This window comes from Streptomyces sp. NPDC099050, from assembly GCF_044759865.1.
GTDB lineage: Bacteria > Actinomycetota > Actinomycetes > Streptomycetales > Streptomycetaceae > Streptomyces.
In genome coordinates this window covers 1-57,515 of sequence record NZ_JBIWAE010000012.1, presented here as the reverse complement: position 1 = coordinate 57,515, position 57,515 = coordinate 1, and the positions used below count along the sequence as shown (strand labels likewise).

At 71.4% G+C, this 57,515-nt stretch carries 47 protein-coding genes (1 of these 47 running past the window's edge); 22 read left to right on the top strand and 25 right to left on the bottom strand.

Annotated elements, in window-relative coordinates; all coding sequences use genetic code 11:
• The 3 genes from ACIQV3_RS20990 to ACIQV3_RS20980 all read left to right on the top strand — a co-directional run.
• Positions 1-528, top strand: the 3' portion of a protein-coding gene (locus tag ACIQV3_RS20990) for a carbohydrate ABC transporter permease (protein WP_403713924.1). 381 nt of this gene lie to the left of the window's left edge; the window shows 528 of its 909 coding nt (coding positions 382-909); the start codon falls outside the window, past its left edge; it ends in the stop codon at positions 526-528.
• A 2-nt stretch (positions 529-530) separates the two neighbouring features.
• The gene (locus tag ACIQV3_RS20985; protein WP_403713923.1) at positions 531-3,182 is read left to right on the top strand and encodes a family 78 glycoside hydrolase catalytic domain; all 2,652 of its coding nucleotides are present in this window, start codon (positions 531-533) and stop codon (positions 3,180-3,182) included.
• A 134-nt stretch (positions 3,183-3,316) separates the two neighbouring features.
• Positions 3,317-5,791, top strand: coding sequence for a beta-glucosidase H (locus tag ACIQV3_RS20980; protein WP_403713922.1), 2,475 nt, complete (start codon positions 3,317-3,319; stop codon positions 5,789-5,791).
• A 65-nt stretch (positions 5,792-5,856) separates the two neighbouring features.
• Here ACIQV3_RS20980 and ACIQV3_RS20975 read toward each other — a convergent pair whose 3' ends face one another.
• From ACIQV3_RS20975 to rhaI, 6 genes are all read right to left on the bottom strand, one after another.
• Complete coding sequence (locus tag ACIQV3_RS20975) at positions 5,857-6,504, bottom strand: lactate utilization protein C (protein WP_403713921.1); 648 nt, start codon at positions 6,502-6,504, stop codon at positions 5,857-5,859.
• Positions 6,501-7,979: a lactate utilization protein B gene (locus ACIQV3_RS20970; RefSeq protein WP_403713920.1), complete on the bottom strand. Its 1,479-nt coding sequence runs from the start codon at positions 7,977-7,979 to the stop codon at positions 6,501-6,503. The genes ACIQV3_RS20975 and ACIQV3_RS20970 overlap by 4 nt, the downstream gene beginning before the upstream one ends.
• On the bottom strand, positions 7,976-8,731 hold the full coding sequence (locus tag ACIQV3_RS20965; protein ID WP_403713919.1) for a (Fe-S)-binding protein: 756 nt from the start codon (positions 8,729-8,731) through the stop codon (positions 7,976-7,978). Before ACIQV3_RS20965 ends, ACIQV3_RS20970 begins: the two co-directional genes overlap by 4 nt.
• A 77-nt stretch (positions 8,732-8,808) precedes the next feature.
• The gene (locus ACIQV3_RS20960) at positions 8,809-10,275 is read right to left on the bottom strand and encodes a rhamnulokinase family protein (protein ID WP_403713917.1); all 1,467 of its coding nucleotides are present in this window, start codon (positions 10,273-10,275) and stop codon (positions 8,809-8,811) included.
• Positions 10,272-12,311 carry a bifunctional aldolase/short-chain dehydrogenase gene (locus tag ACIQV3_RS20955; RefSeq protein WP_403713916.1) on the bottom strand — a complete coding sequence of 680 codons (2,040 nt, stop codon included), beginning with the start codon at positions 12,309-12,311 and terminating at the stop codon, positions 10,272-10,274. The genes ACIQV3_RS20960 and ACIQV3_RS20955 overlap by 4 nt, the downstream gene beginning before the upstream one ends.
• Positions 12,312-12,384: 73 nt before the next feature.
• Complete coding sequence (gene rhaI, locus ACIQV3_RS20950; protein WP_403713915.1) at positions 12,385-13,545, bottom strand: L-rhamnose isomerase; 1,161 nt, start codon at positions 13,543-13,545, stop codon at positions 12,385-12,387.
• Between the two features lie 204 nt (positions 13,546-13,749).
• Here rhaI and ACIQV3_RS20945 point away from each other — a divergent pair, with 204 nt between their 5' ends.
• Entirely contained in the window at positions 13,750-14,769 is a 1,020-nt protein-coding gene (locus tag ACIQV3_RS20945) for a LacI family DNA-binding transcriptional regulator (RefSeq protein WP_403713914.1), read from the top strand.
• Positions 14,770-14,839: 70 nt separating this feature from the next.
• Here ACIQV3_RS20945 and ACIQV3_RS20940 read toward each other — a convergent pair whose 3' ends face one another.
• From ACIQV3_RS20940 to ACIQV3_RS20925, 4 genes are all read right to left on the bottom strand, one after another.
• Complete coding sequence (locus ACIQV3_RS20940; protein ID WP_403713913.1) at positions 14,840-17,326, bottom strand: beta-glucosidase; 2,487 nt, start codon at positions 17,324-17,326, stop codon at positions 14,840-14,842.
• Between the two features lie 111 nt (positions 17,327-17,437).
• Entirely contained in the window at positions 17,438-18,676 is a 1,239-nt protein-coding gene (locus tag ACIQV3_RS20935) for an MFS transporter (RefSeq protein ID WP_403713912.1), read from the bottom strand.
• A 416-nt stretch (positions 18,677-19,092) separates the two neighbouring features.
• Positions 19,093-19,458, bottom strand: coding sequence for an STAS domain-containing protein (locus tag ACIQV3_RS20930; RefSeq protein WP_403713910.1), 366 nt, complete (start codon positions 19,456-19,458; stop codon positions 19,093-19,095).
• Positions 19,459-19,648: 190 nt separating this feature from the next.
• On the bottom strand, positions 19,649-20,530 hold the full coding sequence (locus ACIQV3_RS20925; RefSeq protein ID WP_403713909.1) for a DUF4394 domain-containing protein: 882 nt from the start codon (positions 20,528-20,530) through the stop codon (positions 19,649-19,651).
• Positions 20,531-20,859: 329 nt separating this feature from the next.
• On the opposite strand from ACIQV3_RS20925, the gene ACIQV3_RS20920 reads away from it, so the two are divergent.
• Positions 20,860-21,351 carry a helix-turn-helix domain-containing protein gene (locus tag ACIQV3_RS20920; RefSeq protein ID WP_403713908.1) on the top strand — a complete coding sequence of 164 codons (492 nt, stop codon included), beginning with the start codon at positions 20,860-20,862 and terminating at the stop codon, positions 21,349-21,351.
• Positions 21,352-21,369: 18 nt separating this feature from the next.
• On the opposite strand, the gene ACIQV3_RS20915 is transcribed toward ACIQV3_RS20920, so the two are convergent.
• From ACIQV3_RS20915 to ACIQV3_RS20905, 3 genes are read right to left on the bottom strand one after another with little or no spacing between them, the layout of a single operon-like run.
• Positions 21,370-21,714 carry an Asp23/Gls24 family envelope stress response protein gene (locus tag ACIQV3_RS20915; RefSeq protein WP_403713906.1) on the bottom strand — a complete coding sequence of 115 codons (345 nt, stop codon included), beginning with the start codon at positions 21,712-21,714 and terminating at the stop codon, positions 21,370-21,372.
• Entirely contained in the window at positions 21,711-22,400 is a 690-nt protein-coding gene (locus ACIQV3_RS20910) for a hypothetical protein (RefSeq protein ID WP_403713905.1), read from the bottom strand. The genes ACIQV3_RS20915 and ACIQV3_RS20910 overlap by 4 nt, the downstream gene beginning before the upstream one ends.
• Positions 22,391-22,978 carry an RNA polymerase sigma factor gene (locus tag ACIQV3_RS20905; RefSeq protein ID WP_403713904.1) on the bottom strand — a complete coding sequence of 196 codons (588 nt, stop codon included), beginning with the start codon at positions 22,976-22,978 and terminating at the stop codon, positions 22,391-22,393. The genes ACIQV3_RS20910 and ACIQV3_RS20905 overlap by 10 nt, the downstream gene beginning before the upstream one ends.
• A 178-nt stretch (positions 22,979-23,156) precedes the next feature.
• Between ACIQV3_RS20905 and ACIQV3_RS20900 the strand changes: the two genes are divergently transcribed.
• Genes ACIQV3_RS20900 through ACIQV3_RS20885 form a run of 4 tightly spaced genes read left to right on the top strand, consistent with a single transcriptional unit; the run spans position 23,157 to position 25,347 of the window.
• The gene (locus ACIQV3_RS20900) at positions 23,157-23,672 is read left to right on the top strand and encodes an Asp23/Gls24 family envelope stress response protein (protein ID WP_403713902.1); all 516 of its coding nucleotides are present in this window, start codon (positions 23,157-23,159) and stop codon (positions 23,670-23,672) included.
• 46 nt (positions 23,673-23,718) lie between these two features.
• Positions 23,719-23,904, top strand: a complete 186-nt coding sequence (locus tag ACIQV3_RS20895) for a hypothetical protein (protein WP_403713901.1) — start codon at positions 23,719-23,721, stop codon at positions 23,902-23,904.
• Positions 23,901-24,839 carry a DUF6286 domain-containing protein gene (locus ACIQV3_RS20890; protein ID WP_403713900.1) on the top strand — a complete coding sequence of 313 codons (939 nt, stop codon included), beginning with the start codon at positions 23,901-23,903 and terminating at the stop codon, positions 24,837-24,839. Before ACIQV3_RS20895 ends, ACIQV3_RS20890 begins: the two co-directional genes overlap by 4 nt.
• Complete coding sequence (locus ACIQV3_RS20885) at positions 24,823-25,347, top strand: hypothetical protein (RefSeq protein WP_403713898.1); 525 nt, start codon at positions 24,823-24,825, stop codon at positions 25,345-25,347. Before ACIQV3_RS20890 ends, ACIQV3_RS20885 begins: the two co-directional genes overlap by 17 nt.
• 110 nt (positions 25,348-25,457) lie before the next feature.
• On the opposite strand, the gene ACIQV3_RS20880 is transcribed toward ACIQV3_RS20885, so the two are convergent.
• Together ACIQV3_RS20880 and ACIQV3_RS20875 are read right to left on the bottom strand one after the other, a co-directional pair.
• Complete coding sequence (locus ACIQV3_RS20880) at positions 25,458-26,009, bottom strand: hypothetical protein (protein ID WP_403713897.1); 552 nt, start codon at positions 26,007-26,009, stop codon at positions 25,458-25,460.
• A 163-nt stretch (positions 26,010-26,172) separates the two neighbouring features.
• Complete coding sequence (locus ACIQV3_RS20875) at positions 26,173-26,751, bottom strand: fasciclin domain-containing protein (RefSeq protein WP_403713895.1); 579 nt, start codon at positions 26,749-26,751, stop codon at positions 26,173-26,175.
• A gap of 991 nt (positions 26,752-27,742) precedes the next feature.
• Here ACIQV3_RS20875 and ACIQV3_RS20870 point away from each other — a divergent pair.
• The 4 genes from ACIQV3_RS20870 (at position 27,743) to ACIQV3_RS20855 (ending at position 32,986) form a co-directional block, all read left to right on the top strand.
• Entirely contained in the window at positions 27,743-29,188 is a 1,446-nt protein-coding gene (locus ACIQV3_RS20870; RefSeq protein ID WP_403713894.1) for a DUF4331 domain-containing protein, read from the top strand.
• Between the two features lie 196 nt (positions 29,189-29,384).
• Entirely contained in the window at positions 29,385-30,728 is a 1,344-nt protein-coding gene (locus tag ACIQV3_RS20865; RefSeq protein WP_403713893.1) for a tetratricopeptide repeat protein, read from the top strand.
• Positions 30,725-32,485 (top strand): nickel transporter, encoded by a 1,761-nt coding sequence (locus ACIQV3_RS20860; RefSeq protein WP_403713892.1) that lies wholly within the window; start codon positions 30,725-30,727, stop codon positions 32,483-32,485. Before ACIQV3_RS20865 ends, ACIQV3_RS20860 begins: the two co-directional genes overlap by 4 nt.
• A gap of 183 nt (positions 32,486-32,668) precedes the next feature.
• Positions 32,669-32,986 carry an SH3 domain-containing protein gene (locus tag ACIQV3_RS20855; RefSeq protein WP_403713891.1) on the top strand — a complete coding sequence of 106 codons (318 nt, stop codon included), beginning with the start codon at positions 32,669-32,671 and terminating at the stop codon, positions 32,984-32,986.
• On the opposite strand, the gene ACIQV3_RS20850 is transcribed toward ACIQV3_RS20855, so the two are convergent.
• The 4 genes from ACIQV3_RS20850 to ACIQV3_RS20835 form a co-directional block, all read right to left on the bottom strand.
• The gene (locus tag ACIQV3_RS20850) at positions 32,977-33,714 is read right to left on the bottom strand and encodes an alpha/beta fold hydrolase (protein WP_403713890.1); all 738 of its coding nucleotides are present in this window, start codon (positions 33,712-33,714) and stop codon (positions 32,977-32,979) included. The genes ACIQV3_RS20855 and ACIQV3_RS20850 overlap by 10 nt on opposite strands.
• Positions 33,715-33,808: 94 nt before the next feature.
• Positions 33,809-35,095 (bottom strand): class I SAM-dependent methyltransferase, encoded by a 1,287-nt coding sequence (locus ACIQV3_RS20845; protein ID WP_403713889.1) that lies wholly within the window; start codon positions 35,093-35,095, stop codon positions 33,809-33,811.
• Positions 35,092-36,375 carry a class I SAM-dependent methyltransferase gene (locus ACIQV3_RS20840; RefSeq protein WP_403714133.1) on the bottom strand — a complete coding sequence of 428 codons (1,284 nt, stop codon included), beginning with the start codon at positions 36,373-36,375 and terminating at the stop codon, positions 35,092-35,094. Before ACIQV3_RS20840 ends, ACIQV3_RS20845 begins: the two co-directional genes overlap by 4 nt.
• Positions 36,376-36,681: 306 nt before the next feature.
• Entirely contained in the window at positions 36,682-37,944 is a 1,263-nt protein-coding gene (locus ACIQV3_RS20835; protein ID WP_403713888.1) for an NAD(P)/FAD-dependent oxidoreductase, read from the bottom strand.
• A 406-nt stretch (positions 37,945-38,350) separates the two neighbouring features.
• On the opposite strand from ACIQV3_RS20835, the gene sigK reads away from it, so the two are divergent.
• The 5 genes from sigK to ACIQV3_RS20810 all read left to right on the top strand — a co-directional run bounded on the left by sigK (position 38,351) and on the right by ACIQV3_RS20810 (position 42,461).
• Complete coding sequence (gene sigK, locus ACIQV3_RS20830; protein ID WP_403713887.1) at positions 38,351-38,956, top strand: ECF RNA polymerase sigma factor SigK; 606 nt, start codon at positions 38,351-38,353, stop codon at positions 38,954-38,956.
• Positions 38,953-39,699 (top strand): anti-sigma factor domain-containing protein, encoded by a 747-nt coding sequence (locus ACIQV3_RS20825; RefSeq protein WP_403713886.1) that lies wholly within the window; start codon positions 38,953-38,955, stop codon positions 39,697-39,699. The genes sigK and ACIQV3_RS20825 overlap by 4 nt, the downstream gene beginning before the upstream one ends.
• 109 nt (positions 39,700-39,808) lie before the next feature.
• Positions 39,809-41,386, top strand: coding sequence for a molybdopterin-dependent oxidoreductase (locus ACIQV3_RS20820; RefSeq protein WP_403713885.1), 1,578 nt, complete (start codon positions 39,809-39,811; stop codon positions 41,384-41,386).
• A gap of 86 nt (positions 41,387-41,472) precedes the next feature.
• A complete protein-coding gene (locus tag ACIQV3_RS20815) occupies positions 41,473-42,129 on the top strand; it encodes a fasciclin domain-containing protein (RefSeq protein WP_403713884.1) in 657 nt (218 codons plus the stop codon).
• A 188-nt stretch (positions 42,130-42,317) separates the two neighbouring features.
• Positions 42,318-42,461, top strand: a complete 144-nt coding sequence (locus tag ACIQV3_RS20810; protein ID WP_403713883.1) for a hypothetical protein — start codon at positions 42,318-42,320, stop codon at positions 42,459-42,461.
• A 94-nt stretch (positions 42,462-42,555) separates the two neighbouring features.
• On the opposite strand, the gene ACIQV3_RS20805 is transcribed toward ACIQV3_RS20810, so the two are convergent.
• The 3 genes from ACIQV3_RS20805 to ACIQV3_RS20795 are packed head-to-tail and all read right to left on the bottom strand — an operon-like array spanning position 42,556 to position 46,653.
• Positions 42,556-43,197: a response regulator gene (locus tag ACIQV3_RS20805; RefSeq protein WP_403713882.1), complete on the bottom strand. Its 642-nt coding sequence runs from the start codon at positions 43,195-43,197 to the stop codon at positions 42,556-42,558.
• A gap of 1 nt (position 43,198) precedes the next feature.
• Positions 43,199-44,380 carry a sensor histidine kinase gene (locus tag ACIQV3_RS20800; RefSeq protein WP_403713881.1) on the bottom strand — a complete coding sequence of 394 codons (1,182 nt, stop codon included), beginning with the start codon at positions 44,378-44,380 and terminating at the stop codon, positions 43,199-43,201.
• Between the two features lie 5 nt (positions 44,381-44,385).
• Positions 44,386-46,653, bottom strand: a complete 2,268-nt coding sequence (locus ACIQV3_RS20795; RefSeq protein ID WP_403713880.1) for an MMPL family transporter — start codon at positions 46,651-46,653, stop codon at positions 44,386-44,388.
• A gap of 560 nt (positions 46,654-47,213) precedes the next feature.
• On the opposite strand from ACIQV3_RS20795, the gene ACIQV3_RS20790 reads away from it, so the two are divergent.
• The 4 genes from ACIQV3_RS20790 (at position 47,214) to ACIQV3_RS20775 (ending at position 52,175) form a co-directional block, all read left to right on the top strand.
• Positions 47,214-49,007: a beta-galactosidase family protein gene (locus tag ACIQV3_RS20790; protein ID WP_403713879.1), complete on the top strand. Its 1,794-nt coding sequence runs from the start codon at positions 47,214-47,216 to the stop codon at positions 49,005-49,007.
• Positions 49,008-49,142: 135 nt separating this feature from the next.
• Positions 49,143-50,336, top strand: coding sequence for a serine hydrolase domain-containing protein (locus ACIQV3_RS20785; RefSeq protein ID WP_403713878.1), 1,194 nt, complete (start codon positions 49,143-49,145; stop codon positions 50,334-50,336).
• Between the two features lie 118 nt (positions 50,337-50,454).
• Positions 50,455-50,943, top strand: coding sequence for a hypothetical protein (locus ACIQV3_RS20780; RefSeq protein WP_403713877.1), 489 nt, complete (start codon positions 50,455-50,457; stop codon positions 50,941-50,943).
• A 38-nt stretch (positions 50,944-50,981) separates the two neighbouring features.
• Positions 50,982-52,175 carry an MFS transporter gene (locus ACIQV3_RS20775; protein ID WP_403713876.1) on the top strand — a complete coding sequence of 398 codons (1,194 nt, stop codon included), beginning with the start codon at positions 50,982-50,984 and terminating at the stop codon, positions 52,173-52,175.
• A 68-nt stretch (positions 52,176-52,243) separates the two neighbouring features.
• On the opposite strand, the gene xdhC is transcribed toward ACIQV3_RS20775, so the two are convergent.
• The 3 genes from xdhC to ACIQV3_RS20760 are packed head-to-tail and all read right to left on the bottom strand — an operon-like array spanning position 52,244 to position 57,040.
• Complete coding sequence (gene xdhC / locus ACIQV3_RS20770) at positions 52,244-53,110, bottom strand: xanthine dehydrogenase accessory protein XdhC (RefSeq protein WP_403714131.1); 867 nt, start codon at positions 53,108-53,110, stop codon at positions 52,244-52,246.
• Position 53,111: 1 nt separating this feature from the next.
• The gene (gene xdhB, locus ACIQV3_RS20765) at positions 53,112-55,520 is read right to left on the bottom strand and encodes a xanthine dehydrogenase molybdopterin binding subunit (RefSeq protein ID WP_403713875.1); all 2,409 of its coding nucleotides are present in this window, start codon (positions 55,518-55,520) and stop codon (positions 53,112-53,114) included.
• Positions 55,517-57,040 carry a xanthine dehydrogenase small subunit gene (locus ACIQV3_RS20760; protein WP_403713874.1) on the bottom strand — a complete coding sequence of 508 codons (1,524 nt, stop codon included), beginning with the start codon at positions 57,038-57,040 and terminating at the stop codon, positions 55,517-55,519. Before ACIQV3_RS20760 ends, xdhB begins: the two co-directional genes overlap by 4 nt.
• Between the last annotated feature and the right edge of the window lie 475 nt (positions 57,041-57,515).

The following is a 57,515-nucleotide window of genomic DNA, read 5'->3' as shown; positions in this document are numbered from 1 at the left end:
CGGAGCCTCACCCTGGTGGTCTTCCTGGTGGGCATGATGGTGCCCCCGCAGATGATCCTCCTGCCCCTGTTCACCATCTACTTCCAGACCGGCCTCTCGGGCACCCTGTGGCCGCTGATCCTCACCTACACGGGCACCGGACTGCCGCTCACGGTGTTCATGATGGCGACCTATTACAAGACCGTGCCCAGGGAGCTGTTCGAGGCCGCCACCATCGACGGAGCCGGCATCCTGCGCGCCTTCTGGACCATCAGCCTGCCCGTGGTCCGCAACGCGGTCCTCACCGTCGCCCTCGTCCAGTTCTTCTTCATCTGGAACGACCTGCTGATCGCGCTGACCTTCACCAACAGCCAGGACCTCCGGACCGTCCAGGTCGGCCTGCTCAACTTCACCGCCGACTTCGGCGCGACCCAGTACGGCCCGCTCTTCGCGGCGATCTGCATCAACGTCTTCGGCACCCTGGCGATCTACCTCTTCCTCAACCAGAAGGTGATGAAGGGCCTGACCGGCGGAGCGGTGAAGGGATGACGATGACGACAGACACCACCGCCCACCTCGCCCGACCGCCCGCGGGCGGGCCCTCCGCCCCATCGGCCCGGCCCGGGCCGGTGTCGTTCGAGCACCTGCCGGACGGCCTCGGCATCGGCGTCGCCGCACCTCGCCTGACGTGGCAGCTGCCGGCCGGCACCGGACCGCAGGACGCGTACGAACTCGAACTCGACCGCGGCGGCCACCGCCACCGCACCGCCCGTATCGACAGCGCCGAGACGGTCCTCGTCCCCTGGCCCGGCGCATGCCTCGCCTCACGGGAGCGGGTGACCGTCCGCGTCCGGGTCTGGACCGGCGACGCGGCCCAGCCGTCACCGTGGAGCGCACCCGCCGCCGTCGAGGCGGGCCTCCTCGATCCCGCGGACTGGCGAGCCGTCCCCGTCGGTGCCGCCTGGCCGGAGGACCACGACGCCGAGCGGCGCCCGGCACGGGTCCGCAAGGACTTCCGGATCGAGCGGTCCGTCAGCCGGGCGCGTCTCTACGTCACCGCGCACGGACTGTACGAGGCCGAGATCAACGGCCGCCGCGTCGGCGACGACGCACTCGCCCCGGGCTGGACCGTCTACCCGGAGCGGCTGCGCTACCGCACCTACGACGTGACCGGTCACCTCGCCGAGGGCACCAACACCATCGGCGCCTGGCTCGGCGACGGCTGGTACCGGGGCCGGTACGGCTTCGACGGCGGCACCCGCAACATCTACGGCACCGACCAGTCCCTCATCGCCCAGCTGGAGATCACCCACGACGACGGCGCCACCACCGTCATCGCCACGGACGCCTCCTGGAGCGCCGCCCCCGGGCCGATCCTGACCAGCGGCCTGTACGAGGGGGAGGCGTTCGACGCCCGACTCGACGACCCGGCCTGGTCCACGCCGTCCGCGTCCGACACCGGCTCCTGGGAGCCGGTCCGCGTCGGGCTGCGAGACCCCCGCACCCTGGTCGCACCTGAGGGCCCCCCGGTACGCCGGACCCAGGAGATCGCCCCGGCCGCCATCACCCGTACCGGCGAGGGCCGTTACCTCCTCGATTTCGGCCAGAACCTCGTCGGCCGCCTCCGGATCACCGCCGATGGACCGGCCGACACCACCATCACCCTGCGCCACGCCGAAGTGCTGCAGGACGGGAAGCCGGCCACGCGCCCACTGCGCGAGGCGGTCTCCATCGACACCCTCGTCCTGTCCGGCGACGGGCCCTACACCTGGGAGCCCCGCTTCACCCTGCACGGATTCCGCTACGCGGAAGTTGACGGCTGGCCCGGCGAATTGAGTGCCGATGACGTGACCGCCCGGGTCTACCACACCGACATGCGGCGCACCGGCTGGTTCGAGTGCAGCGACCCCCTGGTCAACCGGCTGCACGAGAACGTCGTGTGGAGCATGCGCGGCAACTTCGTCGACATCCCCACCGACTGCCCCCAGCGCGACGAACGCCTCGGCTGGACCGGCGACATCCAGGTCTTCGCCCCCACCGCCAGCTTCCTCTACGACTGCGCCGGCATGCTCGACTCCTGGCTCACCGACGTCCGCCTGGAACAACTGCCCGACGGCACGGTTCCCTGGTACGTGCCCGTCATACCGGGCGCACCCATGTGGACGCCGATCCAGCCGGGCGCCGCCTGGGGCGACGTCGCCACCCTCACCCCCTGGGTGCTCTACCAGCGCTTCGGAGACCTCCAACTCCTGCGCCGCCACTACCCCATGGGCAAGGCCTGGGTCGACCTGCAGGAGCGCCTGGCCGGCCCGGGCCGCCTGTGGGACACCGGATTCCAGCTCGGCGACTGGCTCGATCCCGCGGCGCCACCGGAAGACCCCGCCGCCGGGCTCACCGACCGGTACCTGGTCGCCACGGCGTACTTCGCCCATTCCGCCCGCCACTTGGCCCGGGCCGCGGCGGAACTCGGCAACGCAACCGACGCCGAGAGGTACACCGAGCTGGCCGACGACGTCGTATCCGCCTTCCGCCGCGCCTACGTGCTGCCCTCCGGGCGCATGACCAGCGACACCCCCACCGCCTACGCGCTGGGCCTCGTCTTCGACCTGCTCGCGCCCGAACAGCGCTCGACCGCCGGTGACCGGCTGGCCCGGCTCGTGCTCGACGGCGATGCCCGCATCGCGACCGGTTTCGTGGGAACGCCGCTGATCTGCGACGCCCTCACCGATACCGGCCATCTCGACGTCGCCTATCGACTGCTCCGGCAGACCGAGTGTCCTTCGTGGCTCTACCCCGTGACCCAGGGCGCCACGACGATCTGGGAACGCTGGGACAGCCTGCGGCCCGACGGCAGCCTCAATCCGGGCGGCATGACCTCCTTCAACCACTACGCCCTGGGAGCCGTCGCCGACTGGCTGCACCGCGTGGTCGGCGGCATCGTCCCCGTCGCGCCCGGCTCCCGCGCACTCGTCTTCCGCCCGCGCCCCGGGGGCGACATCACCTGGGCCCGCACCCGCCATCAGACCCCGTACGGCACAGCCGCCCTGTGCTGGGAACAGGCCGCCGACGCCACGATGACCGTGCAGGTCACCGTGCCCGCGGGCTGCACCGGAACCGTGGAACTTCCCGGCCGCCCACCGCATGCTCTGGGCCCCGGCGAGCACACGCTCAGTACCGCGGTCGACGGTCCCAAGGCGGCATGAGGGCGTTGCGTTCCTGATCGTCCCCGCCCCGGGGCGAGAGCCCCCACCCAAGCCGGGGCCGGCCGTGCCCTGACACACGGCCGGCCCCTCTTCACCGTCCACGACGGCCCGCACATTCGGTTCGGAGACCCGCCATGAACAACCGCAAGCCCGACGCCGCCTCAGCTGTCACGACAGACGCCGTCATCACGGCCGGCCCCGCACCCGAGGTCTCCACCACCTCGCGTCCTTCCGCCGAGGACCGCGCCGATGCCCTGCTCGCGCGCATGAGCGCCGCCCAGAAGGAGTCGCTCGTACGCGCCGACTTCGCATCCCTGGAGGAGCTCGGCATCCCCGCGCTGACCATGGTCGACGCATCCGCGGGCCTGCGGGGCGAACAGAACGTGACCGCCTTCCCGGTGCCGGTCGCCCAAGCCGCCACCTTCGACGAAGAGCTGGCCGGCCGGCTCGGGGAGGCCATCGGCGCGGAAGGCCACGCCAAGGGCTACAACAACCTGCTGGGACCCACGGTGGACCTCGTCCGGACCTGGCACTTCGGCCGCCAGGCCGAGACCCTCGGGGAAGACCCCCTGCTCGCCGGGCGATTGGGAGCCGCCCTCACGGCCGGGATGCAGAGCCGCCACGTGACCGCGACCGTCAAGCACTTCGCCGCGTACACGCAAGAGGCCGGACGGCTCTCCACCGACACCCGCGTCCCCGAGCGGGCCCTGTACGAGATCTACCAGGCCCCGTTCCGCCACGTCGTGGCGGCGGTCCCGTACACGTCGGTGATGCTGGCCTACCCGAAGATCAACGGTACGTTCGCGACGCAGAGCCCCGCACTGCTCTCGGACCTCAAGGACGGCATCGGGCTGCGTGGTTACACGGTGCCCGACTTCTGGGCGGGCGACGACCAGATCGCCGCGGTCCGGGCGGGCATGGACCTCGCGGGCCTCGGACCGGTCGGCGTGAAGATCCCCGCCGGCGGCCTGACGGACGGCTCGATCCCCGCGACCCGGCTCCACGACGCCGCTCGCCGTATCCTCGTCACCCTCTTCGCCACCGGCCTCTTCGACCACCCCGTCACGGAACCGGACGCCGATGTCAGCACCGCACAGCACCGAGCGCTCGCGGTCGAGGCCGCGGTGTCGAGCACCGTTCTGCTGACCAACCGCCGCGGGGCCCTGCCGCTGCCGACCGCGCTGACGTCCCTCGCCGTCATCGGCCCAGCCGACACTGACGCCCTCACAGGCGTCAGCGGGTCCACCTACGTCGACCCCGGCGCCTGGACCACACCCCTCCAGGCCATTCGCGCACGCGCCGGCGAGGACGTACTCGTCACGCAGGCCCAGGGCACCCTCGGAGACATTCCGCTCGCCGTCGTCCCGCAGACCTCTCTGCGCACCGCCGCCGGCGCCGCCGGGCTGGACGGCACCTACTACGCCGGTCCCGACGCCTCCGGCACCCCCGTGCTGAGAAGGACCGACGCGACGGTCGACTTCGCGGTCACCCCGGACGAGGGCCTTCCCGAGATCTGGTCCGCGACCTGGACCGGCACGCTGACGCCCACCGCCGACGGTTCGCACCGCTTCTCGCTGCTGCCCGCCGGCACCGTGAAGCTGACGGTCGACGGCGTCACCGTCGTCTCGGGCACCCGACACTGCCGCCGCTTCTTCCTCGGCACCTACGACTACCCCCTCCAGGGCGCCATCGAGCTGACCGCGGGCCACCCGGTCACCGTGGAGCTGGAGTACACCAACGCCACCGCGGAGACCGGCACGTGCGGTCTGACCCTCGGCTGGCAGCCCGACTCCCTCATCCCGGCCGCCGTGGAGACCGCGCGAGCCGCCGACGCGGCCGTCGTCGTCGTCAACCGGATCGCCGGCGAGGACATGGACCACCACCGGCTCGACCTGCCAGGTGACCAGAACCAGCTGATCAGCGCCGTCGCCGCCGTGAACCCGCGCACCATCGTGGTCCTCAACACCGACGGCCCCGTGGCCATGCCCTGGCTCGACGACGTGGAGGCCGTGCTGCACGTCTGGTACGGCGGACAGGGCATGGGCACGGCCCTCGCCCAGATCCTCTTCGGCGACACCGACCCCACCGGGCGGCTCCCCGTCACCTTCCCCGCGGCTCCCTCGCAGGGTCCGGGCACCGCATCCGCCTCCTACCCCGGTACCGGCGGCGCCGTCTCCTACGACGAGGGAACCGCGGTCGGCTACCGCTTCTACGACGCCGAGGGGCAGCAGCCCCTGTTCCCCTTCGGCCACGGCCTCTCGTACTCGTCCTTCGCGTACGGCTCCCTGGCCATCGCTCGCGGCGAGCACGAGACGAGCACCACCGTCTCGGTCACCCTCACGAACACCGGCTCGCGGGAGGGCACCGAGGTCGTCCAGGTGTACGCCACCCTCCCCGAGCCCGCACGAGCCGAGCCGCGCCGCCTCGTGGCGTTCCGCAAGATCGCTTTGAGGGCGGGGGAGTCCAGGCGCCTCACCTTCACCGTCCCGGAGCAGGACCTGACCGTGTGGGACTCGGGGACCTGGGTCCTCACGCCCGGCACCTACGGCTTCGCGGTGGGCAGCTCGTCGAGGAGCCTCGCCGCGGAGCAGTCCGTCCCACTGGGCTGACGCCCGTCCACGCGTGCACGTAGGCCCCCTCACCTCATGGGTGAGGGGGCCTACGTGTACGTGTGTCAGCGCCCGCCGAGCAGCACCACCTCCAGTGCGCGGGGGCCGTGCACCCCCTCGACCCGGTCCAGCTCGATGTCGCTGGTCGCGGACGGACCCGAGATCCAGGTGAGCGGCCGGGCCGGATCGAGCCGTTCGAGGGCCTGGGGGAGGGAGGAGACGACCTGGTCCGGAACGCGGACGACGCAGATGTGATGGTCGGGCATCAGCGTGATGCGACGGCGCCCCTGGTCGGGGGAGCCGTCCAGGACCAGGGTGCCGGTCTCCGCGATGGCTACGGCGCATCCGGTGACGACGCTGTCGACCTTCTCCAGTTCGTAGGCGCTGCTCGCAGCCCGATCATGGACGCGGGTGACTTCGCTCGCCCGGAGCCAGTCCGCCGGCAGCGCCGGTGGGACCAGGACGCTCGTCGCACCGCGCTCGGTGAGCAGCCGGGCGAGCAGGGCCGGCAGCCCTTGGGCATCCGTGCGGTGCACCACGGCCCGGTAGTCGGCGAGGTTCTCGGCAAGGAGTGCGGAGGTCTCCTCCGGGCTGCGCGCCCCGTGCACGCGCAGATAGTCGCGGGTGACGGCATCCGCGTACGCGTCGTCGCCGGCGGGTACGTCGGCCAGCGCCCGCCTGATGCGGCCGAGAACGATCTCTCTCCTGCTCACTGCGCCTCTCCCTTTCCACCGTTCGTACGCTGCCACCAGTCGCGGAAGGGCTCCACGGGCATCTCGGGAAGATCCCGGCTCGCCGTCCAGGCCCGTCCCGGGCCCGGGAGCGTACGGGGGTGGAGGCGGCGGGTGCGGGCAGCGAACCGTTGACCGGTGCGCAAGGCGCCCGGGCTGCCCAGCACCCAGCGGGCCGCGCGCATCGCCGCCCGCTCCGCCGCGTGTCCCCGGGCGGGCCTGAGGACGACCTTCTCGCCGCGGGTAACCGTCGGGCCGCCCTGCGCGACGCGCTCCCGCAGGTGAACCAGGACCTCGGGGATGTCGATGGCGACCGGGCACACGTCGTAGCAGGCGCCGCACAGCGAGGAGGCGTAGGGCAGCGAGGCATCGATCTCGGAAGTGGTGCCGCGCAGTTGGGGGCTGAGGATGGCGCCGATGGGCCCGGGGTAGACGGAGCCGTAGGCGTGGCCGCCGGCGCGCTCGTACACCGGGCAGACGTTGAGGCAGGCGGAGCAGCGGATGCAGCGCAGCGCCTGGCGGCCGACCTCGTCGGCGAGGGTGTCGGTGCGGCCGTTGTCGAGCAGCACCAGGTGGAAGGCGCTCGGCCCGTCGCCGTCGGCCGTGCCGGTCCACGTGCTCGTGTACGGGTTCATGCGCTCGGCCGTCGAGGACCGCGGCAGGGTCTGGAGGAAGACCTCCAGGTCCCGCCAGGTCGGCACGACCTTCTCGATGCCGACGACGGAGATGAGGGTCTCGGGCAGCGTCAGGCACATGCGGCCGTTGCCCTCCGACTCGACGACGACGAGGGTGCCGGACTCGGCGACCATGAAGTTCGCCCCCGAGATCGCGACCTTCGCGCGCAGGAACTTCTCCCGCAGGTGCAGTCTGGCCGCCTCCGCGAGCTCGGCCGGCTCGTCGTTAAGACCGTCCGGTGCCGGACGGCCCCATTTCCCCATCGTGTCGTGGAAGATGTCGCGGATCTCGCCGCGGTTGCGGTGGATGGCGGGGACGAGGATGTGAGAGGGCCGGTCGTCGGCGAGCTGGACGATGAGCTCGGCGAGGTCGGTCTCGTAGGCCCGGATGCCCTCGGCCTCCAAGGCCTCGTTGAGGCCGATCTCCTGGGTGGCCATCGACTTGACCTTCACGACCTCGATCTCGCCGGTGGCCTTCACCAGGTCCGCGACGATCCGGTTGGCCTCGGCGGCGTCGCAGGCCCAGTGAACGATGCCACCGGCGGCCGTGACGGCTTCCTCCAACTGGACCAGGTAGCGGTCGAGGTGACGGAGCGTGTGGTCCTTGATCTGCTTCCCCGCCTCCCGCAGGGCCGCCCAGTCCTCGAGTTCACCGACGGCGCGGGCCCGTTTGTCGCGGATGGTGTGGGTGGCGTGCCGGAGGTTGGCACGCAGCCGCTCGTCCCCGACGGCCTCACGGGCCGCTTTCGGGAACGCCGGCATTCCTACGAAGGTTCCGCTCACAGCACGGACCTCCCTTCCGTGCTCGCGAGGATCTCCGCGAGATGGACCGGCCGCATGCCCACCTTCAGCCGGGACATGGTCCCGCCGAGGTGCATCAGACACGAGTTGTCCGCCGCGCAGAGCGCCTCCGCGCCCGTCGACTCGGCGTTGCGGACCTTGTCGGCACCCATCGCGGCCGAGACGTCGGCGTTCTTCACGGCGAAGGTGCCGCCGAAGCCGCAGCACTCGTCCGCACCCGGAAGTTCGACCAGCTCCAGGCCTTTGACGGCACGCAGCAACCGGTACGGGCGCTCTCCCAGGCCGAGGCTGCGCAGCCCGTGGCAGGTCGGGTGGTAGGTGACGGTGTGGGGGTAGTACGCGCCGACGTCCGTCACCCCCAGCACGTCCACGAGGAACTCCGTCAGCTCGTACGTCGCGGGGACCACGGGGGCCAGGGTGGCGGACAGGGCCCCGCCCCGGCCCTCGGCCCGCGCCCGGTCGCCCATGCGCGGGTACGACTCGCGCACCATCGCGGCGCACGACCCGGACGGCGTGACGATCGCGTCGTAACCGGAGAACACCTGGGCGAAGTGCAGGGCGAGCGGTTCGGCCTCGTGCCGGTAGCCGGTGTTGTAGTGCGCCTGCCCGCAACAGGTCTGGGCCATGGGGAAGTCGACGTCGACGCCCAGCCGGGTCAGGAGCTTCACCACCGCCTTGCCGGTGTCGGGGTACAACGTGTCGTTCAGACAGGTCAGGAAGAGGGCGACACGCATGGTGCTCCTTCGTATCGATGACTGCTGGACTGTAGGCGGGCGCGGGGGACACTTCGACCCGCGCCCACCCACAGTGGTCAGGGCGGGGTGATCCGTTCGGCGGCGGCGGCCCAGGCAGCTCGGTCACCGGCCGGTTCGTAGCGGGTGAGGGGCTGGGAACGCGTCACCAGCTCCCGCATGGCCGCTCGATCGCCGACGAGGCCCTGGGCGCGTGCCTGTACGAGCACGTTTCCGAGGGCTGCCGCCTCCGCCGGGCCGGCCACCACCGGCAGTCCGCACGCGTCGGCCGTCAACTGGCACAGCAGGGCGTTGCGTGCTCCTCCCCCCACGATGTGAATGACGTCGACCTCCCGGTCGGCGAGGCGCTGTGCGTCCCGCACCGCCGCACGGTGGGCGAGTGCCAGGGAGTCGAGGATGCACCGGGTCGTCTCGGCGGGTGTGCGCGGCACCGGCCGGCCCGACCTTCGGCACGCCTCGGCAATGCGCTGTGGCATCCGGCCGGGGGCAAGGAAGGCGGGGTCGGCGGCGTCCACCACGGACACGAGGCCGGGAACCTCCGCGGCGGCCTGCAGCAGCGGAACGAGACCGGCGCCTTCCCATTCCCGCACGCACTCCTGCAGGAGCCACAGCCCCATGACGTTGCGCAGGTAGCGCACGGTCCCGTCGATGCCCAGTTCGTTGGTGAAGTTCGCACGGCGGCTCGCTTCGGTCAGGACGGGCGAGCCGAGCTCCAGACCGACCAACGACCAAGTGCCGGTGCAGATGTACGCGAAGCGCTCGTCGCGCGCCGCGGGGACGGCGACGACGGCCGACGCGGTGTCGTGCGAAGCGACCGTGGTGACCGGCACCGGACCGGCCACCCCCGTGGCGTCGAGGACCTCGGGCAGCAGGAGGCCCGCGGGATCGCCGGGACGCCGCAGGGGCGTGAACAGGCTGAGGTCGATGTCCGCGGCATCCGCGACGGCGTACGACCAGCTTCCGGTGCGCGGGTCGAGCAGTTGGGTGGTGGAGGCATTGGTGAGCTCGGTTCCCTCCTGGCCCGTCAGCCAGTACGAGATCAGGTCCGGGATCAGCAGGAGCCGCCGTGCGGCGGCCAACTGCGCCGTGCCGCGGGCGGCCGTCAGTTGGTACAGCGTGTTGAAGGGCGCGTGCTGAATGCCGGTCTGCGCGTACAGCCGATCGGCCGGCGCCACCGACCACACCTTCTCGGGGACTCCCTCGGTGCGGGCGTCCCGGTAGTGCACGGGATTCCCGAGCAGTGCGCCGTCGTCGTCGATCAGCCCGTAGTCCACGGCCCAGCTGTCGATCCCGACCGAGGCGAGGCGTCCGCCGGTGGTGGCTCCGGCCGCGCGCAGTCCGTCGAGGACGCCCGCGTACAGCCTAAGGATGTCCCAGTGCAGCGTGGCACCGGCACGCACCGGCCGGTTGGGGAAGCGATGGGCCTCGGCCAGCTCCAGGGTGCCGGGGCCGACGCGGCCGACCATGACGCGTCCGCTGGACGCGCCGAGGTCGACCGCGGCGAACGGCTGCGGCTCCGTGCTCATCGCAGGAACGCGGCGGCGACGCCGGCGTCGACGGGGACGTGCAGGCCGGTGGTGTGGCTGAGGTCGCCACTGGTGAGCACGAGCACCGCGTTCGCGACGTGCTCGGGCAGGACCTCGCGCTTGAGGAGGGTGCGCTGGGCGTAGAACTCGCCGAGCTTCTCCTCCTCGATGCCGTACGTGGCGGCACGCTGGGCACCCCAGCCGCCGGCGAAGATCCCCGAGCCCCGGACGACACCGTCGGGGTTGACCCCGTTCACGCGGATGCCGTGCTCTCCGAGTTCGGCGGCGAGCAGTCGGACCTGGTGTGCCTGGTCGGCCTTGGTGGCGGAATAGGCGATGTTGTTCGGGCCGGCGAAGACGGCGTTCTTGGACGCGATGTAGACGATGTCGCCGCCCAGGCCCTGGTCCCGCATGATCCGCGCGGCCTCGCGGGAGACGAGGAAGGAGCCGCGGGCCATGATGTCGTGCTGGAGGTCCCAGTCCTTGGCGGTGGTCTCCAGGAGGGGCTTGGAGATGGAGATGCCCGCGTTGTTGACGACGAGGTCGACGCCGCCGAAGGCCAGCAGAGCCTCCTGGAACGCGCCGGTGATCTGCTCTTCCGAGGTGACGTCGACACGGACCGCCACGGCCCTGTCAGGGCCGCCGAGCTCCTCGGCGACGGCTGCGGCGTTGTCCCCGTTCAGATCGGCGACCACCACGCAGGCCCCCTCCGCCGCCAGCCGGTGGGCGATCGCCCTGCCGATGCCGCTGCCCGCGCCCGTGACCAGCGCGATGCGGGTGGCCAGCGGCTTGGGCGCGGGCATCCGCCGCAGCTTGGCCTCCTCCAGCTCCCAGTACTCGATGCGGAACTTCTCGGCCTCGTCGATCGGCAGGTAGCTGGAGACGGCCTCCGCGCCGCGCATCACGTTGATCGCGTTGACGTAGAACTCGCCCGCCACGCGCGCGGTCTGCTTGTCCTTGCCGAACGAGAACATGCCGACACCGGGCACCAGCACGATCGCGGGATCCGCACCGCGCAGGGCGGGGGAGCCGGTGGTCGCGTGGCGCCGGTAGTAGGCGGTGTACTCCTCGCGGTAGGCGAGGTGCAATTCCCTCAGGCGTGCGACGGCCGCGTCGAGGGGCGCGGTGGGCGGCAGGTCGAGGACCAGGGGCCGCACCTTGGTGCGCAGGAAGTGGTCGGGGCAGGAGGTGCCCAGCGCCGACAGCCTCGGGTGCTCGGCGCGGGAGACGAAGTCGAGTACGGCTTCACCGTCGTTGAAGTGCCCGACCTGCGCCCGGTCCTGTGAGGCGATGGCCCGGATGTGGGGAGCCAGGGCGGCGGCCCGGGCCCGGCGGTCCTCCTCCGGCAGCGGCTCGTAGCCACTGACGACCGGACCGAACGGCTCCGGCCGGCCACGCTCGACGAGGAACCGCTCGGCGGTGCGGATGATGTGCAGGGAATTGCGCCGGCACTCCTCACTGGAGTCGCCCCAGGCGGATATGCCGTGGCCGCCGAGGACACAACCGATGGCCTGCGGGTTCGCCTCCTTGACGGCGGCGATGTCCAGGCCGAGCTGGAAACCGGGCCGCCGCCAGGGCACCCACACCACCGTGTCCCCGAAGCACTCGGCGGTCAGCTTCTCCCCGTCCGCCGCGCAGGCCAGTGCGATGCCCGAGTCCGGGTGGAGGTGGTCGACGTGCGCGGCGTCCACCAGGCCGTGCATCGCCGTGTCGATGGAAGGCGCGGCCCCGCCCTTGCCGTGCAGGCAGTAGTCGAAGGCGGCCCCCATCTCGTCCTCGCGCTCCACGCCGGGATAGACGTCCACGAGCGCGCGCAGCCGGTCGAGGCGCAGGACGGCGAGCCCGTCCTCCGTGAGGGTGCCGAGGTCGCCCCCCGAGCCCTTGACCCACATCAGCTCGATGTCGCCGCCGGTGACGGGGTCGGTGGTGGTGCCCTTCGCGGAGGTGTTGCCGCCCGCGAAATTGGTGTTGCGTGCGTCCGCGCCGAGCTGGTGAGAGCGCTCCAGCAGGGAGGCGGCTTCCGGGTGCAGGGTCATATCGCTACGTGTCCTCAGGTCCGTGACGGGGGTGGGGTGGGGTCGGGTGAGGTGGGCGTACGGGCGGCGGGGCTCACGCACCCCAGCCCGCCTGCGCGCCGCCGACCCGCTCGGCGGCCGTCTGCTGCGCCCAGCCGGAGCGGTGGTACGCGCCGACCGGGTCGGCGTCCAGGCCCAGCTCTTCCCGTACCTCGGCGAGCAGGGGCCGTACATCGGTGTTGAAGGCGTCCATGAGGACCGCGTTCGCGGCCAGGACGTCGCCGGAGCGCTGGGCCGCGGCCAGTGCGTCCCGGTCGACGAGGAGGGCCTTCGCGGTCGCCTCCTGCACGTTCATCACCGAGCGGATGATCGCGGGGATCTTCGCCTCGATGTTGTGGCACTGGTCGAGCATGAACGCCACGTCCGGCGTGAAGCCTCCGCCGCGGATCACCTCGTACATGATCCGGAAGAGCTGGAAGGGGTCCGCGGCGCCCACCATCAGGTCGTCGTCGGCGTAGAAGCGCGAGTTGAAGTCGAACGCGCCGAGCTTCCCTTCGCGCAGCAGCGTCGCGACGATGAACTCGATGTTGGTGCCCGGCGCGTGGTGCCCGGTGTCCACGACGACCTGCGCCCGCTCGCCCAGCTTGAGGCAGTGCGCGTACGCGGTGCCCCAGTCCGGTACGTCCGTGGCGTAGAAGGCGGGCTCGAAGAACTTGTACTCCAGGAGCATCCGCTGGTCCTCGCCCAGCCGGCCGTAGACCTCGGCGAGAGCCTCGGCCAGACGGTCCTGGCGGGTGCGGAGGTCGTCCTGGCCGGGGTAGTTGGTGCCGTCCGCGAACCACAGCTTCAAGTCCCTGGACCCGGTGGCGTCCATGATGTCCACGCACTCCAGGAGGTGCCCGACGGCCTTCTTCCGGACCTTCGGATCGGGGTGGCAGACACTGCCCAGCCGGTAGTCGTCGTCCTGGAAGACGTTCGCGTTGATCGCGCCCAGACGCAGTCCCCGCCGGGCCGCGTCCGCGGCGAGAGCCCCGTAGTCGTCCACACGGTCCCACGGGATGTGCAGGGCGACGCTCGGAGCGGCCCCAGTCAGCTCGTGGACCTTGGCGGCGTCGTCGAGCTTCTCCTGCGGAGTACGGGGTACGCCGGGCTGCGGGAAGACCTTGAAGCGGGTGCCGGAATTGCCGTACGCCCACGACGGCGTCTCGATGGCCTGGGTCTTCAGGGCAGCCTTCACGGCGGCGTGGTCGGTCACTGGTGCTCCTGCGGCGCGGGAATGAAACGATTCAATTTCTGATCGGGAAGCTATGAGCTCACTTGTGGGCTTGTCAAGAACGTTCAGGTCACACCGGTAGGAACCGCCTGGTCGTGATGCGGGCGGAGCGATTAAAACGATTCATCACGTAGGCTGGACGTCTGTTGTCAGCTGTCGGCTTGTGCTGCTTGGAGGTCTGGGCCCATGGCCCCATCAGTGGGGATCAAGGACGTCGCCCGTGCTGCCGGGGTGTCCGTGGGGACGGTCTCGAACGTGATCAACCGTCCGGACTCGGTTCCCGAGGCCACCAGGAGCCGGGTGCGGTCCGCGATCGACCGGCTCGGCTACGTACGCAGCGAGTCCGCGCGCCAGCTGCGCGCGGGCCACAGCCGCATCCTGGGACTGCTCGTCCTCGACATGGCCAACCCCTTCTTCCTCGACATCGCCAAGGGTGCCGAACGGGCTGCGCGCCGGGCGGGCCTCGGCGTCATGGTCTGCAACAGCGGGCAGAGCCCGGCCGAGGAGGCCGAGTACCTCGCGCTGTTCGCCGAGCAGCGGGTGCGGGGGGTTCTCCTCACGCCCGCCGATGCCACGGGCCGCAACCTCGAGGCGTTCCGCCGGCACGGCATTCCCTTCATCGTCGTCGACCGGGTGGCCGAAGGCGCCGACCAGTGTTCGGTCTCGGTCGACGACGTGGTCGGCGGGGCCCTGGCCGTGCGCCACCTCATCGACGCCGGGCACCGTGCCATCGGCTACGTTTCCGGGCCCGAGGAACTCAGCCAGGTCAGGGACCGGCGCACCGGGGCATGGAACGCGCTGGATGAAGCCGGCCTGCCGCGGTCGGCGCTGTTCGAGCTGCCGACCGGAAACCTCGACGTCGCCGCGGGCAGGGACGCGGGTTCCCGCTTCCTGGGCCTGTCCGACCGGCCGACCGCGGTCTTCTGCGCCAACGACCTGATGGCTCTCGGATTCCTCCAGACCATGTACGCGGCGGGCGTCCGCGTCCCTGACGACGTGGCGCTCGTCGGCTACGACGACATCGAGTTCGCCGCGGCCGCCGCGGTCCCACTGACGTCCGTGCGGCAGCCGGCCGTCACCATGGGCACGATGGCGGCCGAGCTGCTGCTCGAGGAGACGGGGACGGCCGGTGCCGCACACGAGCACCAACGCATCGTGTTGCAGCCTGAACTGGTGGTACGCGGCTCCACCCTGTCCGCACGTTGATACCGGCGGTGCGCGGCCGCGGCCGCTGGCACCGGACGGCGGACGGCGGACGGCGGACGGCGGACGGCGGTCAGCCGAGGGTGAGGGTCCGCTGCCCGGTGATATCTCGGGACGCACGCGCCGCGGCGAAGGTGTAGAGCCCGGGAACGAGTGTCCAGTTGCCCGAGTTCCACACCATCAGGTCTTCGGGTGCGATGGTGAAGACGAGGCGCTGAGCGGCACCTCGGTCCAGGGACACCTTGCCGAACGCGACCAGGCGACGCGGTTCGGCCGAGGCCGCGCCGGGCAAGGTGGCGTAGATCTGCACGACCTCGGTGCCGGGGCGGTTGCCGGTGTTCGTGACGGTCACCGCGAAGGTCACGCTCCTCTTGGCGGGGTCGAAGGCTGCTTCAAGGGACCCGTGGGCGAACGTCGTGTAGGACAGGCCGTGGCCGAAGGGGAACAGGGGCTGCTGTCCCCTGGCGTCGTAGTAGCGGTACCCGACGGCGATCCCCTCGTCGTAGGAGACGGTCGCGTTCTGACCCGGGTAGGTCGCGAGGGTTGCCCCTGGGCCTTGGGTGGCACCGGCCGGGAAGGTGACGGGAAGGCGTCCGGAGGGATCACTGTCGCCGAAGAGGACTGCGGCCAGTGCCGTTCCCATTCCCCGCCCGCCGTACCACGCCTGCACGACGGACTCGACCTGATCCAGCCATGGCATCGCAACGGGACCGTCGGTGTTGAGGATGACGATGGTGCGGGGATTGGCCGCCGCTACGGCGGCAATGAGCTGGTTCTGGTCTCCGGGCAGGTCCAGCCGCCCGTGATCCATGGCCTCGCCGGCCACCCGGTTGGCGAAGACCACGGCGGCGTCAGCGGCGCGCGCGGCCTGGACGGCTGCCGGAATGCCGGAGGCCGGCTGCCAACCGAGGGCGAGGCCGCACGTGCCCGGGTCGGCCGCGGCAGTGCTGTACACGAGCTCCACGGACACCGCTCGGCCTGCCGTCAGATCGACCGTTCCCTGGAGCGGGTAGTCGTAGGGGCCGAGGAAGAAGCGCCGAGTGCCTCGGGAGCCCGTGACCACCGTGACCCCGTCGATCTTCAGCGTGGCCGTGCCGGCGGGCAGGAGGGAGAAGCGGTGCAATCCGGTGTGAGTCGGAGTGAGGGTGCCCGACCAGCGCGCGGACCAGGCTCCGGGCAGCCCGTCCACCGGGGCGGCACTGAAGTCGACGGCCGTTTCCGTACGGGTGGCAACGGGGGTGCCCGTCGGGTCGGCACGCGCGTAGTAGCGCGCGCTGAGCCCTGCGGCTCCGCCGTCGGTACGCAGCACGCTGGAAGGGACGACGGCCAGGGGGACGTCGCCCGTCGACCCCTGGACGTGCGTGACCTTGACGGCGGCGCCCGCCCGGGAACGGATGGCATCCAACGGCGTGGTCCAGTCACCGGGGTCCACGTAGCTGGAACCCGCGACGCCCGTGAAGGCATCGGAGCCTGCCGGGCCGATGACGGCCAGTGACTGGAGGGAGGGCGGAAGGGGCAGGGCGGCGGCGCGGTTGGCGAGAAGGACGGTCGAGGAGACGGCGGCCTCGTGGGCGAGGCTCTTGTGTTCCGGCGTACTGACGTCCTGTGCCGGGGCGGGCACCGGGTTGTCGACCAGGCCGTTCGCGAACATGGTGACGAGGATCCTGCGCGCTGCGTCGTTCAGCCGGGAGAGCGGGACGGCGCCGTTGGCGAGCGCACCAGGTGCCAGTTTGACGCCGGCGCTGCCCAGGCCCGCGAGGTCCATGCCCGCCTTGGCAGCCGCGACCTGATCGTCACCGGCCCAGAAGTCGGGGACGGTGTACCCCTGAAGGCCCAGACGGACCTTGACGTCGTCGAACAGGGCCGGACTCTGGGTCGCGAAGGTGCCGTTGACCTTCGGGTAGGACATCATCACGGACGTCGTCGGAGCGGCGCTGATGACATGGCGGAACGGCGCTTGGTACACCTCGTGAAGGGCCCGGTCGGAGACCAGACAGTTGACGAAGAAGCGGTCCACTTCCTGCGTGTAGCCCGCGAAGTGTTTGACCGTCGCGGTGACGTGGCGGCTCTGGATGGCGGTGGTAAGAGCTGCTCCGAGCCGTCCTGTGAGGAGTGGGTCCTCGCCCAGGCTCTCGGCTTGGCGTCCGAAGTGCCACGTTCGGACCAGGTCGACGGTCGGACCGAGGAGGTTGTTGTAGCCCTTGGCGCGCCCTTCTGTCCCGAGCGCGACGCCGATGCGGCGTGCCAGGTCCTCGTCGAAGGCCGCCGCTTGGGCGATGGGCACCGGGAAGGCGGTGACACCTTGCTCGCCCCGCAGGCCCGCGGACGCGTCGACCATGGACAGGGCGGGGATCCCGAGATGGCTCACGCCGGCGAAGTCGCAGCGGATCAGGGCCTCCTTCTCGGATGCCGTCATCCGGGCAAGGAGGGCGTCAGCCCGGGCGAATGCGGCGGGATCGGTCCCCGTGATCGCCGGGCCGGCGGCTGCGGGAGCCATGCTTACGGCGCTCACGGCGAGGGCGGTCGCGACGGCGGAGGTGAGAAAAGCTCGTCTGTTCATGGCGGTTCTCCGGGCAGAAGGGTCAACAGGTCGTCAGATCGCAACAGTTGGGGTGGATGCGCGATCTGGTGTGAACAAATGGCGGGGCGCGCCACCGCCGACGGCCCGCCACTACTCCTGCGCGGCAGGCACGGCTTCGGGCACGGGCCGTCGGCGCGTCAGTGTCGCGAGGGCTGCTGAGACGAGGGCGGTGAGAAGGGCGAGGAGAGCGACTGCCATCGCCAGGCTCCCCGCGGCCATTTCGCCTCCGAGGAGGACCAGCGGGCAGAGGAATTCGCCGAGGAAGAACGCCGCGGTCCACAGCCCCATGCCGCGTCCACGGTCCGAGAACCCGAGGCCGGACATCGCCCGGGTCACCAACGCCGGCAACAGCAGACCCGTGCCTATGCAGTTCAGCACGGCTCCGGCGACCAGTAGGGGCAGGCTGTCGGCGGTACCCATGATCAGAAAGCCCGCGGCGCAGACGCCGAAGAAGGCCCACAGCGACTGCCGGCGCCGGGCGGGAAGACGGGTGAAGACGATGGAGCCGAGAACGGTGGCGGCGCTGGCCGCTGCCGTGACCGCCCCGATGGCGCCGGTGGAGTCCACGTCCAGGCCGTCCAGCAGGAAGGCCATTTCCACGGGCACCGTGTAGAAGACCACGGCGCCGAAGACGGTCAGGACGCAGATGCCGGCCATACGCCAGACCGAGAACGCACCCTTCGCCGGCGGTACATGGGCATGGGCATGGGCATGGGCCAGGTCACCTTCCGATGTGGGTATCGGCGTGGGCAGCGCACGTGCCATGGCGGGGGCGATCAGCAGGCCGACGGCATAGAGCCAGAACGGAGCGCGCCAGCTCGCTGAGCCCAGGACGCCGCCCAGAACGAAGAAGAACGTTGCCGAGACCGAGGCGCACATGGTCTGCAGCGCCAGGTAGCGGTCCCGGACCTCCCCGCTGTAGTAGTCGCCGATCAGGGTGGTGCAGGCGGTCATGATGGCGGCCTCGGCTATGCCCACGAGGAACCGGCTGACGAGTATCCCGTGCAGGGATTCCAGCCAGAGGGGGGCCGTGCCGAAGATCGAGTACATGACCGTGGCGACGAGCAGAAGGCGCTTCCGGCCGAGCCGGTCGACGAGGACCCCCGCGAAGGGTGCGAGCAGGGCGATCGACAGGGCCGGGACCGTGAGGATGAGGGGCACCAGGGCGCCACTACCGGGAACACCCTCGAAGTGGTCCCGCATGCGGGGCAGAACCGGTGCGAGGAGGACCGCTCCGAGGACGGGCAGGCAACTGCCGGCCATCAACAGGACGGCCGGGAGCCGCCCGGGGGTTCGTTGGTACGGGGACCGGGTGGCGGCTGCGGACATGGCGGGGCTCCAGAGCGGGAAGAGCGGGATGGCGGGAGCGCCCAGGTGCGGCGAGGCGCCGACACGCCGAGGCGAAGTGCCTCGACTATGCGTCGCGGCGGGCCACCTTGCCCACCCTCCGTGTCATCGTCGTTCGCTATGCCTCGCATCCAGCGGGCGAATGCCCTGCTGGGGTGCCGCACGACCGACTTGGGCCCGCCTACGGCGCGCGGAGCGACGTAGCTGAATGTGACAACTCCCCCTGCTGGAAGGCTTCGCGAAGTGCAGTGGTGCCCGACCCGTTCGAGCAGGTGGACCTGCTGACGGCTTCGGCGGCGATCAGTGCGCAAGCGGGACGACGTGCCAGTGGGTGGGGTTCACCGTGACGCGGCTGATGCGCCCAGGGCTTGAGCCGCGTGCCGGCGATCACGAACCCGTCACGCCGCCGTGGCGACCTCGGTCGGGGTGGCGGAGAGCGCATCGAGGGCCGCCGCACGGGTGGGGTGGACGGCCGGCCCGCCCGTGCCCGCGTTAAGGGCCCGGCGCGTTTCGGCTCGCGCCGCGACGACGGCCATCGGCGTGTCCGCGGAGCGGCACATGTGGTGGGTCCGGACGACCGCGCTCATCGCGGCGCCGCTCAGCGGCGCGTCGGACAGTTCCAGGACGACGGGCGCGGACCGGTGGGCGGCGAGGCAGCCGTCGATCCCCGAAGCGGCGGCCGCCCGGCCGGAGAGATCCAGGTCGGCTCGCAGTCGGATGATCAGTACACCGCTCTCGGTCACCTTGAAGGGCAGCACCGGCATTCCTCGTCTCCACGGCTACATAGGTCGGTACGGCGCTCATGCCCGCACCGGGGGCCGGTATGCACGGCCGGCGCCCGCCGGCGGCCTACTGCCCGTCCCTGTGCGGGCGGTGACCGGACCGGTCGCACGTGTCCGGCCCCGGGTGGGAGCCGCTCCCAAGCGGTCCCTCCCGAGGGCCGGGCGGTGCGCCTCAGTCCTGGTTGACGGGCACCGCGATGTCGGTGACCTGCTGCTTACCGGGGAACGTGCCTCGGCTGGTGGCCTTCCCGGTCAGGACGTTGATCTCGTACAGGCCGTAGGAACTGCCGGTGCTGATCGTGGCGAAGCCCTTGTTCGCGCCGGTCTTGGGCGAGTAGTAGATGTCGAAGCCCGCGTCGAGGATCGCGTTGACGCCGAGGCTGCCGGTGGGTGCGAGGGTGCCCGCGTTGGCCGGGGACTGCAGCGAGATCCGGTCCGCCATCGTGTCCAGGTCGAACAGCGACGTCGCGGTCGCCGTGTCCAGGTCGTTGTTCGTGTAGGCCGCGCCGGTGACACCCGTGGCGGTCGAGGGCGGAGTGGTGGGGTTGGTGAGCGTGCCGTCGACGGTGGTGGTCAGCGGAGCCGCAGCGTCGTCGATGTTGTGGCGCAGGTTCTGGCCGGTGTCGGAGATGACCCGCAGACGGTTCGCGGCCGGGTTGAAGTCGACGCCGAACCGCGTTCCGGACAGCGCTACCGTCAGCTGGGAGACCTTCGAAGCCTTCGCGTTGTTGGTGGACAGTGTGTAGACGCCGCCCTTGTTGCCCACTCCGTAGAGCATCTCGTTCTGCACCCGGAAGTCGATCCCGACGAGCTTGGTGTCGCCCACCAATCCGGCGACCTTCCCGATCGAGTGGGTCTTGGACGGCTTGGCCACGTCGAATTCCACCAGCCGCTGGTCGGAGGTGAGTCCGACCGCGGACAGGGCCTTGTGATCCATGGCCGGCAGGGTCGACGGCGGCGTGTCGGTGCCGGTGTGGGACGCGGCGAGGGCGGGGGCCGCGCAGAGCGCCGCCAGGACGGCGGACAGGGCGAGAACGGAGCTGCGAGTACGCATGGTCACCTTTCACGGAGATGTGGCTTCATGGCACCGCCCGGCGTGCGTGAGGGCGGGACCCGCGAGTGCTTCGGCGCCGACCCGCCCCCGGATGTGACCGCCGCCTTCAGATCACCCCAACGGCGCAGTCCGCGGCAGCCCACCGGCCGGAATCCGTGCCGGCCGGAATCCGTGCCGGCCGGAATCCGTGCCGGCCGGAATCCGGGCCGGCGGGAGGTGGGTTCCGCGCGGAAAGGCGTACTGGCGGCCGCCGCGCAGGCGAACTTCGGCATACGGGTGATGTCGCGGGGACGCCCGTAACGCGGCTGCGGGCGGATTGTCCTATAGGCATGACGTCCTCGCACACGCTGTCCCCGAAGTCCGCTCGAGCGACCGCGCGGCCCGCGGCGCTCCCCGCACCGGGTGAGCGCCGCAGGCTCCGTGAACTGTGGGGGCTGACCCCTGCGCAGGTGGCGGTCGCCTTCGACGTTCGGGTGGCCACCGTCCGCTCCTGGGAGTCGGGGCGCAGCACGCCGACGGGGAAACGCCGTGAGGCTTACCGGCGTTTCCTCCAGGGGCTCGCCCAGCGCGCCGACCTCCAGCCCAAGGCGGCTTCCCTGCCGGCGAGCCGCAGGCCCCAACAGGTCACCGCGGCTCCTCCTGCGCCCGGCCGGGACGTGACCGCTCCGAGTACGGCGCCCCCGGAGCCCGTGGTGGGGGACCGGGGCGAAGCGTCGGCCATCGGGTGGTTGCCGCATGTGGCCGCGGTCGCTGTGATCTTCGCTGCGTGGGCACTGGCACTGGTGTTTCTGGACGTCCACCTGCCGGGGTGGGCGGGCTGACGGTCGGAAGCCGTTCAGTCAGGCGATCCCGGTCACGGTCACGGTGACGTGAACCGGGATCGCCCCTGCCGTGGACGGGTGGGCCGCCTGGACCGTCTGCCTGATGGCCCTGGTCACATCAACGGCACGATGTCCCCGGAGAAGGACGACGTGGACTTCGACGGCCGGTCCCGCCCCTTGGGCGCCGGCCGTCATCCGGATGCCCGCGGTGCCCTGAGGTGATGCGCCGGGCAGAAGGCGGCGTGCCCTGGCCGTGGAGCTCAGGAGGCTGCCCAGAGCCGGTCTGAGGAACGCGACGCCGCTCACGCCGAGCACGGCTTCACCGAGCGCCCTCTGGACCTGTTCGCCGCTGTTCGTCGTCATCGTTCAGCCTCGCCGGACGTTTCGTGGTGGAGGTCGGTTACCGCCACGTCGATGGAAGCGATGTGCATGCCCAGGGCCTGCCGGGCTGCCCGGGCGACCTGTTCGCGGATCCTGTCGGCGGTCAGCGGTAGGTCCCGGGTCGTGCCGACGGTCACCTCGATACGGACGTGAGCTGGTGTCCGGTCCCCTGTACGGGGGCCCGGGCCGGGGCTGACGCGGCAGCTGCCCGCCTGGACGCCCGGGACCCGCTCGGCCGCGGTACGGAAGGTCCGGGCGGCCACCGCTTCGTAGATCCAGGAATCCTCGTCCATCTCGCCGAGTGCGAGGGTGCGGCCGGGGCGCAGTTCCAGGCGTACGACGTCCATGATGTTCGCGGTGAGCCTGGATACGGCCTCTTCCCCGTCCGCACCGGTTTCCTGGGCTTCCTGGGCTTCCCGGGCGTCCCGGAGGACGGCGCGGCGAAGCCGGGCGAAGTCCGCGAGCGCCGCGGCGCAGTGGCCACAAGTGGCCGCGTGGGATCCGGCGGAACGAGCGTCGCCTGCTTCAGTACCGTCCTGTCGGTCCCACAGGTCCGCGAGGTCCCGGCCGCAGGGCAGGACCTCCTGAACGTCCTGAACATCTTGAACGTCCTGCGGCTCCGTACCGTGTCGGGGTTCGCGGGGTTCGCGGGGTTCGTTCATCGCCATGCGTCCATCGCCTCCGTCAGACAGCGCCGTGCTCGGAAGACTCTGGCCCGTACTGCCTCCTGGCTGATTCCGACCATCGTGGCAATCGTCTCGTACGGCACGGCCTCGACTTCCCGCAGGACCCAGCAGGCCCGCTGCTCGGGTGAGAGAACGGCCATCGCCTTGCCGAGCGCGTGCACCGCGGCCTGGGACTCCGCGGCACGCACGGGTGAGCTCTGGTGCTCGGGCGCGGCCTGCTCGGGCAGTTCGTCGATGTCCGTGACCGTACGGCGTGCCCGCAGGGTGTTGAGGCACCGGTTGGTCACGATCCGGTGCAGCCAGGTCCCGAATCCCGCCTCGCCCCGGAATTCCGGCAGCTTGCGCCACGCGCTGACGAAGGCTTCCTGGACCGCGTCCTCGGCCTCGGCCCGGCTGCCCAGGAGCTGTCCGGCCAGCCGGAGCATGGGCGGCCCGTATCTGCGGACCAGCGTCTCGAAGGCCTCCTCGTCCCCTTCCGCCGCCCGGACGGTGAGGAGCGCGTCATCGTGCCGCTCCACCGCCGCTGGTCGTTGTGGCCCTTGGTCCCGCTCAGCCGTCACCTGCCGGCTCCTCTCGCGTTCACCTTGTTGGACACCAGGAGCACCTACTCCGTTACGGGCATCGGGCGGCACATCTTGCCGACCGGCTGATTCGAGGCCGGTGCGTAACGGGACTGCCCTGGCCGGTGTCGAACGTAGGCAAGAGCGTTTAGGCAACGACGTCCCTCTGAGGAGCGAGATGACCACCCAGGAACTGGACTCGGCCACGGCCACGAACACGAACACGGCCACGACCACCGCCATCCGCAAGAGCGCCACCACGACGACTCTGAGCGGCGGGCAGAGCGGTGTGTCCGAGCCGGCCGCAACGCGCGGCAAGACGTCCATCGCGGACGTGGTGGTGGTGAAGATCGCCGGTATGGCGGCCCGGGAGATCCCCGGGGTGCACGACATGGGCGGGGGCCTGTCCCGCACCCTGGGCGCGGTCCGCGACCGGGTTCCCGGCGGACGTCCCAACGTCGGCCGGGGCGTCAAAGTGGAGGTAGGCGAGCGCCAGGCGGCCATCGACGTCGACCTCGTCGTCGAGTACGGAGTGCCCATCACCGATGTCGCCCGCGACGTGCGGGAGAACGTGATCGCCGCGGTGGAGCGGATCACCGGGCTGGAGGTCGTCGAGGTGAACGTGGCCGTCAACGACGTCCACCTCCCCGGGGACGACGAGCCCGGCGCACCGGCGGACTCGCGCGTGGCATGAGCGGGCCGCCCGCCGCCGTGTCCCGTTTCTCGCGAGAGGTGAAGTGATGACCAAAGACGTGCTGGGACTCCTGATCGGCATGGCACTGGCCTTCGCGGGCTGGTTCGGCGGGTTCGGGGCCTTCCTCCTGGTCGCGGCCCTGGGAGCGATCGGTTTCGCAGCCGGCCGGTTCCTCGAACACGGAGGCGACGTCCGCGCCCTGCTGCTGTCGCGGGAGCGGGGCGGAAGGTGACGGACCGGGAGCGCGGAACGACCACGGTCGCCGACCGGGTGGTGCGCAAGATCGCGGAACAGGCCGCACGGGAGGTGGTCGCCGGGGACGGCGGCAGGGTCACCAAGGGGACGGCCTCCGTGGACGGGCGCACGGCGGAGGCCTCCGTCACCATCGCCCTCGCCTACCGCGGCTCGGCCGGGCGAGCCGCACGCACGGTGCAGGAACACGTCAAGACCCGGACCGCCCACCTGACCGGCCTGCACCTGCCGCCGCCCCGCGTACGGATCCGCGAACTGGCCACCACGCCCGCCACGCCACCCCTGGCCTGCGACGAAACCGACCACGCCCCTGAGCGGGTGCGCACCCGCAGGTGGTCCGAACGCAGGCTGCCCGTCGCACTACTGGCCGCCGCCGTCTTCGCCGCGGGCGCCGCCGTCCTGCGGGACGTGACCGCCGCACACCTCCTGGGACATGAGCCCGCGCCGTGGCGCAGGGCTCTGATCGACCGGCTCAGCGGCCACGGGTCGGGCGTCCCCACGGCCTGGGCCGCGGCGGCAGTGGTGGCGGTGGCGGGAGCGTGGATGGTCGTACTGGCACTGACTCCGGGCCGCCGCGGCGACCTGGTGATGTCCACTCCCGGGCACGGTGTGCGGGCGGTCATCAGCCGTCGCTCTGCCGGAGAGCACGTCCGTGCGGCACTCACCCAGGTCCCCGGTGTCTGCGCCGCCCGCGTTCGGGTGGGCAGGCGACGGCTGAAGGTACGGGCCGAACTCGCCTACGGCGAAAAGGACCAGGCACGCGAACACCTCACGCGAGCCGCAGCCGCGGCACTGGGGGAGTTGAGCCTGGCAGCGCCCGTGCGCACCCGTGTCCGGGTACGACCGAGCCCACGATGGCAGCCTGGGCCCTCACCACAGCAAGGGGAAGAGGACGCTGATGGACCGCACGCGTAACACCGTCAACCGGCTGATCCTTCTGACCGGCGGATCCGTGCTGCTCGCCGCCGGCGCACTCGTCCTGACCCGCACCATGGACGATGTGCCGCGGTGGTGGGCGGCCTTCAGCGGCGATTCCTGGCAGGCAATCCTCGTCACGGCCCTGCTCGCCACTTCGGTGTCCGCCGCCGTGCTGGTCCTGCAGCTGCGCCGTCGAACCATCCGACGGCTGCCGCTGTCCTCACCCGGCACCGCGTTGGACACCAGGGCGCTCACAGCGGCGGTGGCCTCCCGCCTGCAGGCGCTGGCCGGCGTCTCCGCGGTCCAGGCCGGCCTGCGAGGAACACGGGCCAACCCGTGCCTCAGGATCCGTCTTGTTCTCGAGGACACCGCCTCACCACACCGGATCCTGGCCGCCCTGGCCACAGAAGCAACACCGGAAGCCCGTGGCTTCCTCGCCCCCCACCCCCTGAAAGTCGAAGCCCGCATCACCGTCCGCACGCGCCGCCGGCGCCGGATCGGGTAGCCGGCAACGAGGCCCCGCAGCTGGGAGCACCGACCACCGACCACCGACCAGGCGCCTTCCGGTCGGTCACCAGCCGGAGCGGTCGTCACGGTCCGGTCATCACGGTCCGGTCATGACGGTCCGGTCCGGGAGTTCAGGGGTCCGGTCCAGTGGGTTCCTTCGTAGTCGAAGATGTCGGGCACGGCCTCGATGTCGAGGGACCCGACGGCTGCCTTGGGGATGTCGAAGACGTACGTGGCCGTCGCGGACCGGCCGCGGCTGATGCTGCCCTCGAAGTCCGAGCCGATGCCCTTGGCGGAATCGAAGACCCGCTCGGCCCGCTCACCGGCCGTGCCGTACTTCGCGTAGACGGAGACGAGCGACATCTTGAAGGCCTCCGTCGTCCCGTTCTTGAGAGTGATCTTCCAGGCCACTGCCTGGTGTCCCACGCGGTGGCCCGCGGAGGTGTCGCTCGGGGTGAACGCGGAAGGCCGGGCGACCGTTACCGCGAGGCCGTCGTCGTAGACGCGGGTCTGGCCCCAGGTGAGGGCCGAGGAGTCGTCCGGCGGCGCGACTGCCGCCGCGGGAGCCGTGACGGCCAGCGCAAGGGCGCCCGCCAGGCCGAGTACGAGGGCCAGGGGCCTGCCGGGCAGGCCCCGTACCGGGCGGTGTTCGGTGTCCATGTCCGTACTCCAGTTCTCCTTGACGTCACACTAGCCCCTTCGGTTCGCGGCCCCCGCCCGCCGCCCGAAGCGTGGAGCGGTCGGCGCCGGGACCGCCGAACCCCGTTGGCAGCCTCATGGGAGAGGCGTCCGACACGGAGCCCGGAGGCGGCCCGGAGCCGTCTCACATCGGGGTGAGGACGGAGTCGATGATGTGGACGGTGGCGTTGGCGGTCTGGACGTCGCCGCAGACGATCTTCGCCTTGTCGTTGACGGTGAACGCCTCACCGGACCCCGCCGTGGTCAGCGAGCCACCCTCAAGGGTCTTGAAGGAGCCGGCGCCGAGCTGGCTCGGCGTGATCTTCTCGCCCACCACGTGGTAGGTGAGGATCTTGGTCAGTTCGGCCTTGTCCGCCAGGATCTTGTCCAGATCGGCCTTCGGGATCTTCGCGAACGCCTCGTTGGTCGGCGCGAACACGGTGATGCCCTTCGCGTTGTTCAGGGTGTCGACCAGGCCCGCCTTCTTGACGGCCGTGACCAGCGTCGACAGGGCCGGGTTGTTGGACGCGGCGGTGGCCACGGGGTCCTTGGCCATGCCCGCGAGACTGCCGGAGCCTTCCTTGGGAACCGATGCGCAGGCCGGCCCGAAGGGATCGGACTGCTGTGACTCGGCGAACGCCGGGGCGGTCACGCCCAGAGCGACGGGAAGTGCGAAAGCTGCTGCCGCGAGTACGGCGCAACGACGGACGTGGTGGGTGGTCATGTGTTCCTCCTCGTGGAGGCGGGCTCACAGCTCTGTCCTGTCCCGGGGCCCGCTCGTCCCCCTCAACCGTTCATTCGTCACCGAACGCCGACCCGATTGGTGGAGAAAGCTACGAAATGTACCGAACGAACGCACTGCTACTGAGGGCTCCTCGCCGTCACCGTCCGGCGTCCGCGCTCGGGGGCCTGAGTCGCGGACGAAGGCGTTCGGCCGAACGCCGGGGCGGGGCCACTCCTTCGAGGGAACGGGCCGCTGGGCGCCAAGCCGGCAGGTGGTGTCCCATCGAAGGCGTGGTGCGGGCCCGCCCGGGGCCGCCGGACGGTTCGTCCGTAACCACCCGCACGGATTCCAGGAGGCCGAGGGCTCGAGAAGGGAAACTCCGGACCGACAATAGGTCGAATCCCGGCAGTAATGTCGGACACTTCGCCTGCGGCCGATCAGTGATAATTCTTCACTCGCGAAGAAACGTTCCGGCTAGCCTGGCCATGGCGTTCGGCAGTCGCCCCATCGCGCGCCTATCCGGCCCCGGTCGGTTCTTCTGGACTTGGGTGTCACTGCGGCACCGGGCGGCCACCTGTGAGGGGCTTGACCTGTGGACTCTTGGTTCCGTCAGCGCCGAAACCGTTATTGCGCATTTCTTGCAATAGCGTCCAGGCCCCTGATTGGCCTAGTGTCCAGACTGCGTGTCGAAATAATTAATGGGGCCCTCATTTCCCTGTCGGGTGGCTTTGGCCAGCCGTTTTGCATTCATGGCGGCATGGCGCTCCTCGGGTATCCGCAGAATGATGTCGCGCACGGTCGGTGGAACATGCTTTCCTTCCGTCTGCGCGGTCCGAGTGCAATTGCGCCGCCCAGGGTCGACGGGCCTTGGCGCTGCTGTCGATGCCTCACGGGCGCGCTGTCCGACCGAGTGGTCACCCCATCTGAACGCCCCTGTCCGGCCGTGCCGGTGTGTGCGGTGGGCCGGGGTTCGCAGTCGAGAGGAACACCCTTGAAGTCCATCTCCGCACGGCCCCGTTCACGCCGTGTACTCAACCAGTCCCTTCTGGTCCTGGGCGCCGGTGCGCTCGCGACGGGCCTGGCCGCCCTCACCCTGGCTCCGGGCGTCAGCTCCGCGTCCAGTCACCGTGAGGCCCCGCTGATCGCGGGCGACCCGCGTGCGGACAACACCGACGTGTACGCGTACACCAGCCTGGACCGCCCCGACTCGGTGACACTCCTGGCCAACTGGATCCCGTTCGAGGAGCCCAACGGCGGTCCGAACTTCTACGCGTTCGGCGACGACCTCCGCCACAACATCAAGATCGACAACACGGGTGACGGCGTCTCCGACATCACCTACACCTGGCGCTTCCGCAGCAGCTACCGCGACGACGCGAACCAGTTCCTCTACAACACGGGCCCGGTCACCTCGCTGAACGACCCGGACCTCAACTTCCGCCAGGTCTACGACCTCGTGGTCACCCGCGGCGACAAGAGCAAGGTCCTGCTCACCGGGGTGCCCGCCGCCCCGTCCCGCGTCGGCCCGGCCTCCATGCCGAACTACGCGGCCCTGCGCAACGAGGCGATCCGCAACGTCCCCGGGGGCGGCAAGACCTTCGCCGGGCAGGCCGAGGACCCCTTCTTCGCCGATCTGCGCGTCTTCGACCTCCTCTACGGCGGTGACCTGAGCGAGCGTGGCCAGGACACCCTCGCCGGCTACAACGTCAACTCGATCGCCCTCCAGATCCCCAAGAAGGACCTGGCGCTCAAGGGGAACCCCAGCCGCAACCCGGTCATCGGCGTCTGGTCGACCACCGACCGCCAGGGCGTGCAGGTCTCCGACTCCCGCGACAAGCGGCACGGCGAGAAGTGGAAGCAGGTCTCCCGCCTCGGCAACCCGCTGGTCAACGAGGTCGTCGTCCCGCTGAAGTACAAGGACGCCTTCAACACCCTCAACCCGGACCAGGACCGCACCGTCCAGCCGGTCGTCGACAAGGTCCTCGACCCGATCCTGCCCAAGCTGATCCAGCAGATCTACGGCATCCCCGCCCCGCCGGCCCCCCGACGGGACCTGTTCGAGATCTACCTCACCGGCATCTGCAAGGCCTGCGGTCCCATCCAGGCCGACCTCAACGCCCACCGCCTGAACAAGGACGCGAAGCTCCGCGACATCGTGCCGGCGGAGGAGCTGCGCCTGAACATGGCCGTGCCGCCCACGGCCAACCCCAACCGCTACGGAGTTCTCGCCGGTGACCTGGCGGGCTTCCCCAACGGCCGGCGCCTGACCGACGACGTCATCGACATCTCCCTCCAGGCCGTCGAAGGCGCCGCCCAGACCGGCCAGCTCGTCCCCGCCCTGGCCGACGGCGACAAGGTCAACACCAACGAGGTGCCGTTCGGCACCTCCTTCCCGTACCTGGCGCTCCCGCACACCAAGTCCGTCAACAGCAGCTGAACGGCAAGGAGCGGTCCGGGCGGGAGAACGCCGCTTCCCTGAGCGGCTTCGGCACCCCGCTCCCCGGCCTCGGCGGGTACCCCCCGCGCCGCAACCGCACGACCAGCTGACCCGGCGTGCTCCGGGCGGGAACCGAGGTCGGTCCTCCGGTTCCCGCCCGGGACGCCATCCACCGAACTTCCCCGGGGAGGATCCCGTGCACCGGCCCGAAGACGAACCCGCCCCCACGATCCGGCGCCGCGGACACCTGCGCACCACCGCGATCACCATCGCCCTGGGCGTGGTCATGTTCACCGTCGGCGCCGTCGCCCTCTCCCCGTCCCGATCCGGCGGGCCGGACACCACACCCACGGCATCGTCGGCCGCCGGCCCGGTGCGCGGGATCGCGGCGCTGCGCGAGCGAGTCGAACGCCTGCCGAAGGATCCGGGCAGCTGGGCGGACCTCGGCATGGCATTGGTCCAGCAGGCCCGTACCACCGCCGACCAGGCCACGTACGCCCAAGCGGAGAAGGCCCTGCGTCACTCGCTCCGGCTCCAGCCGGGGGAGAACCTGCACGCCGAGATCGGCATGGGTGCGCTCGCCGCCGCCCGCCACCAGTTCCGCGATGCGCTCACCTGGGCGGAGAAGGCGATCGCGACCAGTCCCGCGACCCCCGCCTCGTACGGCGTGCTCGCCGACGCCCACACCCAGCTCGGTCACTACGGGGAAGCGGAAGCGGCCGTCCAGAAGATGGCCGACCTGCGCCCCGACAGCGCCTCCTTGGCCCGCGCCTCCTACGTCTTCGAGCTGCGCGGCGACACGGGAGGGGCCCGCGAGCTGATGGAGCGCGCGCTGCGCGCGGCCGGCACCCCGAGCGAGCGTGCCTTCGCCCACACCCACCTGTCGGCCCTCGCCCTGGGCAGCGGAGATCCGGCGACCGCCCTGCGCCAGGCGGAGACGGGGCTTGCCGGCGCGCCGCGCGATGCCGGTCTGCTGGAAGCCCGGGCCAAGGCGCGCGCCGCCACGGGCGATGCCCGGCAGGCGGTCGCGGACTACGCGTCGGCCATCGCGGAGGCCCCGCTGCCGCAGTATCTCCTGGCACTGGGCGAACTCCAGCAGTCGCTCGGCCACCGGGACGCGGCCGAGGCCCAATACGCCGTCCTGCGCGCACAGGAAACGCTCCGCAGGGCCGGCGACGCGTCCGCGGACACCGACGCGATCCTCTTCGAAGCCGACCACGGAGATCCTCGCCAGGCCGTGTCCATGGCCGAAACCGCCGTACGCGAAAGGCCGTTCATCGCCGTCCACGACGCCTACGCCTGGGCCCTGCACCGCGCGGGCCGTGCCCAAGAGGCCCTCACCCAAGCCGACAAGGCCCTCGTGCTCGGCACGCGCAGCGCGCTCTTCCTCTATCACCGCGGCGCCATCCACCAGGCCCTCGGCGACACCGCGGCCGCCCGCCGCGACCTCCGGCAGGCACTGAGCCTCGACCCCTCCTTCCACCCGCTGCACGCCCCCGAGGCACGCACCGCGATCCGGCGAATCGACGACACCCCATGAACCCCAGCACCCGCCTGCGCCTACGTCTGCGCCTGGCCGCCATCCCGCTCACAGCGGCACTCCTCACCCAGCTCACCCTCCTCGCCACGGCCCCGCCCGCATCAGCGCACCCGCTGGGGAACTTCACGGTCAACTACGCGACCAGCCTCACCCTGCGCCCCGGCACGGTCGAGGCCGAGATCGTGGTCGACCGCGCCGAGATCGCCGCCGCACAGGAGCGCCCCCTCATCGACCGGGACCACAACGGTGCCGTCACCGCCGACGAGCAGGGCGCGTACGCGGAGACGGCGTGCACCACACTGGCCGGGCAACTGACCGCCGACGTGGGCGGCAGGAGCCTCCGCTGGAACCGGGGTACCGGCAGGCTGACCTTCCACACCGGCGAGGCCGGGCTCAAGACCAGCCGCCTCACCTGCCCGCTCACCGCCGACGCGCACCTCACCTCGCCGGCCCGCCTCCGCGTCGCCACCCACTACGACACCCGGCGCGTCGGCTGGCACGAGATCACCGCCCGCGGCCAAGGGCTCTCCCTCACCGATTCCACCGTCCCGGCCGTCTCCACCACCGACCGGCTGCGCCACTACCCGCAAGATCCGCTCGCCGACCCGCTCGACCAGCGCGGCGCCGACATCCGGACTGCTCCGGGCCAGCAGCCGGTGGCCGGGCCCGTGCCGTCCGGGCTGCCCGGCGCGGGCCCCGTCACCGCCGCACTGAACAAGGTCTCCGCCCTCTTCGACGCCCTCGTCGGCCACCGCGAACTGACCGTGCCCGTCGGCCTCCTCGCCCTGCTCCTGGCCATCGTGCTCGGCGCCTCCCATGCCGCGCTGCCCGGCCACGGGAAGACGATCATGGCCGCCTACCTGGCCGGCCGACGCGGCACCCCGCGCGATGCCGTCACCGTCGGCGCCACCGTCACGCTCACCCACACCGCCGGTGTCCTCGCCCTGGGCCTCGCCCTCCCGGTCGCCACTCATCTCGCCGGGGAAACCGTCCTGGCCTGGCTCGGCCTGGCCAGCGGTCTCCTGGTCACCGCCATCGGCCTCCACCTGCTGCGCTCCGCTCTCCGCGGCCGCCCCCTCCAGCACGGCCACAGTCACGGCCACGGCCACGGCCACGGCCACGGCCACGGCCACGGCCACAGTCACGGACACGGCCACGGGCATGGGCACGGGCATGACCACGGCCACGAGCATGGCGGCGACCACGGCCACGGCCATCACCACGGAGGTCACGCTCATGGCGGAGATCACGTAAGCCATGAGCCGGCGGCCGTCCTGCCCCTCTCGCGCCGAGCGCCGGACAGCACGGCGGACGGCGGAGCCACCGTCGTCCTGACGAAAACCGCCGCAGCCGACCCGTACGAATCGCACGACCCGCACGGCCCGCACCAAGGCGAGGGCGATCACCACCACGCCAACGCCCCGGCCCGTGGACGCCGCTGGTCGCTGATCGGCGTCGGCATCGCCGGGGGCCTGGTCCCCAGCCCCTCGGCCCTGGTCGTCCTTCTCGGAGCCGTCGCCCTGGGCCGCACCGCCTTCGGAATCCTCCTCGTCATCGGCTACGGACTCGGCATGGCCGCCACCCTCACCCTCGCCGGCCTCCTCCTCGTACGGCTGCGCGACCGCATCGCCACCCGCACCGCCCAGAAGGCTTCCGCCCGTCTCCGGGCACTCGGCCGCACCGGACCCGCGGCGACCTCGGCCCTCGTCCTGCTCGTCGGGCTCGGCCTCACCGCCCGCGCCGTCACCGGCATGTGAACCGGCCGACCACCTCCCGGAAGGGGTGACGCGGGCCTCGGGCGATTAGTACTCAATTCATACCAATCCGTGCGGCGTGAGTCGCCGAATCACTCAGTGGAGGCGTGAGCCGAGTGCTCACGGCGCCGGGTCCGCGAAGGCCCTGGGGCGCAGGGGTGAGGGGCCAAACGAGGAGGTTCCGCGATGACCGCACGAACGATCGGCCGAGGGTTCGCCGCCGTCGTCCTGGCTGCCGGTTTCGGTGTGGCGGGCATGGGCGCGGCGGGGGCCGCTCCCCAGTCCCACCACCGTGATCACGGAGTGTCGGGAACGGTGACCTCCCGGATCGAGCTCAATGTCCGCCAGCACCCGTGGACCCATTCCCCCGTGGTGTGGAGCCTGTCCCCGGGAAGCCACGTCAAGCTGGCCTGCCAGCAGGACGGCTGGTACCACCTCGCCGACAAGTCCGGCTGGGTCGACGCCCACTACGTCCACGCCCACGAATGGGTCCGCTACTGCTGACCTTGCAACAAGGCCGGGAAGGCTGCGGCCGGGCGGGGGTTCCCGGCCCACGACTCCCCTGACGCGAGCACGGAGTCTGCGAGGACCGCGCGCGTGGCTTCGGTGGTGATGCGGTGCCATCGGCCGGCGTCCCGGATCATCGAATGCCCGCCACGGGGCATTTCGACGCCCAGGACCCGGGCTCCCGCCGACTGGGCGTGCGTGAGGTAGGACCACGTGTCGGCGGCACTGGTGACACGGTCGGCCCCGTCGTGCAGGGCGATGAGGGTGCGGCCGTGCAGATGGGCGGTGGGCTCGCCGGCCGGGCACCAGGGTGCCAGGGCGACGACTCCCTTGACCTGTGGGTCCGCCGCCGCGCGCAGCGCCGCGCGGCCCCCCATGGAGTGCCCGATGAGGACCACGGGAACGGGACCGGTGAGTGCGCGCAGTTCGTCCAGTGCCCGCCGTACGTCGGCGACCGGGTGCGCGTTCGGCCCGTTCCATCCGCGGTACCGGTAGCGGACGTGGGCGACGAGGACATCATCGTGGAATGCGTCGCGCAGCAGTGCCGCGCCGAAGGGCCGCATCCGCAGTCCGGGCAGGTTGAGACGTGGTGGTGGCCCGAGGGCGTCCGCCCGGCCCCCGTGCAGGAGGAGGACCGCCGCCGTGGCCTCCTGCGGCAGGCGGTGACCGAAGACCGGGACCAGGGCCGCCGAGGTGTCTTGAGAGGCGTGGCCCAAGAGGTTCACGTCCGATCTCCCGTTCTGAGTCGAAGGGGCGGCCGGGGAAGGACACCGCTGGTCCGGGAAGCGTATGCGGCGAATCCGGGGCGGTCGACGCCTGTCATGACCGTTCGTCCCGCGCGTACCGGGTTCCGGGCGTGGCGGGCATCCCCGAGTTCCCCTCGCGGGTGGGCCGGACGGCGAGGAACTGATCGACTCCCATGCGGCGTTCGGAGAAGGCGAGGGATGCGCCGGCCAGGTACAGGCGCCACACCCGACCGGTGGTCTCCCCGACGAGGTCCTCGATGTCGCCCCACCGTTCTTCGATGTTGGCGCGCCAGGCGTCGATGGTGGTCGCGTAGTGCTCGCGCAGGGATTCGACGGAGCGGACCTCCAGCCCGGCCGACTCCAGCAGGTCCGCGGTCCGGCCCAGGGGACGCATGTGCATGTCCGGAGCGATGTACGTCTCGATGAAGGGACCGCCGCCGGGCGCGTGTGCTCCGCGGGACATCTGCTGGATGAGGAGCCGGCCTTCGGGGCGCAGCGCCCCGTGCAGCATCGAGGCGAACAGCGGGTACTCGGCGTCGCCGACGTGCTCGCCCATCTCCACGGCGGCGGCCGCGTCGTAGCCCCCGCCGTCGATGTGGCGCCAGTGCCGGAGCTGGACCTCGACCAGGTCGGCCACGCCTTCGGCGACGGCTCTGGCGGTGACGAAGTCCCGCTGGGCGGCGGACAGGGTGACGGCCGTGACGCGCGCCTTGTGTTCCCGGGCGGCGTGGATGGCGAGCGAGCCCCAGCCGCAGCCCACGTCCAGCAGCCGGTCGCCCGCACGGAGTCCGAGCTTGCCGCAGATCAGCTCCAGTTTGTCGGCCTGGGCATCCGCCAGACCGTACGAGGCGTCGGCGGGGCGCGTCCAGTAGGCGCAGGAGTACGCCATCGTCCGATCCAGCAGCACGGCGTAGAACTCGTTGGACAGGTCGTAGTGGTGGCTGATGGCCGCACGGTCCCGGGAGGTGCTGTGCAGGCGGCCGCCGAGACGGGCGCGGCCGTGCGGGCGCCGGGGAGGCGGTCCCGCGGCGCCCAGTCCCGCGGCGAGCGCGGTCGCCGCGGCGAGTGCGGCCGGACCCGGCCTCCGGATCCCTTGCTCGCGTACGGATCGGCCGGCCCGGCCGAGAGCCTGGGCGAGGTCGCCCTCGACGTCGAGGTCACCAGTGATGTACGCCTCGGCGAGGCCGAGTTCGCCCGGCTGCCACACCAGGCGGCGCAGGGCTTCGGGGGATCGCAGGACGACCAGCGGTGCGTCGCCCGGCCCGGCCTCGCTGCCGTCCCAGGCACGCAGGCGTACCGGGAGGGGGCCGGCGAAGAAGTGGCCGAGGAGGTCGGCGAGGCGATCGGCGGCGGGCCTCATCGGGTGCTCCCTTCCGTGAGGAGGATCTGGCGGACGTCGAGGTAGCGGGATCGGAAGCCGGCTTCGGAGTAGGCCAGGTAGAACTCCCACAGGCGCGGGAAGACGGTGTCGAAGCCGAGGGCCCGTACGGCCTGGCGGTTCGTGTCGAACCGCTCGCGCCACAGTCGCAAGGTCTCCGCGTAGTGCTCGCCGAAGCCCTGGTCGGACACGGTGCGCAGGCCGGCCGCGGCCGCGTGCGCCGCCATGGCGGGACGGGAGGGGATCAGGCCGCCGGGGAAGACGTACTTGCTGATCCACGTGTGGGTGGCGGCGGTGTTCAGCATCTGCCGGTGGCCCATGGTGATGGCCTGCAGGGCGATGTGCCCACCGGTGTTGAGGGCGCCGCGCAGTGCGGCGAAGTAGGAGGGCCAGTACTCGGCGCCCACCGCCTCGATCATCTCCACGCTGACCACGGCGTCGTACCGGCCTTCGATGTCCCGGTAGTCGCGCAGCTGGACGTCGACGCGGTCCGCGAGTCCGGCGGCCCGGACCCGGGAGCGGGCGAGATCGGCCTGTTCGGCGGAAAGGGTCAGGGTGGTGACCCGGGCGCCCCGGGCGGCGGCCCGCAGTGCGAGCTCACCCCAGCCGGTGCCGATCTCCAGCAGTTCCGTACCGTCCGCGACGCGCGCGAGGTCCAGAAGCTGGTCGATCTTTCGGTGCTGCGCGGCGGCGAGGGTCTCGAACCGGGCGGGGAACGAGGTGAAGACGGCGGAGGAGTAGCTGAGCGTGGGATCGAGGAAGGCCGCGAAGAGATCGTTGGACAGGTCGTAGTGGCGCTGGATGTTCTCGCGCGAGCCCTGTGGGGTGTTGCGGTCCCGGCTCGGGCGGGTGGACACCCATCCCGCGCGGAGACCGCGCAGCGGGGCGGGCACCAGCTCGTCGACGTGTAGGGCCAGCACCGTGAGGAGGCCCGGCAGGTCGTCGCTGTCCCACTCGCCGGCCATGTAGGACTCGCCGAAGCCGATCAGGCCGTGGCGGCCGATCCGGCGGTAGAAGGCGTCCGCGTCGTGGATGGTCAGGACGGGACCGGCGGTGGTGTGGGTGACGGGGGAGCCGGCGCTGTGGTGAACCACCAGGGGCAGCCGCTTGAGGGCGCGGCCGACGAGCAGCCGGGCGACGGCGGCGTGGCCGGGCCGTCCCGACGGCGGACGGGCCACGTCCGGCCACAGGGCGGCGTCCACCTCGACCCGGTCCGACAGTGCGGACGGTGCCTGGGCGGCCCTGCGGGACTGCGGGGGCACGACGGGGCCGCGCTCGGACCTCCGCGCGCGGTCGTGAGGGGTGGTGGTGGGGCGGCTCACGGAAGCATGCCTTTCTACGGGACGTACGGGACGTACGTGGGAGGGGGACGGGGGACGTACGGGGGACGGGGCTGGAGGGTCGGACCGCGCACCATGAGGCGGATGGCGTGACGCCGGATCGCGGCCCACGCGGCGGCGGCCGACCACGGCCGGCGGGCTGCGACCCCGACGGGGCGCGGGCGGTGACGGGGCGGGCGTGCGCGACCACGCACCCGTACGGCACCGCGGCCACCGGCGCGCCCCAGGTCACCAGTCCACTCCCAGGGCGCCGGCCGCGGCGACTCCGGAGCGGCAGCCGTCCTCGTGGAACCCCCAGCCCTGCCACGCCCCCGCATAGGCGGTCACCCGCGTGTTCAGGCGCGGCAGTTCCTTCTGGGCCGCCACCGACGAGGGGGTGTAGACGGGGTGCTCGTAGACCATCCGCTCCACCACGAGGGCCGGGTCGACTCGGTCCTCGGCGCCCAGCGTGACCACGTAATCGGCGCCCTCGGGGAGGTTCTGGAGGCGCCTCATGTCATAGCTGAGCCGGACCCCCTCCGCGGACGGGGCGCAGTGGGGCAGGTGGTAGTTCCAGCAGGCTCGCGCGCGGGGCGAGCGGGGCAGCAGGCTGGTGTCGGTGTGCAGGACGGTGGGGTTGCGCGAGTACCGGAAGGCGCCGAGGAGACGCCGTTCGTCCGCGGTGGGGTCGGTGAGCATCCGCAGTGCCTGGTCGGGGTGGGTGGCGATCACGACCGCGTCATAGCCGCCGGTGGCGCCGTCGGCGGTGGTGACCGCGGCGCCCCGGACGTCCCGGCGGACCGCGGCCACGGGGCTGGAGGTCCTGATCCGGTGCAGGCGTTTGGCGGCGGCGTTCACGTAGGCGCCCGAGCCGCCGGTGACGGTCTTCCACCGCGGGGAGCCGGTCACGGACAGGAGGCCGTGGTGGTCGAGGAAGGTGAAGAGGTAGGAGGCCGGGTAGGACAGGGCGATCCGGGCGGGACACGACCACACCGCGGACACCAGCGGGAGGGCGAAGTGGCTCACGAAGTAGTCGGAGAACCCTCCCGCGCGCAGGAAGTCGCCGAACGTGAGGTGGCGGGAAGCCGGGTTCGCGAGGAGCCGCCGGGCCCCGCGGTGGAAGACGGGCACCTCCGCGAGCAGCCGCAGGTAGCGGCCGCGCAACGCCGCCCGCCCGGTGAAGAGCGCCCTCGGCCCGCGCGCGCCCGCGTACTCGAGACCGCAGCCGTCGCACCGCACCGACAGGCTCATCTCGGCGTCCTGGGTGGTGATGTCCAGTTCGCGGAAGAGCCGCAGGAGCGTCGGGTAGGTGCGCTCGTTGTGCACGATGAAACCGGAGTCCACCGCGAAGACCTGCCCGGCGGGGCCGGCGAGGTCGTGGGTATGAGCGTGCCCGCCCAGCCGGCCGTCGGCCTCGTAGAGGGTGACCTCGGATGTCGACGACAGGACGTGGGCGGCCGTCAGGCCTGCCACGCCACCGCCGATCACCGCCACCTTCCGTTGTTCCACCACGACCGCTCCCGCCACTCGACACGCCGCCGGGCACAGCGGCTTCACCCGTACTTCGCAGCGGACGGTGCCGCGGATTGGCTGCGTGCCGAGTGTCGAGTGATGGGAGGGCGACGGGAGCCCGGCATGGTGTGCCGGTCCACCGGCGCTCGGTCGGCGGCCCGGTTCGCTCGATCGGATGACCTGGTGCATGCGATTGCCGGACGGAACGCGACGGATCCAAGCCGTCGGGGCACCCGCTACGAAGAATGGCCAAGGCAGTACCGGACAAACGAGGCCGGCCCCTTGCGGCTCCCGGACGGGGTCGGCACCTGATGCACCTGATCGCCAGCGAAGGACCGTTCATGCCACCACGTACCCACGACGGGCCCTTACAGCGGAAGACCGCACGATGCGGCGGGGGACACCTTTGAGGCCGCGTCCGGCCTTCGACGGCCCCGAACCCGGCGGCAGGCGCCCCGAACCCGGCGGCAAGCGCCTCGAGGACGTGATGGAAGCGGTGAGTCGCGGAGACAAGGACGCCTTCTCGCTCATCTACGACGCCGTGTCCAGCACCGTGTTCGGCATCGTCGTCAAAGTCGTCCGCGACCGGGCCCAGTCGGAAGAGGTGGCCCAGGAAGTCATGATCGACCTGTGGCGACAGGCTGCCCGCTACCGCCCTGAGCAGGGTTCCGTGATGACCTGGGCGGCGACCATCGCGCACCGCCGCGCCGTCGACCGGGTCCGTTCGGCCCAGGCCGCCGCCAACCGTGACCAGGCCGGCGCGATTCGCGACCGGCAGACGTCCTTCGACGAGGTCTCCGAGCAGGTCGAAACCCGCCTGGAGAGCGAGCAGGTACGCCGTTGCATGGCCGCATTGACCGAACTCCAGCGCCAGGCCGTGACCCTGGCCTACTACCGGGGACTCACCTACCGTGAAGTCGCCGAGTCCCTCCAAGCGCCCCTGCCCACCATCAAGACCCGAATGCGCGACGGACTGATCCGTCTGCGCGACTGCATGGGGGTGACCACATGAAACAGGCCCAAGACCTGCATGCCCTGACCGGCGCCTTTGCCCTGGACGCTCTCACCGGTCCAGAACACCTTGCCTTCACCGCCCACCTCGAACGCTGCGAGCCCTGCGCCCGGGAAGTCGCCGGGTTCTCAGCCGCCGCCGCCCGCCTCGCCGGAGCGGTCAGCCTCCCCGCACCCGCCCCGATGAAGCATGCGGTCATGCACCGCATCGACGGCGTCCGTCAACTGCCCCCTCCCACCCGCGCGGAGCGGCCGGTGAGGCTGCTGTCAGCCTTCACGCGCCGGATCGGGCCGCTCGCCGTCGCGGCCAGCATCGCTGCGGCAGCCTCCCTCGGCGGGGTCGCGATCTGGCAGCACCAGCAACTCCAGCAAGCACGGACACAAGCCCACCGCGCACAGGAGCAGGTCCGGGACGTGTCAGCCGTGCTGGCCGCCCCCGATACCCGCACCGTGCACGGCCGCACCAGCACCGGAGCCACCACCTCCGTGGCCACCTCCGCACGGCTGGGAAAGTCCGTGTTCGCCGCCACCGGACTGGCGTCGGCGCCCGCCGGGAAGACCTACCAGCTGTGGTTCGACGACCACGGCACGATGCGGCCGGCCGGACTCATCGACCACGACGGCACCGTCCTCATGCAGGGCGACCCCGGCCGGGCACGCGCGGTGGGACTGACCCTGGAGCCCGACGGCGGATCACCGCAGCCCACCACCAGCCCCCTCGTGCTGCTCAGCCTGCCCGCCTGACCGGCCCGGGCCGCGGTCGGCGGTCGGCACCGTCACCCTCGGTACCCGCCCCATCCGGCAGAAGAGCCTCTTCCGAGAAGGGACCAATCCGCCGGACGGAGCACAGCGAATGGAGGGTGTGAGCACCTACCGCAAGTCCCTCATCCGCGGCGCACTCGGCGCCGTGTCCGGCCTCCTGGCCGGTTACACGGCCCTGGCGGTGGCAGAGCTCGTGGCATCCGTGGTGCGGCCGCAGGCCGGACCGGTGACGGTGGTCGGCGGCGCCGCCATCGACAGGACGCCCGCCGCGGTGAAGGACTTCGCGATCCGCACCTTCGGCGAGAGCGACAAGCTGGTCCTCCAGCTCGGCATCCTCGCCGTCCTCGGGTTCCTCGGCGTCGTCCTCGGGATCCTCTCCCTGCGCCACCGGCGCACCGGAGCCGCCGGCGTCCTCCTCTTCGGCCTCATCGGCGCGGTAGCCGCGCTGAGCCGCCCCGACACCGGCGGATTCGGGGATGTCCTGCCTTCGATGGCGGGCGCCGCCGCGGGAGCCGCGATCCTGTACTTCCTCGCCGGGAAGCTCTCGCGCACACCTGCCGCCGAAGCCGGCTCCGATGGCTGGTCGCGGCGCGGCTTCCTCTTCGCCGCGTCCGTCACGGCCGTCGCCGCGACCGGCGCGGGCGCCCTGGGCCGCACCCTGACCGGCCGGCGCGCCCAGGGCGCCGTCGCCTCCCGGTCCGCCGTCGAGCTGCCCGCCCCCTCCTCCCCGGCACCGCCCCTCCCGAGGGGAGTCCAGCTGAAGGCGGAGGGCATCAGCTCCTTCACCACCCCCAACAAGGACTTCTACCGCGTGGACACCGCTCTGGTCGTCCCCAGGATCGACAGCGACACGTGGCGGCTCCGCGTCCACGGAAAGGGCGTCACCCGTTCCCGTACCTATACCTTCCAGGACCTCTTGGACCGTCCGCTCATCGAGCGGGACATCACCTTGACCTGTGTGTCCAATGAGGTCGGCGGTCCTTACATCGGCCACGCACGCTGGCTCGGCGTACGCCTGGACGACCTGCTCCGTGAGTGCGGGGTCACACCGCCGTCCCAGGGCGGCAAGGCCGATCAGCTGATCGCCCGCTCGGTGGACGGTATGACCCTGGGCTCGCCCGTCGAGGACGTCATGGACGGACGCGACGCGATCCTGGCCGTGGCCATGAACGGTGAGCCGCTGCCGTTCGAGCACGGTTTCCCCGTCCGGATGCTCGTGCCCGGTCTCTACGGCTACGTGTCCGCCTGCAAGTGGATCGAGGACATCGAGCTCACGACCTTCGACTCCTACGACGCGTACTGGGTCAAGCGCAAGTGGGCCCGCAAGGCGCCGATCAAGACGCAGGCGCGCATCGACACCCCCAAACCCTTTGCCCGGCCCACCGGCGAGACCGTCATGATCGCCGGCGTCGCCTGGGCTCAGCGCCGCGGCATCCGGCGCGTCGAAGTCCGCATCGACGACGGACCGTGGCAGGACGCGGACCTCGCCCCCCAGGCCACCGTCGATACCTGGCGCCAGTGGTCCTACCCCTGGAAGACCACACCCGGCGGCCACACCCTCACCGTCCGCGCCACCGACGGAACCGGCCAGGTGCAGACCGAGGAACGCACCCGGACCATCCCCGACGGCGCCAGCGGTTGGCACAGCGTCTTCGTCACCGCAGGTTGACCCGCGCCCGGACCGGCCGCGAGCCAGCCGGCGCCCCAGACCTTTCCTCCCTGCTCAACCCTTCGAAAACCAACAGGAGTTTCCACATGTCCAGCACGCTTCGTTTCCGTCGTACCGCTCTCGCCGTGGCCGCCGCGGCCGTTCTGCCTTTCGCTCTGTCAGCCTGCTCCGACTCGGGCAGTGACTCCGCGTCCGGATCCTCCGCGGACAAGAGCAGCGAAGCTCCCGCCGCCTCGCAGCCGGCGACGCCGGACGCGTCGATGGCCGGGGACAAGCCGTTCGGCCCGGCCTGTGCGGGGGTTCCCGCCGACGGCGCCGGCTCCTTCGACGGGATGGCCAAGGACCCGGTCGCGACCGCGGCGTCCAACAACCCGGCGCTGTCCACCCTGGTGGCGGCCGTGAAGCAGGCCGGGCTCGTCGACACCCTGAACAACGCCCAGAACATCACGGTGTTCGCGCCGACCAACGAGGCCTTCGCCAAGATCCCGAAGGCCGACCTCGACAAGGTCCTCGCCGACAAGGCCACCCTCACCAAGATCCTCACGTACCACGTGGTCGGCGAGAAGCTGACCCCGAAGCAGCTGGAGTCGGGCTCCTTCGACACCTTGGAGAAGACCAAGCTCACCACCAACGGCTCGGGCGAGGCCTACAAGGTCAACGACACCTCCAACGTCGTCTGCGGCAACGTCAAGACCGCCAACGCCAACGTCTACATCGTCGACACCGTCCTGATGCCCAAGTAACACCCGCGCACGACCCGGGGAGTCACGGGCCGGACCTCTTGCCGAGGGGTCCGGCCCGTAGTCACACCCCGACCGTCGAGACGGTCCATGGAGGAGCCTCCCCGCTGTCCCGTGGGGACACAGCGGGCCAATCCTGCGGTAGCCCCGCTACGAATCACCTACGTAGAGAATTCCGCGAGGTGAGCCCCATGACCGACGAAGAGTTCGAGAATCTCCTGGTGCAAGCGCGGGCGGAGGCACGCCAGATCACCTTCCCGGCCCCGCCGTCAGAAGACGAGGCCGAGTACGCCTTTCACCCGCAGCACGCGGAATTCGGAGGGTCCGCCCACTGACGCGCGGGGAACTCGGCCAACGAGCCGCCCTTTTTCAACCCCAGCTTCCGCTTTGTCAAGGGCCGTTGGGGGCGGGGTTGGGGTCTCAGTGAGGTCAGCGGCGGGCCAGGAGGCCTCGCTGCATGGCCACGACCACCGCGTGGGTGCGGTCGCTGACGTCCAGTTTGGCGAAGACCCTGAGCAGGTGGGTCTTGACCGTGGCCTCGGCGATGACCAGACGCCGGCCGATCTCGGCATTGGACAGGCCGTCCGCGACCGCGCCCAGCACGTCCACCTCGCGGGCGGTCAACGGCACGACGGCGGGCCTGCGCATCCGGGCCACCAGCCGCTCCGCGACCCGGGGGGCCAGGACGGTCTCGCCCCGTGCCGCGGAGTGGATGGCGTCGACGAGCTGCTCGCGGGTGGTGTCCTTGAGCAGGTATCCGATCGCCCCGGCCTCTACCGCACGCTCGATCTCCTCGTCGGTGTCGTACGTCGTCAGGATCAGCACGCGGGTGGGGGCGGGGCCGGCGACGATCTCGGCCGTGGCGCTCGCCCCGTCGAGCACCGGCATCCGCAGGTCGATCAGTGCGACGTCCGGTCGCAGGCGCTCGATCAGGTCCACGGCGGCCCGGCCGTCCCCGGCTTCGCCGATGATCTCGACGGTCGGTTCCGAGGCCAGCAGGGCGACGACTCCGGCGCGCATGACCGTGTGGTCGTCCACCACCACGACGCGCAGGGACGGTTCTGGGGTCATGTCATGCCTCATCGTTCGTGGGGATCAGGGCCAGGACGCGGGTGCCGTCCCCGACGGAGCTGGTGACCGTGAGGTCCCCGCCGAGTTCGGCCAGCCGCTTTCTCATGCCGCCGAGGCCGAACCCGTGGGCGTCCTCGACGGCGAAGCCCTGACCGTCGTCGGTGATCTCCAGCTCGACGCCGTACGGCCGTTGCGCGAGGACCACGTCCACCGTCGAGGCGGCGGCGTGCTTCCGAACGTTGGCCAGGGACTCCTGGGTGCAGCGCAGCAGTGCGATCCGGGTCGGCTGGTCGCATTCGACCTCTTCCAGGTCGGAGATCACATGGAGCCCGGTGTCCTCGGAGAAGCGGTCCAGGGTCCGGCGCAGGGTTGCCGCGACGGATCCCGGTGTGAGGCCGCTCTGCGGGGCGGCCCCGACCAGCACCCGGGCCTCGGCGAAGTTCTCCCGCGCTGTCTGCTCGATGGAGAGCAACTGCTGCGCGCTGCGCACCGGATCGGTCTCCAGACTGGAGCGGGCCGCCTCCGCCAGCACGATGATGGAGGCGAAGCCCTGGGCCAGGGTGTCGTGGATCTCCCGGGCGAGGCGTTCGCGTTCCTGCGCCGCGCCCTGGACCCGGTGGGCCGCGGCCAGGTCGATCTGGGCGCTGTCCAACTCCGCTCGAAGCTGGGCCCGTTCGTCGCGGGCCGCGAGTGCCCTCGGGGTGAGCAGAGCTATCAGGACGCTCACCGCGTAGACGGAGAGGGAGGAGACGGTGTTCGTGGTGAGGTGCTCGGCGCTCCAGCCCTGCCTCAGGGTGCCGCCGAGGGTGATCGCCGTGGCGCCCAGGCCGCTGAGGACGATCGCGGCCCGCAGGTTCTCGACGAAGATGACGAACTGCGGCAGGGCCAGGGTGTAGAGCACTCCGTATCCGTCGCGCAGGTACGAGAGGGCCGCCAGGGTGACGATCAGCACGATCAGGTGGGCGTACCCGCCGCGGACGGGATTCCCGGGCAGCCGCCTGACGAACACGTAGCTGGAGGCGAGCAGGGCCAGCAGCACGAGCGACCCGTACTTCACCGCACCGGGGAGATCGGCGAGGGCGGTGAGGAGGATCAGCAGTCCGATGACCGCCCAGGACAGGATGTCCCACCAGTGGAGCATCCATATCCAGAACGGGTCGCCGTGCCGGGGCCGTTGCAGCATGATCGTCAGCCTACGTTCTGCGGTGGGCGCACGGCGGATACGGGGCTCCCCGCACCGCGCGCTGCCGGCGGCCTGCGACGCGCGCGGCGCAGCGGGCGCCAAGCCCGGTCCCCGAGGAGGAGCAGCAGCGACGGAAGGACCATCAGCCGGACCACCACGGCGTCCAGCAGGACCGCGAGGGCGAGGCAGAAACCCATCTGCTTCATCTCGGTGAGGTGCAGGGCGACGAAGGCACCGAACACCGTCACCATCACTATGGCCGCACTGGTCACCACCTTCGCGGATCGACTGATGCCGTCGAGCACCGCCTCGCGGGCGGTCATCCCGTTGTCCATCGCCTCCTTGATGCGGCTGACGACGAACACCTGGTAGTCCATGGAAAGTCCGAAGAGGATGACGAAGAGGAACAGCGGGACCCTGGAGGCGATCGCGCCGAGGGAGTCGAAGCCCAGGAGGCCTTCCGCCCATGTCCCCTGGAAGGTGACGACGAGAGCGCCGAGGGCTGCCCCGGCCGACAGCAGGTTGAGGAGCACCCCGATCAGGGCGATGACGACCGAACGGAAGGCCCAGAGGGTCATCAGGAAGGTCGTCAGCAGCAGGAACCCGAGGACCAGGGGGAGTTTGCCGTTCTCGTGATCCACATAGTCACGGCCACGGGCCACGTCTCCCGATACGGCCGTCTCGGCTCCCACCAGCGCGCCGGTCGTCGCGGGCAGGTGCTCATGGCGGAGCCGGGTCAGAGAGGCGACACCCTCCTGCGAGGTGGCGGGGAACGGAACGGCCAGCTCAAGTACGCTGATCCGGCCGTCGGCCGAGGCGAGGATCTTCGGCTCGGCAGTCTTGTGGAAGAGCGGATCGTTCTGGGTGCGCCGGCCGAGCTCCGTCAGGGCCTCACGGACCTCACCGGCGCGCTCAGGGGTGGACCGGACGCTCACCCGGTGCTGGGTGGTCAGTTCGGGGAAGGCCGCGTTGAGCCGGTCGTAGACCTGCATGGCGGGGATGTCCCGGGAGAAGGTGTCCCGGCCCGGATCGACCAGTTTCAGGCCGAACGCGGGTGCGGCCAGGCCCAGCATGACGAGAACGGAAACGGACAGGGTGAGCAGGGGCCGCTTGCGGGCAGGGCTCAGCACGGCGCCGGACAGCCGTCCGGTCTTCGCGCGGGCTTCGTGACCGCGACGGCCCGCACGCCGCGGCCACGGCAGCGATACACGGGGCTGCTCGCCCCGCAGGGCGCGGCGTTCCGCGGCGCGGGCCGCCCGGCGCTCGGTGCGGTGCCCGATCTTCACCAGCAACGCGGGTAGCACGGTCAGCGAGCTGGCGACGGCCACCGCGACGACGAGGATGGTTCCGGTCGCCAGGGACGAGAAGATGACGTCGGTGGCCAGGTAGAGGGAAGCGGTGGACACGATCACGGCGAGCCCGGAGACCACGATGGCCCGTCCCGCGGTCGCGGCCGCCAGCTCGACCAGGGCTTCGGAACTCAGCCGCCCCTGGGCGCGGGCCCGCTCCTCGCGCTCCCGCTCCAGGTAGAAGAGGGTGTAGTCGACACCGACGGCGAGCCCGATCAGCAGAATCATGTTGGTGCCGACGCCGGGATCGGGCAGGACATGGGAGGCGACCATGGACAGCCCGAGGGCGGCCGCGATCGAGGAGAGCGCGAGGAGCAACGGGACGCCCGCCATCACGACGGAGCCGAACACGAGCAGCAGGGTCACAAGGGTGATGGGCAGCGTGAGGCGCTCGGACAGGGCCAGGTCCTTGCCCCGCTGGTCATTGACCCCCTTGCTGATGGCGGGGGAGCCGGTCTCCTCCACGATCAGGCCGGGATGGGCGGCGGCCACCTGCGCGGTCTGCTCCAGGAGCGGAACGACGTTCTTCTTCCCGTCCAGCTCGGGGCCCTTCATGACCACGGCCACCATCAGGGCCGTGCCGTCCCGGGAGCGGAGGGGAGCGGCGACACGGTCGACCCCGGGCAGTCGGCGCATGCGCTCGCTGACGTCCTGAGCGGCCACGCCGGCCGCCGCCGGGTCCAGGGGGCCGGACCGGGAGCGGATGAGTATCTGCTCGGTGGGTCTGCGCTCCAGACCGCCTTCGGCGGCGATCGCTTCGGCGCGGCCGGCCTCGCCGACACGGAAGTCCTCGGAGGCGGCCTGGTGGGTGCCGACGGCGATGCCGGTGCCGAGGCAGAGGATGACGAAGGCGAACCAGCAGGCGATCGCTCGGCCTGCGTGCCGGGCGCTCCATCGGGCGATTCTGACAGGTAGTCGGTTCATGCTTGGATCATGCGCGTCGGGGTGTGGCGGGCATGACGTCCAGCAGACTGAACTTCTTGTCCACCGGTCGGTGGACACCCGAATGACCCACCAGGTCGGCGGCGCGGGCGACTCGGGACGGGAGTGCGAACTGTGCGCTCAGGCACGGTTATTGGAGTGGTTCGGCGCGGCTCGGCCGGTAGCGTAGGACGATGGATTCGGTACAGGTCAGGCCGGCGCGAGAGGAAGACCTCCGGTCGGCGGAGCGCGCCTCGGCGGTGCTGTTCTTCGAGGCCGACCACGGATCCCGAGCTCGGTGGCGAGGTCGCGGAGCCTCACGCTCCCGTGCTCCCGTGCTCCCGCACGAGCCGCATCACCCTCTCGTGCCGCTCCTCCACCCGCTCCCGCATGTGATCTCCCTTGACCCCTCGGGCTGCTTCAGCCTAGCGTGATCAGAGGCCCATAGAAAGCGCTTTCTATGCGGGGGCTTCTTCCTGCCGGAGCCCCTGTCCGCCGACGAGTCGAGCACTACCGGAAGTCACCCGGACGTCACCTGAAGTCACCGAAAGAGAGCGCCCAACGTGAAGCCACCGCAGCCGCCGATCACGACGCTGACCACGGACGAGACGGGCTTCCTGCGCAACGGCCGCCCCCACCGGATCGTTTCCGCGGCCATCCACTACTTCCGGGTGCACCCCGGCCTCTGGGCCGACCGCCTGCTGCGCCTGCGCGCGATGGGCGTGAACACCGTCGAGACCTACGTGGCCTGGAACGTCCACGAGCCCAGCCCCGGCGCGTTCACCTTCGACGGGCCGAACGACGTCGCGGCCTTCATCCGGACCGCCGGCGACCTCGGACTCGACGTCATCGTCCGGCCGGGCCCCTACATCTGCGCCGAATGGGACTTCGGCGGACTGCCCGGATGGCTGCTGGCCGACCGTACGATGCGGCTCCGCCGCCGCGACCCCGCGTACCTGGCCGCCGTGGACGCGTGGTTCGACACCCTGGCCCCCGTCCTGATCCCCCTCCTCGGCAGCCGGGGCGGGCCGGTCGTGGCGGTGGGCGTCGAGAACGAGTACGGCAGCTTCGGCAACGACACCGGCTATCTGGAGCACCTCCGCGACGGCCTGGTCCGACGGGGCCTCGACTGCCTGCTGTTCACCACCGACGGGGCCGACCACGGGTTCCAGCTCGGCGGCCGCATCCCCGGCGTCCTGACCACCGGAACCTTCGGCTCGCGCCCCGAGAGCTCGCTCGCCACCCTGCGCGCGTACCAGCCGCAAGGGCCGCTGGTCTGTGTGGAGTACTGGCACGGCTGGTTCGACCACTGGGGCGAGCCGCACCACACGCGCGACCCGCAGGACGCCGCCGCCACCCTGGACAGCCTGCTCGCCGCGGGTGCCTCGGTGAACATCTACATGGGTCACGGCGGCACCAACTTCGGCTGGTGGAACGGAGCCAACCACGACGGCACCACCTACCAGCCCGACGTGACCAGCTACGACTACGACGCCCCCGTCGGCGAGGCCGGCGAACTCACCCGGAAGTTCCACCTCTTCCGCGAGGTCATCGGGCGTCACACCGCCCCCGTCACCCATGAGCTCCCCGCCCTGCCCCCGCGCGTGGCGCCCCAACTGCTCACCGTGGACGGGCGCGTCTCACTGGCCGACTCACTGGACGCCCTGTCCAAGCCCGTTCACCACGTCGAACCGCTGACCATGGAGGAAGCGGGCCAGTCCCTGGGCCTGATCCACTACCGGACCCGCCTGCGGGGCCCCCTGCCCGAATCGGCCCTGCGCATCGACGGACTCGCCGACCGGGCCCAGGTCTTCCTGGACGGGCGCGAGATCGGGCTGCTGGAACGGGACGAGCCGCAGGCGGCGCTGACCGTCGCCGTGCCCGACGGGGGAGCGGAGCTCGACATCCTGGTGGAGAACCAGGGGCGGATCAACTACGGTCCGCTGCTGGCCGATCGCAAGGGCATCCGCGACGGAGTACGGCTGGACAACCAGTACCAGTTCGGCTGGGAGATCAGGCCGCTGCCCCTCGACGACCTCACGGGACTCGCGTTCGGCCACGGCGAGCCCGCCGACGGCCCGTCCTTCCACCGGGTCACCGTCGAACTGGACTCCGCGGCCGACGCGTTCATCGCCCTCCCCGGGTGGACCAAGGGCATGGTCTGGCTGAACGGCTTCGCCCTGGGCCGGTTCTGGGAGCGCGGCCCGCAGAAGACCCTGTACGCACCGGGTCCCCTGTGGCGCGCAGGCGAGAACACCCTGGTGATCCTCGAACTCCACCGCCCCGGGACCGCCGTGGAACTCCGCGACGCACCCGACCTCGGCACGGAGGCGCCCGCACCCATTCCGGTCTGGTAGCCGGGCCGACGGCGCGCGAGCCCGGCAGGGCCGGATGGGCCACGGCCCACCGGACTGCGGCCGTGTCGCAGCCGGAGGCGGTGGGGGCCCTGTCATCGTGGGCCACCGCGTCCGTCTTCCCTGGGAGGTACCTCCGTGTCCCGACGCCCGCACGGCCACTCCGGTCGGATCCGTCCGTCGCTGCGCCTGGCCGCCGCCACCGCCGCGTGCGGCGCCCTGCTCGCCGTCACCGTGCAGCCCGCCCAGGCCGGAGCGGACCGCAATCCGCCCTCCGGGGGCGCGCTCCACCAGGAGCTGCGGCAGCTCGTGGAGCGGCCCGACGGGCCCCCGGGGGTCATCGCCGTCCTGCGCGACGGCGACCGTACGGAGGTCTTCCGGGCGGGCGTGGCCGACGTGGAGAGCGGCCGGCCGCCGCGGGCCACGGACCACATGCGGATCGCCAGCGTCGCCAAGGCCTTCAGTGGAGCGGTGGCCCTCGTGCTCGTCGACCGCGGCCGGCTGCGGCTCGACGACACGATCGGCGAGGTGCTGCCCGGACAGCCGGACGCGTGGCATGGTGTGACGCTCCGCCAACTCCTCAATCACACCAGCGGGTTGCCGGACTACTCGTCCTCCCGGGCGTTCATCGACATCGTCTCCCGGGACCCCCGTCACCGCTTCGACTCCCGCCGACTGCTGGAGTTCGTAGCCGACGAGGACCTCGGCTTCCCGCCGGGCAGCCGCTACGCCTACTCCAACTCCGACAACATCGCCGTCGCCCTCATGGCCGAGGCCGCCACCGGACGCCGGTACGAGACGCTGCTGCGCGAGCTCGTCTACGAGCCGCTGGGCCTGCGGGCCACGAGCCTGCCCCAGGGCCACCGGCTGCCCACCCCCTTCCTGCACGGCTACCAGATCGATCCGCGGGAAGGGCCCGTCGACGTCAGCGAGGCCGTGGGCGCCTCGGGCGCCTGGGCGTCCGGCGGGATCGTCTCGACGCCGAAGGACCTGACCGCGTTCATCAGGGGCTACGCGGGCGGCGCCCTCGTCTCGGAGCGCACCCGGCGCCAGCAGTTCCGGTTCATCCCGGGCGCCCTGTCCCAGCCCCCCGGCCCCGGCCGCACCGAGGCGGGCCTGGCGATCTTCCGCTACACCACCCGCTGCGGAACGGTTTACGGCCACACCGGCAACACGGCCGGTTACACGCAGCTCGTCGCGGCCACGGCGGACGGCCGGCGGTCGTTGACCTTCTCGATCACCACGCAGACGTCCCTCACCATCAATCCGGACCTGCTCGAACAGGTCCGGGAGGTCCAGGAGGACTTCGTCTGCGCCCTGCTGCGCAAGTGAGGACGCGCGCCCGCGGTTCCCGCGGGTGCGCGCTCCACCCCCATGGGGGAAGCTGGGAAGACGCCGGTGGTGCCGGAGCCGGGCACAGCGGCAAGGGCAAGGGCAAGGAAGGTCTTCCGTGAACGTTTCCGCAGGTGAGCGCCCCGCACACGCATCCCGGCGCACGGCGCGGACGGCCACCCTGCTGTGCGCGGTGGCGGCGATGACGGCCGCCGTGCTCCCGGCCTCCGCGGCACCGGCCCGGGAGCCCGCCCGGGACCCGGCCCCGGATCCGGTCGTGGTCGTCGACTGCTTCTCGCAGGCCCAGATGCGCCCCGCCGAGTACCTCCTCGCCTGCGGCGACGGGAACAACCGGCTCGTCCGGCTCCGCTGGAACACCTGGGGGCCGGCCAGCGCCACGGCCACCGGCACCGACATGGTCAACGACTGCCGCCCGTACTGCGCTGCCGGCCGCTTCCGGGCCTACCCGGTCACGGTGACCCTGGGCGATCCGCAGCCCTGGCCCGAGCACCCCGACCTCCGCCGCTTCACCACGATCCGGCTCCTCTACACCGACACCGCACCGGAACCGGTCCCCAAGGACGTGACCTACAAGCTGGTGTACTGACGCTGGCCCCGGGCTCCCCACGGGATACGGTCGGCGGCATGGACCTTGATCGACAAGGGTGGAGCCCGACCCTGCTGAGCGGGGCGGTGTTCGCCGTCTGCATGGCCGGCACCACGCTGCCGACCCCCCTCTACGGGCTCTACCAGGAGAAGTTCGGCTTCTCCGCGCTGATGGTCACCGTGGTGTACGCCGTGTACGCCTTCGGGGTGATCGGCGTCCTGCTGCTGGCGGGCAACGCCTCCGACGCCGTGGGCCGGCGGCCGGTGCTGCTGGCGGGACTGGGCTTCGCCGCGGCGAGCGCCGTCTGCTTCCTGTGCGCCGACGGGATGCCCTGGCTGTACGCGGGACGGCTGCTGTCCGGTCTGTCCGCCGGCCTGTTCACCGGGGCCGCCACGGCGTACGTGATGGAGCTGGCACCGCCCGGCGGTGCCTCACGGGCCACCTTCGTCGCGACGGCCGCCAACATGGGCGGACTGGGCTGCGGCCCGCTGCTCGCCGGGGTCCTCGCGGAGTACGCCTCCTGGCCGCTGTACCTGCCCTTCGTGGTGCACCTCGGGCTCGTGGCGGGCGCGGCCGTCATCCTGCTGATCCTCCCGGAGACCGTGCGCGAGCGCCGGGCGCTGAGCACCGTACGACCGCAGCGGCCCGCGCTGCCCCCGCAGGTCCGGGCGGTGTTCGGGCCGGCCGCGACCGCCGCGTTCGTGGGCTTCGCCTTGTTCGGGGTGTTCACCTCCGTCAGCCCGGCGTTCCTCGCGGAGTCCCTGGACGTGCACAACCGGGCCGTGAGCGGGCTGGTGGTCGCCCTGGCCTTCTTCGCCTCCACCGCCGGGCAGCTGGCCGTCGGCCGCGTCGGGGTGGAGCGCTCGCTGCCGCTGGGGTGCGCCGTGCTGCTCGCGGGACTGGCGCTGCTCGCGGGCGCGCTGTGGTGGGACCTGCTGGCGCTGGTGGTGCTGAGCGCGCTCGTCGGCGGACTCGGGCAGGGGCTGGCCTTCCGAGGGGCCCTGTCCGCGGTGGCCGGGGCGTCACCCGCCGACCAGCGGGCAGCCGTGATCTCCACGCTGTTCCTGGTGGCGTACACGGGCATCTCGCTGCCGGTGATCGGCGTGGGACTGCTGGAGGGCCCCCTCGGGCTCGAGGGCGCGGGACTGGTGTTCATCGCCTGCATGGCGGTGCTCGTCGTGGGCGCGGCCGGTTACCTGCTCAGGCGCCCGGTGCGGGCCGCCGCGAACTGAGCGTACGGAGCCTCCCGGCCCGGCTCGGCCCGCCCGCCGGCGCGGGCGGCGCGTGCGCCCGCGAGGACTCACGCGCTGCCGGCGACCGTGGGGTACGGCACCTCGGCAAGGGTGCTCGGGACCGCCCAGTGGCGGTCCTGTTCGAAGGTGCGGAGCAGGTCCGCCGCGACGCTGACCGCGATCGTGGCGGGCTCCTTTCCGGTGATGTCGGCCAGTCCGATCGGGCTCGTGATCCGGTCGATGGTGCCGGCGTCGTGACCACCCTCCGCCGCCAGGCGCTGCCGGAACCGCGACCACTTCGCGGACGAGCCGATCAGGCCGATGGAGCCGAGACCGTCGGTGCGCAGGGCGGCGTCGCACAGCGCGGCGTCCTCGGCGTGATCGTGCGTCATGATCAGCACGTGGGTGCCGGGCGGCAGCTCCCCGAGCACCGTTTCCGGCAGCAGCGGGGTGTGGTGGACGTGGACCTGCGCCACCGCGTCGGCCAGCACGCCGAGCCGTTCTTCGGCCAGCATGTCGGGGCGGCTGTCGACGAGGTGCAGGTCGAGGTCCTGACGGGCCAGGATGCGCGCCAGTTCCAGCCCGACGTGCCCGACGCCGAAAACGGCCACCGCCTGGACCACCGGCAGCGGTTCGAGCAGCACGGTGACGGCCCCGCCGCAGCACTGCACGCCGTGCCGGCTGGTGACCTTGTCGTTCAGGGCGAACTCCATCAGCTCCGGCTCCGGATCGGCCGCGCCGTTCAGCTCGCGCGCCCGGTCGATGGCGACGGCCTCGATGTTGCCCCCGCCGATCGACCCCCAGGTCCCGGTCCGCCCCACGACGAGCTTGGCACCGGCCCGACGGGGCGCGTGGCCGCGCACGGTCGCGACGGTCACGAGCACACCGGGTTCCCGGCGTGCCCGCAACCGCGCGACCGCGGCGACCCAGCTCATGTCAGACATCGCTCAAGGCGCCTGCATCGGCGCCTGCATCGGCACCGGCACCGGCACGGACCCCGATGCCTTCGGACGACCGCCCGCCCCGGCGGGCTCCTTCGATCGCCCAGTACACCGCTTCCGGCGTGGCCGGCGAGGCGAGCTCCACGCTGATTCCGGCGGGCCCGAACTCCGCGGCCGCCTGCCGCAGGGCCTCCCGCACCGAGAAGGCCAGCATCAGCGGGGGCTCGCCGACCGCCTTGGACCCGTAGACCGCGCCCTCCTCGGTGGCGTTCTCCATCAGCCTGACGTTGAACTCCTCGGGCATCTCCGAGAAGCTCGGCAGCTTGTAGGTGCTCGCGGCCTGGGTCAGCAGCCGGCCGCGGTTCGGGCCGTCGCCGGAGTCCCAGCGCATGTCCTCCAGCGTCAGCCAGCCCGCGCCCTGGACGAAACCGCCCTCGACCTGACCGATGTCGATCATCGGCGAGAGGCTGTCGCCCACATCGTGGACGATGTCCACGCGCCGGATCCGGTACGCGCCGGTGAAGCCGTCCACTTCCACCTCGGTCGCGGCGGCCCCGTAGGAGAAGTACTTGAACGGCGAGCCGTGGAACGCCTTCGCGTCCCAGTGCAGGCCCTCGGTCCGGTAGAAGCCGGCCGCCGAGAGCTGGACCCGCTGGAAGTAGGCGGTACGGACCAGGTCGTCCCAGGCCAGCTCCTTGTCGACGCCCAGGGCGCGCGCGACGCCCTCGACGATGCGCACGTCCGAGGCGTTCGTACCCAGCTGCGTGCCGGCCACCTGGAGCAGCCGCTCGCGGATCTGCTCGCAGGCGTTCTTCACCGCCGCGCCGTTGAGGTCCGCACCCGCACTGGCGGCGGTCGCCGAGGTGTTGGGCACCTTGTCGGTGCGCGTCGGGGCCAGCCGTACCTTGTGCAGCGGGATGCCGAGCGTGGTCGCGGCCACCTGCAGCATCTTGGTGTGCAGGCCCTGGCCCATCTCGGTGCCGCCGTGGTTGATCAGGACGGAGCCGTCCTTGTAGACCAGCACCAGCGCGCCGGCCTGGTTGAAGGCGGTGAGGTTGAAGGAGATGCCGAACTTGATCCCGGTCATCGCGAGCGCCCGCTTGGTGTGCGGGTGCGCGGCGTTGAAGGCCGCGATCTCGCGCCGGCGATCGGCCAGGGCGGCGTCCTCCCGGACCTGCTGCCAGATGGCGGAGATCCGCTCGGGGTGGGGGACCGGCTGCCCGTACGGCGTCGACTGGCCCTGCCGGTAGAAGTTGCGCTCGCGCAGCTCCATCGGATCCAGGCCGAGCAGCGGCGCGCAGCGGCCCATGATGTCCTCGATCACCAGCATGCCCTGGGGTCCGCCGAAACCGCGGAAGGCGGTGTTGGAGACCTTGTTGGTCTTGGCGATGCGGCCGGCGACGCGGGCGTTGGGGATCCAGTAGGTGTTGTCGATGTGGCAGAGCGCGCGGGCCACCACGGGCTCGGACAGGTCCAGGCTCCAGCCGCCGTCGGCGGTCAGGGTGGCGTCCAGGGCCTGGATGCGGCCCTCGGCGTCGAAGCCGATCTTCCACGTGGCGTGGAACCCGTGGCGCTTGCCGGACATGGTCAGGTCCTGGGTCCGGTTGAGCCGTACCCGGACCGGCCGGCCGGTGAGCCTGGCGCCGAGCGCGGCCACCGCCGCGAACCCGTGCGGCTGCATCTCCTTGCCGCCGAAGCCGCCGCCCATCCGCAGGCACTGCACGGTCACCTCGTGACTGTGCAGGCCGAGTACGTGGGCGACGATCTCCTGGGTCTCCGAGGGATGCTGGGTGCTGCTCTGGACGAACATCTGCCCGTTCTCGTCCAGGAGGGCGAGCGCCGCGTGCGTTTCGAGATAGAAGTGTTCCTGGTCGGAGAACTGGAACTCCCCGGAGAACACGTGTGCGGAGTCCTCGAAGCCGGCCTCGACGTCACCGGTCTCCATCCGGGGCCGGGCGCCGTGGAAGTTCTCGCTCTCGATCGCCTCCCGCAAGGTGATCACGGAGGGTTCTTCGTCGAGTTCCACCTCGACGGCCGCCGCACCGAGGCGGGCCGCCTCCACGCTCTCGCCCAGGACCCAGGCGACCGCGTGGCCGTGGAACATGACCGTGTCGGGGAACAGCGGTTCGTCGTGCTTCATCCCGGCGTCGTTGACGCCGGGCACGTCGGCCCCCGTCAGTACGCGGACCACGCCCGGCACGGCCAGCGCGGGCTCGGTGCGCAGCGCCGTGATCCTGCCGTGGGCCTTCATGACCTGGACCGGGTAGGCGTGCAGGACGTCCTTGGTGCGGTGGACCAGGTCGTCGGTGTAGAGCGCCGCTCCGGTGACGTGCAGGTTCGCACTCTCGTGCGGCATCGACAGACCGACGACGGGCTTTTCGGGACGCTCGGACAACTGGCTCATGACGACACCGCCTCGGTGGTTTGCGCGTACAGCTTGTTCAGGCTCTGGCCGAGCATCGCGGAGCGGTAGAGGGCGCTGGCGCGGTGGTCGTCCATCGGGGTGCCTTCGGCCCGCAGGACCCGGGCCGCGGCCTCGACGGTCTCGGCCGTCCAGGCCTTGCCCTCCAGGGCGGCCTCGGTGGTGAGAGCGCGGATCGGAGTGGCGGCCACGCCGCCCAGGCCGATCCGCGCCTTGCGGACGATCCCGTCCTCGATGTCGAGGGCGAAGGCGACCGCCACGCTGGAGATGTCGTCGAAGCGCCGCTTGGCGATCTTGTGGAAGGCGGTGACCGGCGACAGCGGCAGCGGAACGCGCACCGCGCGGATCAGTTCGCCGGGGCGGCGCACGCTCTGCCGGTAGCCGGTGAAGTACTCGGCCAGGGGGACCTCGCGCTCGCCATCGGCGCCGGCCAGCAGCAGCGAGGCCTCCAGCGCGAGCAGCACCGGCGGGCTGTCGCCGATGGGGGAGCCGGTGCCCAGGTTGCCGCCGAGGGTCGCACTGTTGCGGATCAGCCGGGACGCGAACTGCGGGAAGAGCTCCGCCAGGAGCGGGACGCTGCCGTCGAGGCGGCGTTCGATCTCGGTCAGCGTCTGCGCCGCTCCGATCTCGATGTGGTCGGACTCCACGCGCAGTTCCCGCAGTTCGGGCAGCCGGTCGACCGCGACCACGCAACCCGCCCGGCGGGAGCGGATGTTCACCTCCACGCCCCAGTCGGTACTGCCGGCGACCACCACGGCCTCGGGCCGCTCGCGCAGCAGACGCACCGTCTCCGCGAGCGTGCCGGGCCGCAGGAACGCGCTGTCGCCCCGGGTGTATTCGGTGGCGACGGCTTCGGGCGGGGACTGCTCGCGACGCTGTGCCAAGGCGTCGTCCTCGGCGGGCGCGCCGACGGCGAACGCAGCGTCACGGATGGGGCGGTAGCCGGTGCAGCGGCAGAGGTTCCCGCTCAGCGCGTGCAGGTCGAAGCCGTTCGGCCCGTGCTCGGAGTCGGCGTGGGAATCGGAGTCGGAGTCGATGGCGTGAGCCGGGTCCGCGACCGTGTCCGCGGCCGTGTCCGCGGCCGTGTCCGCGTGTGCGCAGCGGTCCGGCCGGTAGTACTCGGAGGCCATGCTGCAGATGAACCCCGGTGTGCAGTAACCGCATTGGGAGCCGCCGCGGACGGCCATCTCCTGCTGTACGGGGTGCAGTGCGGTCGCCGCGCCGGAAGCGTCGACGGTGGCGAGGCCCTCGGAGGTGACGACCTCCTGACCGTCGAGCGCCAGGGCCGGAACCAGGCAGGCGTTGACCGCCACCCAGTCGGTGGGCTTGTTCACCCCGGGCCGGGCCACCAGCACCGAACAGGCACCGCATTCACCCTCGGCGCAGCCCTCCTTGGTGCCGGTGAGGCCGCGGTCGCGCAGGAAGTCCAGCACCGTGGTGTGGGCTGCGGCCGGAGCGATCGGTGTCTCTTTCCCGTTGACCGTGATGCGCGCCGCTACCACGGTGCGTCCCCGTTCCGGGGCGCGGTCGATCGGACTGTGCTAGTCGCCATGTGCAGGAGCTTTCTCGTTCAGTGGTCGCGGCTCGATAACCGGGAGCGCGACAGATCGGCACACAACGAAGTGCCGTAAGCCTGGCAGGGGTGGTGAAGGAGATGGTGGTACGAAAAACCCCCGGGGCCGCGAAAGGGCACGCCGGGGAAGGGCCGCTTCAGCAGCCGTGTGCCACTCGACCCGGAGCCCAGGCGGTCTGGTGGGTGAGGCGAAGCGGTGCGGAGATGGTGGACATCCGGCTTCGCCCCCTTCCAGTGGCTCACGAGTTGGTGCGGTAGAAGCTACGTGCCGAAGGTTGATCGGTCAAGCATCAATTAGGACGATTCCATCCCTGATCTTGCGTGGGTATCCCCGGCTTCAGCCGGGGAGGGAAACGCATCCTTGAGCGGAGGCGCGAAGCGCCGGAGTTCGCTGCGCCTCCGTC

Excerpts from the sequence above, each read along its gene's own strand:
- ACIQV3_RS20930 (WP_403713910.1), bottom strand. The coding sequence starts at position 19,458 with ATGCCGGTGCTGCCCTTCAAGGTGACCGAGAGCGGTGTACTGATCATC.
- ACIQV3_RS20900 (WP_403713902.1), top strand. The coding sequence starts at position 23,157 with ATGACCACCCAGGAACTGGACTCGGCCACGGCCACGAACACGAACACG.
- ACIQV3_RS20965 (WP_403713919.1), bottom strand. The coding sequence starts at position 8,731 with ATGCGTGTCGCCCTCTTCCTGACCTGTCTGAACGACACGTTGTACCCC.
- ACIQV3_RS20805 (WP_403713882.1), bottom strand. The coding sequence starts at position 43,197 with ATGACCCCAGAACCGTCCCTGCGCGTCGTGGTGGTGGACGACCACACG.
- ACIQV3_RS20775 (WP_403713876.1), top strand. The coding sequence starts at position 50,982 with ATGGACCTTGATCGACAAGGGTGGAGCCCGACCCTGCTGAGCGGGGCG.
- ACIQV3_RS20825 (WP_403713886.1), top strand. The coding sequence starts at position 38,953 with ATGAAACAGGCCCAAGACCTGCATGCCCTGACCGGCGCCTTTGCCCTG.
- ACIQV3_RS20915 (WP_403713906.1), bottom strand. The coding sequence starts at position 21,714 with ATGACGACGAACAGCGGCGAACAGGTCCAGAGGGCGCTCGGTGAAGCC.
- ACIQV3_RS20935 (WP_403713912.1), bottom strand. The coding sequence starts at position 18,676 with ATGTCCGCAGCCGCCACCCGGTCCCCGTACCAACGAACCCCCGGGCGG.
- ACIQV3_RS20910 (WP_403713905.1), bottom strand. The coding sequence starts at position 22,400 with ATGGCGATGAACGAACCCCGCGAACCCCGCGAACCCCGACACGGTACG.
- ACIQV3_RS20885 (WP_403713898.1), top strand. The coding sequence starts at position 24,823 with ATGGACCGCACGCGTAACACCGTCAACCGGCTGATCCTTCTGACCGGC.
- ACIQV3_RS20955 (WP_403713916.1), bottom strand. The coding sequence starts at position 12,311 with ATGACCCTGCACCCGGAAGCCGCCTCCCTGCTGGAGCGCTCTCACCAG.
- ACIQV3_RS20895 (WP_403713901.1), top strand. The coding sequence starts at position 23,719 with ATGACCAAAGACGTGCTGGGACTCCTGATCGGCATGGCACTGGCCTTC.
- ACIQV3_RS20810 (WP_403713883.1), top strand. The coding sequence starts at position 42,318 with ATGACCGACGAAGAGTTCGAGAATCTCCTGGTGCAAGCGCGGGCGGAG.
- ACIQV3_RS20845 (WP_403713889.1), bottom strand. The coding sequence starts at position 35,095 with ATGAGGCCCGCCGCCGATCGCCTCGCCGACCTCCTCGGCCACTTCTTC.
- ACIQV3_RS20860 (WP_403713892.1), top strand. The coding sequence starts at position 30,725 with ATGAACCCCAGCACCCGCCTGCGCCTACGTCTGCGCCTGGCCGCCATC.
- ACIQV3_RS20945 (WP_403713914.1), top strand. The coding sequence starts at position 13,750 with ATGGCCCCATCAGTGGGGATCAAGGACGTCGCCCGTGCTGCCGGGGTG.
- ACIQV3_RS20820 (WP_403713885.1), top strand. The coding sequence starts at position 39,809 with ATGGAGGGTGTGAGCACCTACCGCAAGTCCCTCATCCGCGGCGCACTC.
- ACIQV3_RS20925 (WP_403713909.1), bottom strand. The coding sequence starts at position 20,530 with ATGCGTACTCGCAGCTCCGTTCTCGCCCTGTCCGCCGTCCTGGCGGCG.
- ACIQV3_RS20920 (WP_403713908.1), top strand. The coding sequence starts at position 20,860 with ATGACGTCCTCGCACACGCTGTCCCCGAAGTCCGCTCGAGCGACCGCG.
- ACIQV3_RS20875 (WP_403713895.1), bottom strand. The coding sequence starts at position 26,751 with ATGACCACCCACCACGTCCGTCGTTGCGCCGTACTCGCGGCAGCAGCT.
- ACIQV3_RS20940 (WP_403713913.1), bottom strand. The coding sequence starts at position 17,326 with ATGAACAGACGAGCTTTTCTCACCTCCGCCGTCGCGACCGCCCTCGCC.
- ACIQV3_RS20980 (WP_403713922.1), top strand. The coding sequence starts at position 3,317 with ATGAACAACCGCAAGCCCGACGCCGCCTCAGCTGTCACGACAGACGCC.
- ACIQV3_RS20815 (WP_403713884.1), top strand. The coding sequence starts at position 41,473 with ATGTCCAGCACGCTTCGTTTCCGTCGTACCGCTCTCGCCGTGGCCGCC.
- ACIQV3_RS20795 (WP_403713880.1), bottom strand. The coding sequence starts at position 46,653 with ATGAACCGACTACCTGTCAGAATCGCCCGATGGAGCGCCCGGCACGCA.
- ACIQV3_RS20800 (WP_403713881.1), bottom strand. The coding sequence starts at position 44,380 with ATGCTGCAACGGCCCCGGCACGGCGACCCGTTCTGGATATGGATGCTC.
- ACIQV3_RS20960 (WP_403713917.1), bottom strand. The coding sequence starts at position 10,275 with ATGAGCACGGAGCCGCAGCCGTTCGCCGCGGTCGACCTCGGCGCGTCC.
- xdhC (WP_403714131.1), bottom strand. The coding sequence starts at position 53,110 with ATGAGCTGGGTCGCCGCGGTCGCGCGGTTGCGGGCACGCCGGGAACCC.
- xdhB (WP_403713875.1), bottom strand. The coding sequence starts at position 55,520 with ATGAGCCAGTTGTCCGAGCGTCCCGAAAAGCCCGTCGTCGGTCTGTCG.
- ACIQV3_RS20985 (WP_403713923.1), top strand. The coding sequence starts at position 531 with ATGACGACAGACACCACCGCCCACCTCGCCCGACCGCCCGCGGGCGGG.
- ACIQV3_RS20855 (WP_403713891.1), top strand. The coding sequence starts at position 32,669 with ATGACCGCACGAACGATCGGCCGAGGGTTCGCCGCCGTCGTCCTGGCT.
- ACIQV3_RS20880 (WP_403713897.1), bottom strand. The coding sequence starts at position 26,009 with ATGGACACCGAACACCGCCCGGTACGGGGCCTGCCCGGCAGGCCCCTG.